The sequence below is a fragment of the Bartonella sp. TT119HLJHH genome (assembly GCF_042193385.1).
Taxonomy (GTDB): domain Bacteria; phylum Pseudomonadota; class Alphaproteobacteria; order Rhizobiales; family Rhizobiaceae; genus Bartonella.
Window position 1 is genome coordinate 109,671 of record NZ_JBHILS010000004.1, and the last position, 41,120, is coordinate 150,790.

42 protein-coding genes are annotated in these 41,120 nt (G+C 40.2%); 19 read left to right on the forward strand and 23 right to left on the reverse strand.

All coding sequences use genetic code 11. From position 1 onward, the window contains the following. Positions 1–321: 321 nt before the first annotated feature. The 9 genes from ACFIJL_RS03605 (at position 322) to tolB (ending at position 10,207) form a co-directional block, all read left to right on the forward strand. Positions 322–456 (forward strand): hypothetical protein, encoded by a 135-nt coding sequence (locus ACFIJL_RS03605; protein WP_375622604.1) that lies wholly within the window; start codon positions 322–324, stop codon positions 454–456. A 991-nt stretch (positions 457–1,447) separates the two neighbouring features. Beyond that, the gene (ruvC, locus tag ACFIJL_RS03610) at positions 1,448–1,963 is read left to right on the forward strand and encodes a crossover junction endodeoxyribonuclease RuvC (RefSeq protein WP_375622606.1); all 516 of its coding nucleotides are present in this window, start codon (positions 1,448–1,450) and stop codon (positions 1,961–1,963) included. Between the two features lie 13 nt (positions 1,964–1,976). Continuing rightward, on the forward strand, positions 1,977–2,591 hold the full coding sequence (gene ruvA / locus ACFIJL_RS03615; RefSeq protein WP_273790467.1) for a Holliday junction branch migration protein RuvA: 615 nt from the start codon (positions 1,977–1,979) through the stop codon (positions 2,589–2,591). A gap of 13 nt (positions 2,592–2,604) precedes the next feature. Next, positions 2,605–3,699, forward strand: a complete 1,095-nt coding sequence (gene ruvB, locus ACFIJL_RS03620) for a Holliday junction branch migration DNA helicase RuvB (protein ID WP_375613207.1) — start codon at positions 2,605–2,607, stop codon at positions 3,697–3,699. A gap of 223 nt (positions 3,700–3,922) precedes the next feature. Next, positions 3,923–4,363, forward strand: coding sequence for a tol-pal system-associated acyl-CoA thioesterase (gene ybgC / locus ACFIJL_RS03625; RefSeq protein WP_375622609.1), 441 nt, complete (start codon positions 3,923–3,925; stop codon positions 4,361–4,363). 1,680 nt (positions 4,364–6,043) lie between these two features. Next, entirely contained in the window at positions 6,044–6,757 is a 714-nt protein-coding gene (tolQ, locus tag ACFIJL_RS03630) for a protein TolQ (RefSeq protein ID WP_273790464.1), read from the forward strand. Positions 6,758–6,771: 14 nt separating this feature from the next. Further along, the gene (tolR, locus tag ACFIJL_RS03635) at positions 6,772–7,224 is read left to right on the forward strand and encodes a protein TolR (protein WP_375622611.1); all 453 of its coding nucleotides are present in this window, start codon (positions 6,772–6,774) and stop codon (positions 7,222–7,224) included. Positions 7,225–7,331: 107 nt separating this feature from the next. Next, a complete protein-coding gene (locus ACFIJL_RS03640) occupies positions 7,332–8,843 on the forward strand; it encodes a cell envelope biogenesis protein TolA (protein WP_375622613.1) in 1,512 nt (503 codons plus the stop codon). A gap of 38 nt (positions 8,844–8,881) precedes the next feature. Beyond that, positions 8,882–10,207 carry a Tol-Pal system beta propeller repeat protein TolB gene (tolB, locus tag ACFIJL_RS03645; RefSeq protein ID WP_375622615.1) on the forward strand — a complete coding sequence of 442 codons (1,326 nt, stop codon included), beginning with the start codon at positions 8,882–8,884 and terminating at the stop codon, positions 10,205–10,207. Between the two features lie 1,075 nt (positions 10,208–11,282). Here tolB and ACFIJL_RS03650 read toward each other — a convergent pair. Continuing rightward, entirely contained in the window at positions 11,283–12,029 is a 747-nt protein-coding gene (locus ACFIJL_RS03650) for a YebC/PmpR family DNA-binding transcriptional regulator (RefSeq protein WP_375622617.1), read from the reverse strand. Between the two features lie 368 nt (positions 12,030–12,397). Between ACFIJL_RS03650 and ACFIJL_RS03655 the strand changes: the two genes are divergently transcribed. The 7 genes from ACFIJL_RS03655 to ACFIJL_RS03685 all read left to right on the forward strand — a co-directional run bounded on the left by ACFIJL_RS03655 (position 12,398) and on the right by ACFIJL_RS03685 (position 22,382). Next, positions 12,398–13,105, forward strand: coding sequence for a DUF1013 domain-containing protein (locus tag ACFIJL_RS03655; protein WP_375622619.1), 708 nt, complete (start codon positions 12,398–12,400; stop codon positions 13,103–13,105). Positions 13,106–13,308: 203 nt separating this feature from the next. After that, entirely contained in the window at positions 13,309–13,830 is a 522-nt protein-coding gene (gene pal / locus ACFIJL_RS03660) for a peptidoglycan-associated lipoprotein Pal (protein WP_375622621.1), read from the forward strand. A gap of 52 nt (positions 13,831–13,882) precedes the next feature. After that, positions 13,883–15,790 carry a tol-pal system protein gene (locus tag ACFIJL_RS03665; RefSeq protein WP_375622623.1) on the forward strand — a complete coding sequence of 636 codons (1,908 nt, stop codon included), beginning with the start codon at positions 13,883–13,885 and terminating at the stop codon, positions 15,788–15,790. Between the two features lie 18 nt (positions 15,791–15,808). Continuing rightward, entirely contained in the window at positions 15,809–17,296 is a 1,488-nt protein-coding gene (tilS, locus tag ACFIJL_RS03670; protein WP_375622625.1) for a tRNA lysidine(34) synthetase TilS, read from the forward strand. 115 nt (positions 17,297–17,411) lie between these two features. Continuing rightward, positions 17,412–19,574 (forward strand): ATP-dependent zinc metalloprotease FtsH, encoded by a 2,163-nt coding sequence (ftsH, locus tag ACFIJL_RS03675; RefSeq protein ID WP_375622627.1) that lies wholly within the window; start codon positions 17,412–17,414, stop codon positions 19,572–19,574. Between the two features lie 549 nt (positions 19,575–20,123). After that, positions 20,124–21,497, forward strand: a complete 1,374-nt coding sequence (gene glmM, locus ACFIJL_RS03680) for a phosphoglucosamine mutase (protein ID WP_375622629.1) — start codon at positions 20,124–20,126, stop codon at positions 21,495–21,497. Positions 21,498–22,286: 789 nt separating this feature from the next. Beyond that, complete coding sequence (locus tag ACFIJL_RS03685; protein WP_375622631.1) at positions 22,287–22,382, forward strand: hypothetical protein; 96 nt, start codon at positions 22,287–22,289, stop codon at positions 22,380–22,382. Positions 22,383–23,252: 870 nt separating this feature from the next. Here the strand turns inward: ACFIJL_RS03685 and virB11 are convergent. The 19 genes from virB11 to ACFIJL_RS03780 form a co-directional block, all read right to left on the reverse strand. After that, the gene (gene virB11, locus ACFIJL_RS03690; RefSeq protein ID WP_375622633.1) at positions 23,253–24,305 is read right to left on the reverse strand and encodes a P-type DNA transfer ATPase VirB11; all 1,053 of its coding nucleotides are present in this window, start codon (positions 24,303–24,305) and stop codon (positions 23,253–23,255) included. Between the two features lie 17 nt (positions 24,306–24,322). Next, complete coding sequence (gene virB10, locus ACFIJL_RS03695; protein ID WP_375622635.1) at positions 24,323–25,501, reverse strand: type IV secretion system protein VirB10; 1,179 nt, start codon at positions 25,499–25,501, stop codon at positions 24,323–24,325. A 27-nt stretch (positions 25,502–25,528) separates the two neighbouring features. After that, on the reverse strand, positions 25,529–26,383 hold the full coding sequence (gene virB9, locus ACFIJL_RS03700) for a P-type conjugative transfer protein VirB9 (RefSeq protein WP_375622637.1): 855 nt from the start codon (positions 26,381–26,383) through the stop codon (positions 25,529–25,531). Positions 26,384–26,385: 2 nt separating this feature from the next. Further along, complete coding sequence (locus tag ACFIJL_RS03705; RefSeq protein WP_375622639.1) at positions 26,386–27,057, reverse strand: virB8 family protein; 672 nt, start codon at positions 27,055–27,057, stop codon at positions 26,386–26,388. After that, complete coding sequence (locus ACFIJL_RS03710) at positions 27,054–27,341, reverse strand: type IV secretion protein VblB7 (protein WP_375622641.1); 288 nt, start codon at positions 27,339–27,341, stop codon at positions 27,054–27,056. The genes ACFIJL_RS03705 and ACFIJL_RS03710 overlap by 4 nt, the downstream gene beginning before the upstream one ends. 6 nt (positions 27,342–27,347) lie before the next feature. Beyond that, complete coding sequence (locus tag ACFIJL_RS03715; RefSeq protein WP_375622643.1) at positions 27,348–28,283, reverse strand: type IV secretion system protein; 936 nt, start codon at positions 28,281–28,283, stop codon at positions 27,348–27,350. Positions 28,284–28,309: 26 nt separating this feature from the next. Continuing rightward, complete coding sequence (locus ACFIJL_RS03720; RefSeq protein ID WP_375622645.1) at positions 28,310–28,714, reverse strand: EexN family lipoprotein; 405 nt, start codon at positions 28,712–28,714, stop codon at positions 28,310–28,312. 64 nt (positions 28,715–28,778) lie between these two features. After that, complete coding sequence (locus ACFIJL_RS03725; RefSeq protein ID WP_375622647.1) at positions 28,779–28,982, reverse strand: hypothetical protein; 204 nt, start codon at positions 28,980–28,982, stop codon at positions 28,779–28,781. A 26-nt stretch (positions 28,983–29,008) separates the two neighbouring features. Then, positions 29,009–29,383, reverse strand: coding sequence for an EexN family lipoprotein (locus tag ACFIJL_RS03730; RefSeq protein WP_375622649.1), 375 nt, complete (start codon positions 29,381–29,383; stop codon positions 29,009–29,011). 65 nt (positions 29,384–29,448) lie between these two features. Beyond that, the gene (locus ACFIJL_RS03735; RefSeq protein WP_375622651.1) at positions 29,449–29,640 is read right to left on the reverse strand and encodes a hypothetical protein; all 192 of its coding nucleotides are present in this window, start codon (positions 29,638–29,640) and stop codon (positions 29,449–29,451) included. Positions 29,641–29,676: 36 nt separating this feature from the next. Further along, on the reverse strand, positions 29,677–29,967 hold the full coding sequence (locus ACFIJL_RS03740; protein WP_375622653.1) for an EexN family lipoprotein: 291 nt from the start codon (positions 29,965–29,967) through the stop codon (positions 29,677–29,679). A 65-nt stretch (positions 29,968–30,032) separates the two neighbouring features. Continuing rightward, positions 30,033–30,236 carry a hypothetical protein gene (locus ACFIJL_RS03745; RefSeq protein WP_375622655.1) on the reverse strand — a complete coding sequence of 68 codons (204 nt, stop codon included), beginning with the start codon at positions 30,234–30,236 and terminating at the stop codon, positions 30,033–30,035. Between the two features lie 26 nt (positions 30,237–30,262). Then, positions 30,263–30,625, reverse strand: coding sequence for an EexN family lipoprotein (locus tag ACFIJL_RS03750; protein ID WP_375622657.1), 363 nt, complete (start codon positions 30,623–30,625; stop codon positions 30,263–30,265). Further along, entirely contained in the window at positions 30,625–31,005 is a 381-nt protein-coding gene (locus tag ACFIJL_RS03755; RefSeq protein WP_375622659.1) for an EexN family lipoprotein, read from the reverse strand. The genes ACFIJL_RS03750 and ACFIJL_RS03755 overlap by 1 nt, the downstream gene beginning before the upstream one ends. Beyond that, positions 31,005–31,271, reverse strand: a complete 267-nt coding sequence (locus tag ACFIJL_RS03760; protein ID WP_375622661.1) for an EexN family lipoprotein — start codon at positions 31,269–31,271, stop codon at positions 31,005–31,007. The genes ACFIJL_RS03755 and ACFIJL_RS03760 overlap by 1 nt, the downstream gene beginning before the upstream one ends. Before the next feature lie 24 nt (positions 31,272–31,295). Beyond that, positions 31,296–32,066, reverse strand: a complete 771-nt coding sequence (locus tag ACFIJL_RS03765) for a type IV secretion system protein (protein WP_375622663.1) — start codon at positions 32,064–32,066, stop codon at positions 31,296–31,298. Then, a complete protein-coding gene (locus ACFIJL_RS03770) occupies positions 32,063–34,423 on the reverse strand; it encodes a VirB4 family type IV secretion/conjugal transfer ATPase (protein ID WP_375622665.1) in 2,361 nt (786 codons plus the stop codon). The genes ACFIJL_RS03765 and ACFIJL_RS03770 overlap by 4 nt, the downstream gene beginning before the upstream one ends. Then, the gene (locus tag ACFIJL_RS03775; protein WP_273790924.1) at positions 34,420–34,746 is read right to left on the reverse strand and encodes a type IV secretion system protein VirB3; all 327 of its coding nucleotides are present in this window, start codon (positions 34,744–34,746) and stop codon (positions 34,420–34,422) included. The genes ACFIJL_RS03770 and ACFIJL_RS03775 overlap by 4 nt, the downstream gene beginning before the upstream one ends. Positions 34,747–34,764: 18 nt before the next feature. Continuing rightward, entirely contained in the window at positions 34,765–35,115 is a 351-nt protein-coding gene (locus ACFIJL_RS03780; RefSeq protein WP_375613238.1) for a TrbC/VirB2 family protein, read from the reverse strand. Between the two features lie 159 nt (positions 35,116–35,274). Between ACFIJL_RS03780 and ACFIJL_RS03785 the strand changes: the two genes are divergently transcribed. Continuing rightward, a complete protein-coding gene (locus ACFIJL_RS03785; RefSeq protein ID WP_375622668.1) occupies positions 35,275–36,018 on the forward strand; it encodes a nuclease in 744 nt (247 codons plus the stop codon). Between the two features lie 600 nt (positions 36,019–36,618). Here ACFIJL_RS03785 and ACFIJL_RS03790 read toward each other — a convergent pair. Together ACFIJL_RS03790 and ACFIJL_RS03795 are read right to left on the reverse strand one after the other, a co-directional pair. Then, a complete protein-coding gene (locus tag ACFIJL_RS03790) occupies positions 36,619–37,062 on the reverse strand; it encodes a hypothetical protein (RefSeq protein ID WP_375622670.1) in 444 nt (147 codons plus the stop codon). Positions 37,063–37,065: 3 nt separating this feature from the next. Further along, on the reverse strand, positions 37,066–37,392 hold the full coding sequence (locus ACFIJL_RS03795) for a YqjD family protein (protein WP_375622672.1): 327 nt from the start codon (positions 37,390–37,392) through the stop codon (positions 37,066–37,068). Between the two features lie 1,009 nt (positions 37,393–38,401). Between ACFIJL_RS03795 and ACFIJL_RS03800 the strand changes: the two genes are divergently transcribed. Further along, the gene (locus ACFIJL_RS03800) at positions 38,402–39,304 is read left to right on the forward strand and encodes a MotA/TolQ/ExbB proton channel family protein (protein ID WP_375622674.1); all 903 of its coding nucleotides are present in this window, start codon (positions 38,402–38,404) and stop codon (positions 39,302–39,304) included. Next, complete coding sequence (locus ACFIJL_RS03805) at positions 39,301–39,882, forward strand: biopolymer transporter ExbD (RefSeq protein ID WP_375622676.1); 582 nt, start codon at positions 39,301–39,303, stop codon at positions 39,880–39,882. The genes ACFIJL_RS03800 and ACFIJL_RS03805 overlap by 4 nt, the downstream gene beginning before the upstream one ends. A gap of 360 nt (positions 39,883–40,242) precedes the next feature. Here ACFIJL_RS03805 and ACFIJL_RS03810 read toward each other — a convergent pair. Continuing rightward, positions 40,243–41,120: tyrosine-type recombinase/integrase (locus ACFIJL_RS03810; protein WP_375622678.1), on the reverse strand; the 878-nt coding region annotated here is incomplete at its 5' end.

The window sequence follows — 41,120 nt, forward strand, 5'->3', positions numbered from 1 at the left end:
TGAATTGCCAGAAGTTTTTCGCCAATTTGTTTCTCATTCATTGCGTTTAGAAGCATGCATTTTTTTCATTTAGAGATGCTGCTGTAGTTTAAGCGATGATAATCCAGTGGGAAAATAAATCGAATTACTGAAAACAGCTTTTGGGCGTGCTGAGAATAATAGCTCCTTGCTTCTTTCTTGCGATATTTAGAGCAGTATACCCATTTTTTTTACAACCGAAATTTCACAACTAAAACTAATCTAGAGTGCTTTTTTCTGCCTAATTTCTATTTGAGCGTAGGAAATATCTTGAGCTTATAGCTTAGAGGGGGTGTATAAGTATTGATTTCGAATATGGCATGGGATGGAGTATGGTTGGTCTTTGTGGGAAATCGGCTTTGGTTGATTGCAGCTGGAATACTTTCTGTTGATCTATCGTGTGATTTTGTTTTGGTTATGATAATGATCTGGCTCTAAGATAGAGTAGGGGCTTGTACATCAATTTATTTATGCTCTATAATTTATGCCTATAAAGCTGCTGTAAAGTGTGTGTTAATGAGGATGATACACATTGTTACAGTTTTTGGGCTTCTTTTGTTTTGAATGGAAGGTATTTTCCTTCGCGTAAAATAAAATATCCAAAATAAAATGCCATATAATGAATGTCCTATAGGCTCTCTGTGCCCCCATGCAATGTCCCTCTCTACGCAATGTCATTGTGGTGTGATGGGTATATTCAAAAACACCTCTCAGTTCTTATTCACATTCGTTGAGCCTCTCTCATTTTTACGCTTGCAAAGGAAAAAGCCGGCACGATCATCATCTTTGCCAGTCCCCAATGTTGCAACAGCCTTTGGAACTTGAGACAATTCATTAGAGGCATTTTTAGTCCTTTCTTGTACAGTTTCACTCTATACGGCAATCCCACGTTTCATATGTAAGAGAATGGTTTTGATTGCTTCAATATAAACAGATTTGTAATGAGAAAATCTTAGGATATTCGGGATTCTTATGCAACATACAAAATAATTAATTATCTTTATAAATCAACGTGTTGAGTTATAATGATAGCGTCATGCTATAATGTAAAAAGTTTTCGCAAAGTGTGTACCATCCATTGCATAGCCTCTTTACACATTATGAATGTGCAATCCAGCACTGATCTATTTGCTCGCTTGCGATGTTTAACCGTTATGGCATTGGATATGATATAGAAAGGGAATTTTTATGCTTTAGAGGGTGCTTGATCGGGTGCTTGCTTGTGGTGTGTGAATGGTTTTGATTGATTTCAGTTACGCTTCATAAAGTATGTTTCATAAAGATGCTGTTCGTTGCGTGTTATAATTGTATAAATTTGGGGGGATGATTATCTTTTTACTGGTTTTGTCTTGTACTGCTGTTTTCTTTGTGGTCTTGTCTTTATTCACATCTTTATTCACAGGGGGGAAAAGTGTATAGACTGTAGTTTATGGCAGAGACGATTCGTATTATAGGCATTGATCCCGGATTACGGCGTACAGGGTGGGGCGTTATCGATGTTGTGGGTAATCGTCTTCAGTTTATTGCAGCAGGGACGGTTTCTTCTGATGTAAAGTGTGAGCTGGCTTCCAGACTATGTCAGATCCACAAAGGTCTTTCAGAGGTTGTGCATCAATTTATGCCTCATGAAGCTGCTGTAGAACATGTGTTTGTCAACAAAGATGCTACAGCAACTTTAAAACTTGGGCAAGCGCGTGCAATTGCACTGCTGGTTCCTGCGCAAGCCAATCTTCCTGTTTTTGAATATGCGCCCAACAAAGTGAAAAAATCAGTTATTGGGGTTGGACATGGGGCTAAAGAACAAATCCATATGATGGTCAAAGTTCTCCTCCCACGGGCTGAATTTGATAGCAGTGATGCGGCTGATGCTCTTGCTCTTGCTCTTTGTCATAGTATGCACCGTAACAGTATTGACCGATCTTATCAGGCAAGGAAGGCGATATGATTGGGGGGGCAACATGATTGGCAAATTAAAGGGCACCCTTGAACATATCTTTGATGATCATATCCTTCTTGATGTGCACGGTGTGGGGTATGTTGTTTTTGTGTCAAATCGGCTGCGTCCTTCTTTGCCCTCTGTTGGGGAGGCGTTAAGCCTTTTTATTGAAACGCATGTTCGGGAAGACGCAATCCGCCTTTTTGGTTTTGCTACAAGAGCTGAACAGGAGTGGTTTTGTCTTCTACAAAATGTTCCTGGAGTAGGGGCAAAGGTTGCTTTGGCAATCTTGGGTACTTTATCGCCAGATGAACTTGCACAGGCTATTGCTTTAAACGATGTTGCGATGATTAGTCGAGCGCCGGGCGTTGGTAAAAAAGTCAGTGAAAGAATTGTGGGTGAGTTGAAAAGTAAAACACTCCCCTTTGAACAAGCGCTCAAGACTGTTTCGGTTTCTCAGCGTGAGATGACCAATCAACCTGCGCATGATGCGCTTTCCGCGTTGATGAAGCTAGGGTTTGAACGGGAGCATGCATCCCGTGCTCTTGCTCTTGCGATGAATGCTCTTGAGGGGGAAACTGTTTCTTCTGCCCTGCTGATCCGCCATAGTCTCAAATTGCTTTCTTCTCCTACTTAAAATCAAGGTAACAATGCATAAAGATGAAGATAAACGCCTTCTGGGTTCCGCCCCCCTTCCTAACGATCCAGATCGTTCCTTAAGACCACAAGTTCTCGATGACTTTATTGGTCAAGAAGCGGCACGGGCTAATTTAAAAATATTTATTGAAGCAGCAAAAACGCGGCAAGAAGCGCTGGATCACGTTTTGTTTGTAGGACCACCGGGGCTGGGAAAAACAACGCTTTCACAGATTATGGCAAAAGAATTAGGCGTTAATTTTCGCTCTACTTCAGGGCCGGTCATCGCTAAAGCAGGAGATTTAGCCGCTCTCTTGACCAATCTTGAAGAACGTGATGTCTTGTTTATTGATGAAATTCATCGCTTAAATCCGGCGATTGAGGAAATTCTTTATCCAGCCATGGAAGATTATCAACTTGATTTGATCATTGGGGAGGGGCCGGCCGCACGCTCGGTGAAAATTGATCTGGCTAAATTTACTTTGGTAGCGGCAACCACACGTTTGGGGCTTTTGACCACACCGCTGAGAGACCGTTTTGGCATTCCAATTCGTCTCAATTTTTATACGATAGAAGAATTGGAATATATTGTGCAGCGTAATGCGCGGCTTTTTGCCGTCAAGATCAGTGATGATGGTGCCCATGAAATTGCACGCCGAGCACGGGGGACCCCTCGTATTGCTGGGCGGCTTTTACGGCGCGTTTGTGATTTTGCTTTGGTTAAACAAGCAAAACAAATTGACCAAAAAATCGCCGATGAAGCGCTTTCGCGCCTTGAGGTTGATCATCTTGGGCTTGATCCGCTTGACCGCCGCTACTTGCTCCTGATTGCGGAAACTTTTTTAGGGGGACCGGTGGGGATTGAAACAATTGCTGCTGCTTTATCAGAACCACGCGATGCTATTGAAGATATTGTTGAACCGTATTTGCTCCAACAAGGTTTTATTCAAAGAACCGCTCGTGGACGCATTCTAACTGAAAAGGCTTGGAGCCATTTAGGGCTTTCTGCTCCAGCCTCTACAACGTCTATACAAAGGCGTTCTCAACTTTCTGATGCTCAAGACAATTCATCACTTCAGACGTCTTTATGGGATGGGGAAGATGACTAAGGCATCCCTTTATTAAAAGAAACTATTTGAACATTTTATAGCAAGGTCATAAAATACAAGAGATGTGCTGCCTTTAACATATTCTGGTCGAAAAGGTTTGTCCCTGGTGAGGGGTTGTGCTTTTGCTTTTCACAACTTCAACACAAAAATGTGTTCAATCTTTTGATTGATAAACAATTTGCTATATTAGCTATATTAGATGATTTTATGGGATATGAAGTCGATGACAGAAATAACACCTTTTAAGAGCAATCATACAAACGCTTTTCATAATTTTCAGGTCCGCGTTTATGTTGCGGATACAGATTTTTCCGGTGTGGTTTATCATGCGCGTTATCTTGAGTTTTTTGAACGAGGACGTTCAGAGTTTTTACGGGATACCGGTTTTAATAATAAGATGTTAGCAGCAGGGGGTGAGGGGGAAAAACTATTTTTTGTTGTTCGTCATATGGAAATTAATTTTTCAAGACCAGCTAAAATTGATCATCTTTTAGTTGTTAAAACACGTGTTACTCATATCCAAGGGGCCCGCTTTTTTATGGAGCAATCTATTTTGCATGAGGCGATTACGTTGGTAACAGCCAAAGTTGAAATTGCTCTGATTAATGAGGAGGCAAAACCGCGACGTTTACCCAAAGAGCTTTTTGCAAAAATACTTGGTTAAAAGTGTGCTTCATTGAAACAGCCGTTTCAGGAGAGATCAGCAGATATAAAGTAATCTAAGACTATACATTTATTATAGCCTAAATGTTTTCCAATAAGGTTATATGATACAGCAAAAGAAAGCACCTCTGCTACAATAACTACAATAAATTGAAGATGATATCCCACAAAATTAAACACGCTTCATCCATGTTATGATTCAAAATCAATGTCATATCATCCATTTTCTGCTATAAGCTCAAGATATTTTTCTTTCTTTTGAAGAAAGGTTTGTTGGTATCAGAAAACAGCGAAAAGTACAAAATATAAAAAGAAATAAAAATGTATATACCCAGCAACATATTGCAATAAAGTGATAATAAGCTATTAGGTCGAAAATTGTCTCAAAACACCCAAAGGGTGTTTTTAAGCAATTTGATTTGTTTTTTTACTGGACTATCATTTGGTCTCACAAGAGCGCGTCTCTCATCCATTTCTATCTATAATGCATCACTTTATGTGCGCTTCTAAGCGTAGTAAATGAGTGAGAGATCAATGTATACAAAGCAGAAATGCATTCTTGATTTAAAGTTTCAAAAGCATATTATTCTATATAATATATTGACTGAGAAAGATAAATTATCACTTCTCACGGGAACAAACCCTAATAGAGGAATAAAATACTTTACATTTCAAATCTGTTCATGTTGAAACAATTAAAATAATTTGCTTACACATCATAAGAGAGCAATATAAATCATTGAAAAAATTGTAAAAATGTTCCTTATGTATCATTTTCAATGCAATAACGATCAAATATCGCAAGTGAGCAAAGAGAGCGAAGAAGCTGGTTTTCATGAAGTAAAGACGTGAAAAGGCTTTTTTCATGTCACAGAAGCTTTTACGTTATACCATAGTGCCAGAGAGATGATAGGCATTGAAAGAGGCAAATTCACAACACAATGAGATTACATGAGACTTACACTAGATTATATAGGACTTGTAGGGGTGCATGGGGGAGGCGCATTGTCGTGAGGTGTGGTAGGGTGGTTTAGTGTCGTTTTTTTGCCCGATGGTGTGATCTTATTAAAGAATGAGAGAAACAATAGCCTGAGGCAAAGCATAATTTTTCATGATGATAACATATTTATTTATAATGATAATTCACTGCGTTGCAATTTTTAGATAATTCTGAAACTTGTAAGATTTTTTCTTTTCAAGCTCTATTGCTGCGAATTAATTAAAAACGTTTTCTTACATGTCACAAGCGGGGTTGATGAGTGGGTACAAAAACACTTAAGAAAGGAATAAAATGCTTCTTATGAATCTTTTCAAGTGCTAAGACTTATTGCAGCATTTTAAGCTTAAAACGCGTATGATGATTTAGCGTTCTTTTCATAAGCGTAAAGATGGTGGTGCATAATAGATTTTATATTATGCATTTTTATATCTTTTATTTTTATAGTATTTATGGAGAAGTTCTTATCGTTATATTTTTCATAAATGCTGTTGTGAAATGAGGAGGGGCCTGCATTGAGGGATGTCTCTCGTCATCACTTTTTAAGGAAATTTAAGAAACAAGTCTTGTTTTAGCGCATGGATTTATGTGAGACTAGAGTTTTTACTTAAATTTAGAAACTATAAAATAATCTGTTTTATAAAACTTTTAAAAATACACCTTTCATTTAGAGGGACAAAAATTATGCCGCATGGTGAACTAACAAATCCGGAAACAATTGGAATGTTGCATTTGTTTATGCAAGCGAGTTGGATCGTGAAAGGTGTTATGATCGGGTTGCTGCTCGCTTCTATCTGGAGTTGGGCAATTATTTTTGATAAAATTTTTACGTATCGGAGAATACGGCGTGAAATAAAGCAGTTTGAACGCACATTTTGGTCCGGCAAAGCGCTAGAAGATCTTTATGCATCATGCAAAAGTCAACGTACCAATAGTATATCCGCAGTTTTTATAGCAGCAATGGTTGAATGGAAAAAATCTCTTGAAAAAGGGACCCATACATCGAAAAGTTTGCAGAGCAGAATTGATAAGGCTATGGATTTGACGCTGGGACGTGAAAGTGAAAAAATAGAATCAAAATTAAGTTTTCTTGCGACACTGGGATCTGCGGGACCTTTTATCGGACTTTTTGGAACAGTTATTGGTATTATGGAGTCTTTCCTTTCTATTTCAGCTTCTCAAAATACGTCACTTGCCATTGTCGCGCCAGGGATTGCAGAAGCGCTTTTGGCAACCGCTATTGGTTTGTTTGCAGCAATTCCAGCCGTTATTGCTTATAACAAGTTGACTCATGAAAGTGCGCGCATCATTGCACAAATAGAAAATTTTGCCGATGAATTTTCAACAATTGTATCGCGGCGTATTGATGAAACACGCACAGCACCTTCCTCTTTATAAAAAGGAGCTTATCCATGGGCCTTTCTGTTGCTTCTTCTTCTCGCAAAAATACACGTAGGCGGCATCATTCACGAAGCCAACTGATGAGTGAGATCAATGTCACTCCTTTTGTGGATGTCATGCTGGTCTTGTTGATTATTTTTATGGTCTCTGCCCCTCTTTTAGTAAATGGTGTTCCTTTAGATTTGCCTCGTAGTCAAGCGGGTCCCGTACGAGCTCAAAAAACACCCCTTACGGTTTCACTTGACGCGCAAGGGCGCTTTGCCATTAATCAAGATTATTATGAAACGTCACAGGCCCTGATTGCACACCTGAAAACTCTTCTGGAAGCAGATGCTACACAAAAAGATCAACGAGTTTTTGTGCGGGTTGCTAAAACTGTTGAATATCAGCAAGTATTAAAACTGCTGGCGGATATTCAAAAAGCGGGGTTTTCTCAAGTTGCGTTAGCAAGTCTAGCACAATAAATAATAAGTAATAAAATTTCGCATAACTGATTGTTTTTAAGATGTTTTTTAAATAGCATAGAGTGATTAAAAATGAAAAAATGTAAGGCATAAATAAGGCATAAAGAATGAACAAAGACTCCTATCATAGCATGAAACGAGGCTTGGCTTTATCCCTTGTGGTCCATGTCATTTTTCTCAGTTGGGGAGCCATTCAGTTTACAAGCTCTGTCTCTTTACCACAACCATTGGAAGCAATTCCTATTACTCTTGCTCCTTTGGTGGACGAGTTTTCTTCTCAACAAGGAGCCGTGAAGGCTCCTATCCGTGCAATCCCTGCCGTTAAACCAACTATGCAACCACAAGAGAAAGAAGATGCACGCCATATTGGAGAGGGACAAATAGATAGTCTTGCGCCTTTTAAACCAAAGGAAAAGCTGCTCCCCGTTGAGACAACACCGCCGCCACCAAGCGAAAATACGCCGGATACATCTGCACCAGAACTTACAAAACCAGAATTATTAGAAGCAAAAACAGAGGATGCGCCCAAGGTTGCGCCTGAGATGCCTTTGGAGACACTGGAGGATGCGCCCAAGGTTGCGCCTGAGACGCCTTTGGAAGCACTGGAGGATGCGCCCAAGGTTGCGCCTGAGACGCCTTTGAGAGCGCCGGAGGATGCGCCCAAGGTTGCGCCTGAGACGCCTTTGAGAGCGCCGGAGGATGCGCCCAAGGTTGCGCCTGAGATGCCTTTGGAGGCACCACCGGAGGATGCGCCCAAGGTTGCGCCTGAGACGCCTTTGGAAGCGCCGGAGGATGCGCCCAAGGTTGCGCCTGAGACGCCTTTGGAGGCACTGGAGGATGCGCCCAAGGTTGCGCCTGAGACGCCTTTGGAGGCGCCGGAGGATGCGCCCAAGGTTGCGCCTGAGACGCCTTTGGAAGTGCCGGAAGATGCCTCTAAGGTTGCGCTCAAGCCTGCGCACAAAAATGAAGAGATGATATCGCCAAAAGAATTGGCTCCAACGGTCCCAAAAGTACCAGAAGAGCAGATTGTTCATCAAGCGCCCAAAATTGTGCTTCCAAAAAAATCTCTTCTTCCACAGTTTAAACCAAAGTTTGACGGAGAATTTCCAAAGAAGAATGAGGCTGCATTGAATCAAAAGACGCCAAAGCTTAACAAGAAAAACCAAGAGGAACAGACCATTGAAGATATTTTAGCTCTGGAGGAAAATAATTTGCTCAATCGTGCGCGGTCACAAGGAGGGGGGGCAAAACGTTCTCATACACCAGAAGCTTTGGGTGCAAGAAAAAATATTAATGATACCACAAAAATGGCACAAACATTGGTCAATATTGCGGGGGGATGTATTCAACAGAAGCTTAAACTTGTGGCGCTTGGCGGCGATTTAAAAAACCGTCCGGTTGTGCGGTTGCGATTTTACTTAGACCGTGAAGGGATGGTTGTGGGTGATCCTATCATTGATCCCGTAAGCGGCCTTGAGAGTCAACAAGCTATTATGATAAGGCAGGTATATGCTGCTGTCTTTTCATGCCAACCTTATGCAGATCTGCCACGTGATCAATATGATCTATGGGGGCAAGGTTTTGACTTTAATGTTGATCCCCTCCAAGAAATAAGATGATAAACGAGAAAAAAGCGCTTAACGAAAGGACACATTCTATGATGACTATAACGAGACATAAAGTTTTTGCTTGGTTTATTGTCACTTGTGGGTTGTGGCTTTCAAGTATTTCATCCGGTTATGCGCAATTGAAAGGAACTATTTCGAGCGCTGATTTTAATCCCATTCCCATTGCAATTACAGACTTTATTTCCAATGATTCGATTGGGTTGAAAATATCTGCTGTGGTGACAGCCGATCTTGAACGGTCGGGGCTTTTTTTACCACTTGATAAAGAAAATTTTTTTGAAAACATTTCTAATCCTAATAAACAACCGCATTTTGCTTCTTGGCAGAAAATAAAAGCGCAAGGTTTAGTTACTGGGCAGGTCATGAGAGAAGTCGATGGACGTTTGAGAGTCGATTTTCGTTTATGGGATGTTTTTGGACAAAGACAATTGAAAGGACGGCGTTTTTATACTGCGACAGAACGTTGGCGGCGTGTGGCACATATGATCGCAGATGAGATCTATAGTGAGATGACAGGAGAAAGTGGTTATTTTGATACACGAATTGTTTTTATCGATGAAACAGGCCCCCAAAATGCGCGCATTAAACGCTTAGCAATGATGGATCAAGATGGCGCAAATTTGATTTATATGTCTGATGGAAGTGAATTGGTGCTTACACCGCGGTTTTCTCCAAAAAGACAAGAAATGACCTATATGGCTTATGAGGACAATCAAGTACCTCATGTTTATCTCCAACAAATTGAAATGGGGCAAAGAGAGTTGATTGGAACGTTTAATAACATGACAATTGCTCCACGTTTTTCTTCTGATGGACAAAAGGTTATCATGAGTTTGTTACAAAATGATGGGAGTGCCAATCTTTACACCATGGATTTACGAACCCGTACGATGACGCGACTTACAACAACTTCTGCTATTGATACTTCTGCTTCTTATTCACCGGATGGAAAACAAATCGTCTTTTCTTCAGATCGTAGTGGAAAGCCGCAAATCTATAAAATGAATGCGGATGGGAGTGATATTCAACGTATTTCTTTAAACGAGGGGAGTTATTCAACACCTATTTGGTCTCCACGGGGTGACTATATCGCCTTTACAAAACAATTAAACGGACAATTTTCTATCGGTGTTATGCGCCCTGATGGACAAGGAGAACGAATTTTAACCACAGGGTTTCACAATGAAGGACCAACTTGGGCCCCCAATGGTCGTGTGCTGATGTTCTTTCGCAAAAATCCCGGTATGGGACCAAAAATCTATACGATTGATATTACGGGTCGCAATGAACGTCAATTACCCACCCCCAATGATGCTTCAGATCCAGCATGGTCGCCTTTGCTCAATATACAATAAAACAAAATGCTTAAAAACAGAATATAGAAGGAATACAGTCTCAAGTTTACACAATCTCAATAGTTTTTAATTATTTAAAAGAAGGAATTGATTATAGTGGGCATGGGGAGTTATGTAGGTTTCATCTATCATCTACGGTTGTTGATCGATAATGGAATTTCCTTGGGGGAAAATGCTTAAAAAAATTCAAAACAATACCTTGAAAAAATAGAGCCGAAAATTCTGAGATCTCTAGATTTCAACTTTTTATTCAAAGTGTCGCTATATATATTTTTTAAAACTTCCTCTTCAATTTTGTTTGTGAAGAGTTTGGTCTTGTCAGGGGGCTGTTGCTCTTTGATGTGTTTTATTCAAGTACGCGGTTGTTTTAGGTCTGAATATTGATTGTTTGGTAAGAGCAAAAGGACAGATTTTTAAGATAAATGACGTTATTTTAGAAATATACGATATCATAAAGTTAATGCCATAAAGTCAAAAATTTATTTGCAACAGATTAGAGAGATGTACCGGCTTTTTGTACAATACTTTGCTAAACAATCAGCTCTGGCTTTCCATTTGCTTATTTTTATTCTGTGATGTTGTAAAAACACTGTCCTTTGAAGTGTGGTGATATAGGGCGTATAAATAGGACGTATAAACCTCCTTGATATATTCTAAGTGTTTTTAAGTGCGTGGCGAATATTTAGGGGAGTGCATGTTTGTTGAGCCTTAAGTTTCAAGTGAATTTTATGAGTGATTCGTCATAGTAATACGTTAGGAAAATCCCAATTGTTTAGAGGCTAGATCATTTTCATCACTTGAGGGTGGGGAGGTGAATCTTAAAGAACAACAAGATCGAATAGAGAGGGGATATAGGGATAATTTTTTGGGCATGTAAGAAAGGCGTGAGACTACAGAGTTTTGTATGCTTTCTTTTTGGGATTATGTTTTCTGCGATTGATTGTGGTTTTTTGTTGCACCAATGGCTTACCCCGCTATTGACGCGGGGCTTTTATATGTGCGGATAAAGAAGAAGAATGACAAATGCTTTTGAAGCTCTCATGAATGAAGAGAGGGCTTGTGCAAATGATGGAAATTATACAGATAATTTTGCCAAAATCTCATCACTAACATCAAAATTGGCATAAACATTTTGCACATCATCATCTTCTTCTAATGTTGAAATCAGTCGTAAAACGGACAAAGCTTTTTCTTCATCTATTGGTGCAAGGGTGGTGGCTTTCCAAATTGTTTTAATCGATTCTGCTTCACCAAGTTTTGCTTCAAGCATTTTTGAAACTTCACCAATATCTTCAAATGCGCAGGTAATATGATGTCCGGTTTCTTCTGATTGCACATCTTCGGCACCGGCTTCAATTGCTGCATCCATGATGTTATCGGCTGTTCCTGCTTCTGGCTTATAGATTATTTCACCAATCCGATTAAACATGAAACTGACCGATCCTGTTTCCCCTAAGGCTCCTCCTGATTTTGTGAAGGCGGCGCGCACATTTGAAGCGGTGCGGTTGCGGTTATCGGTTAAAGCTTCAACAATGACGGCAACGCCACCTGGTCCATAGCCCTCATAGCGTACTTCATCATAATTTTCGACATCGGTGCCTGACGCTTTTTTAATCGCGCGTTCAATATTATCTTTCGGCATCGATTGTGCTTTGGCATTTTGAACAGCCAGCCTTAAACGTGGATTCATGGCTGGATCAGGAGCACCTTGTTTTGCTGCTACGGTAATTTCGCGCGCAAGCTTAGAAAATATTTTCGAGCGCATAGCATCTTGACGCCCTTTACGGTGCATAATATTTTTAAATTGTGAATGGCCTGCCATAGTTTTCCTTCCTGTTTGAGGGCTTTCTTTCCAGTTGGACACTCTTTAGAATTTAAGGCGATAAAGCTCGCATCCCACCAGAATAAATGTGCCACAGCATGAGGTGAAATAATCGAATAAACCCTTTATAAGAAAATTCATCTTAAAGGTAAAGACACCTTAGTTGAGGATCATTACAAGAGAGATCTCTTGTCGTTGAGCAAAAATAACGCTATAACAGAATGTAATTTCATAGCAAAATGGTTTATTCCATGCCGCGCTTTGTTTTAGGAGTGGTTGGAGAGACCTAAGCATATAAAAAAGTTCCAGTGCTCTTGAGTGGGCGGTAACCTGCCTCATAGAAGAGGCGCAGAAGAGGATTTATAAAAATGGCAACGCAACTTTTGATGCCCAAAGCAACAGCTGTTTGGTTGGTTGATAATACAGCTCTTTCTTTTGATCAGATTGCAGAATTTTGTAAATTGCATGTCTTGGAAGTAAAAGCTATTGCCGATGGTGATGCGGCTTATGGTATTAAAGGTTTAGATCCGATTAGTTCTGGGCAATTGACGCGTAGTGAAATTGCACGGGTGGAGGCTGATCAAAATGCACGCTTGAAAATTTCTCAATCGAGGGTGCATATTCCTGAAAAAAAACGTAAAGGGGCGCGCTATATCCCTCTTTCTCGACGCCAAGATCGTCCCAATGGTATCCTATGGTTGGTTACGAACCATCCCGAGTTGAAAGATGCACAAATTGCACGGTTGATTGGGACAACAAAAGCGACAATTGAACAAATCCGCCTTAGAACCCATTGGAATAGTGCAAATTTGGTTCCTCTTGATCCTGTAGGGCTTGGTTTGTGTTCGCAAATCGATTTAGATTTTGAGCTCCAGCGTGCGGCGAAAAATCGTCCTGTTGCAGCAGAAGAAGATAGGTCGTTGCTTCCCGCTTCTCTGACGGAAAATGCTGTTCTAGAGGAAAATGAGGGTGAAGACAATCTGCATAAGACTTTTGACGCTGATAAAGTTTTTGCAAAGCTGAACGCGCTGCAAAAAAATCGTCAAGATCAAGATCAAGATCAAGATGATGCATAAAAAACCATGACGCATAAGGGAAACATTTCTTATAGAAATGTTAGAGGAATGGCTGAAGAGAAGGAAAATTGGCAGAGACTTAAAAGTAAAAATGATGACCAAAAAAATAGAAAAAATTTCGTCTTCATTAGGAATTAACGGTTATTCTTAAAAATATTTTTAAGAATTGACCCTTCTTTACGAAATTCAAGGAGAAACGGACTATGCGCTCTACCAAAAAAACCATCTCTCATTCCTTAGCTATCCTTTTTCTTTTCTCACTATGCTTGGGTGGGTGTGGCAAAAAAAATGTCGGTGCACTTAACGGTATGAATGGCGCTTATATGAATGATGCTGGTTTGAATCAGATGTCACCAGGTTCAGGACAAGAATTTACGGTTAATGTGGGTGATCGCGTGTTTTTTGGTCTCGATTCTTCTTCACTTGATGCTGATGCTGAACGTATTTTAACGCGCCAAGCAGAATGGTTGCTTCATTATCCTTATTATTCTATTATGATCGAAGGTCATGCTGATGAGAGGGGAACACGTGAATATAACTTGGCACTTGGACAGCGCCGTGCTGTTGCTGTGCGAAACTATTTGGTGTCTCTTGGTGTGTCTGCACAACGGATTCAAACAATTTCTTACGGAAAAGAAAGACCTGTAGCGGTATGTGATGATATTTCCTGTTGGAATCAAAATCGACGTGCTGTGACAACGTTGAGTGACATGAATAGTCATTAAAAATAAGATTGTTTGTTTCAATTATTTAATAAGCTCTTAAGGGGAAAAAAGAATGTATCGTAAAATCAATTGGAAAACACTCTTTTATATGGGGGTTTTCATAGCTTGTTCTACTTCACTTGTTCAAAGTGCGGCACGAAAGGCTTCCGAATATCCTGCACATGATACGGATAAAGTTGATGCAGTTGATAAGGCAACTGATGATGTAAAGAAAGCACCTGAAGCCGCTGATAAAGCAGCATCTGATGCGGCGGAAAAAGCCACTGACGCTGTTGATAAGGCAACTGATGATGTAAAGAAAGCACCTGAAGCCGCTGATAAAGCAGCATCTGATGCGGCGGAAAAAGCTACTGACGCAGTTGATAAGGCGTCTGATGCTGTGAAAGAAGCCCCTGAAGCAGCTGATAAAGCAGCATCTGATGTGTTGGAAAAAGCCACTGACGCTGTTGATAAGGCTGTTGATGCTGTGAAAGAAGCCCCTGAAGCAGCTGATAAAGCAGCATCTGATGTGTTGGAAAAAGCTACTGACGCAGTTGATAAGGCAACTGATGCTGTAAAGAAAGCCCCTGAAGCAGCTGATAAAGCAGCATCTGATGTGTTGGAAAAAGCCACTGACGCAGTTGATAAGGCTGTTGATGCTGTAAAGAAAGCCCCTGAAGCAGCTGATAAAGCAGCATCTGATGTGTTGGAAAAAGCCACTGACGCTGTTGATAAGGCTGTCGATGCTGTGAAAGAAGCGCCTGAAGCAGCCGATAAAGCAGCATCTGATGTGTTGGAAAAAGCCACTGACGCAGTTGATAAGGCAACTGATGCTGTAAAGAAAGCCCCTGAAGCAGCCGATAAAGCAGCATCTGATGTGTTGGAAAAAGCCACTGACGCTGTTGATAAGGCTATTGATGCTGTAAAGAAAGCACCTGAAGCAGCTGATAAAGCAGCATCTGATGTGTTGGAAAAAGCCACTGACGCTGTTAATAAGGCGTCTGATGCTGTAAAGAAGGCACCTGAAGCAGCTGATAAAGCAGCATCTGATGTGTTGGAAAAAGCCACTGACGCTGTTGATAAGGCGTCTGATGCTGTAAAGAAAGCACCGGAAGCAGCTGATAAAGCAGCATCTGATGTGTTGGAAAAAGCCACTGATGCTGTTAATAAGGCTGTCGATGCTGTGAAGGAGGCACCTGATGCTACTGATGAGGCATCTGATGCGGCGGAAAAAGCTTCGGATGTTATGGAGCACCAAGGGATTATTTTAGAGAATCAACAGGCTTTATTTAAAGATTATGATTTAGATAAGCTTTTGCATGAGATACGAGCAGTGCTTGAACATAATAATTTGAAAAATGTTAACAAGCAGTTTCATCGGCTTTTTGATAAACAAGACTCTTCTGTTTATTCTTGTCCCTTTGAAAATGCCGCTGTGGATGAACAAGTTCAGACTGTAAAAGAAGAGATGGAGCAGGACCATAGTACAGGTGATCAGACAAAGGTTGCTGCTGTGGAAGCTAAGGTGGAGAGCCATGACCATGAAAACAGTCAACCTTTTAACAAAGCGCATGATGTAAGTGCTCCAATTGAAGCACAACAGAGTATAGATGGTACTCTTTCTTCTTCCAAAACTTTGTATAAAGAGGGTTATGATTTTATTCGTTCTGCCAACTATGTTGAAGCTGAAAAAACCTTTTGCACTTTTCAAAACCGTTACAAAAAAGATCCTTTAAGTGATGATGCTTTGTTTTGGTTGGCAGAATCTTTATTGGGACAAAAGCGCTATCATGAAGCAGCACAAGTTTATCTTAGGGCATGGTATGCAGATGAAAAGAAGCTCTATACCTCCGAGATTTTGCTAAAATTAGCAAGAAGTATGGTCGCTCTTGAGCCAAATAAAGACGATTGTGCTCATTTTGTGAAAAAATCAAAACGTCAACAAACATTAGCATCTGTTTTTTGTAAACCTGCAAAATAAACAGCGAGGTCGTTTTCGGTGTGCGTTAGACTGGCAAGAAATCTCTTTAAAACATCGGATTTTATTCAATGTCAGAAGTTGATTCTTGCCGTCTCAGGGGGAAGTGATTCTTTGGCTTTGATGTTTTTGGTCAAAGAACATTTGGAGACTCTCGCATTTCCTCCGGAAATGATTGTTGTCACGGTTGATCATCAATTGCGTAAAGAATCGATGCGTGAAGCAGAAATTGTTGCGGAAATTTGTCGTGCCCATCACATTAAACATATCATTGTACGGTGGGAAGGCGAAAAGCCAAAGACGCATATTGCTTCCAGTGCTCGTGTTGCACGCTATGATCTCTTGGTTAAAGAAGCACAAAAACAAGGTGCATCACTTATTATGACGGGGCATACACTCAATGATCAGGTTGAAACCTATCAAATGCGGTATCAACGTCTCCAAAAGAATAGAGGTGCTTTGTATAGTGAAGCTGTTGCCATGCGTGATGAGCTTTATACCAGTGGTTTTGCTGGTGCGTTGTGCGCTGAAGCCGATGGTATGCGTGATGAGGTTTATGCTAGAGAAACGAGAAAAAATATTGCCGAAAAAAACTATGGTCCCCTCTATGAGCGCGGTTTATCCTGTATTCCGCGTGAGGCGTTGTTGCATAGAAAAGTGCGGTTGATTCGGCCACTCCTTGGTGTAAAACGCCAAACATTACGGAATTATTTACGCTTACAAGGACAAACATGGATTGATGATCCAACCAATGAAGATCGCAATTTTGAACGTGTGCGCGTGCGTCAATCTCTTTCTCCGCAAAAATTGGCTTATATTGCTCAAAAAATAAATGAAGCCGCATTGCAGCGTCGTCAACAAGCCAAAAATATTGCTGATTTGATCTTAGCGCTGGATATTACAGTCCAACATGGGCGTTGTTTCATAGCAAAGCCTGCGCTATTTTTACAGAAACATTCCAGTTTTCCTTTCGTGGTGGGGCTCTTTGCGGTGCTGATGGGAGGGGGATTTTATTTGCTCCCCAATCAAAAATTAAGCATGCTTGTTCAAAAACTCTGTCTCCATTCTTCAGAAAAGCAGCGTTTTACTTATGCGGGCTCTGTTATTGAATATAACAAAAATGGAATTGCTTTGTGGCGCGAAGGGCGAAATATGAAAGAGGCTATCGTTGAGCCTGACAAAACTTTTATATGGGATGGGCGCTATCAGATTACAAATCATGGATCTGAGGCTATAAAGGTTGGAGCAGCAAATTTAGAACAGCTGAAATTTTTATTAAAAAATAGCGACTTTGAGCTTGAAAAGCCTCATTTTCCCTCTTTACAATCGCTGCTGATGATCTCAAACGATAAAGGGTATGATATTCCAGAGTTGATTTCTCAAGCGGTTGTTTATAAAAATGTTATCATCAAGCGGATTATGGCGCCTTTCGATTGGCTTTCCTCTCGCGAAGATGCTGCGCTGGTGAATGTTGTGGAACCTTTTTTTAATATTGAGGTGAAAAGATAAAGGGAAAATTACTCTAAAAGAAAATAAACAGCTTCTCATCTCTTGGCAAGGGGCTGACAAGGTTATATGTTAAGGGGAACTGTTTGAAATCTAGATTTGATTAAGTGGGCTGAATATGAATTCCAATTACCGCTCTCTCCTCATTTGGGGAGTTATTGCTTTGATTTTGATTGTGTCGTTTTCTTTCTTTAATGGAGATAGTCAACGTTCTGGTGGTGGAGAAGTCTCCTATTCTGAATTTTTGCAAAAAGTTGAGAATAATGAGTTGAAATCTGTGACCATTCAGGGTCAAAAATTAACAGGACAAACCATTGAACATAGAACTATTTCAACCTATGCTCCACGAGATCCAGGTTTGATACAAAAATTGGAAAGCAAAAACGTCAATGTTAAAGCTATTCCTGAAAGCTCTGGAAATAGTATTTTCCTCAATCTCCTCTTTTCCTTGTTGCCTGTTATTATTATCGTGGGGGCGTGGGTCTTTTTTATGCGGCAAATGCAAAATGGATCGCGTGGTGCAATGGGATTTGGGAAGTCAAAAGCAAGATTGCTTAATGAAGCGCAAGGACGTGTTACTTTTAAAGATGTTGCTGGTGTTGAAGAAGCAAAGCAAGATCTTCAAGAAATTGTTGAATTTTTACGCGAACCACAAAAATTTCAACGTTTAGGAGGGCGTATTCCACGTGGTGTTTTGCTTGTTGGTCCTCCAGGAACCGGTAAAACTTTGTTGGCACGCTCTGTGGCCGGTGAAGCCAATGTGCCATTCTTTACCATTTCAGGCTCTGATTTTGTGGAAATGTTTGTAGGTGTTGGGGCAAGCCGTGTGCGTGATATGTTCGAACAGGCTAAAAAGAATGCGCCTTGTATTATCTTTATTGATGAAATCGATGCTGTTGGACGCCATCGGGGTGCTGGACTAGGCGGTGGAAACGATGAACGTGAGCAAACCTTAAATCAGTTGCTTGTCGAAATGGATGGATTTGAGCCTAATGAAAGTATTATTCTTATTGCTGCAACAAACCGTCCCGATGTGCTTGATCCTGCTTTATTGAGACCAGGGCGTTTTGACCGGCAAGTTGTTGTGCCGAACCCTGATGTTTCTGGGCGTGAACAAATCTTGAAAGTGCATGTGCGCAATGTGCCTTTAGCCCCCAACGTTGATCTGAAAATTTTGGCAAGAGGAACACCAGGATTTTCTGGTGCAGATCTGATGAATCTGGTCAATGAAGCTGCTCTTATGGCTGCGAGCCGTAATAAAAGAGTCGTCACCATGCAAGAATTTGAAGATGCCAAAGATAAGGTGATGATGGGCGCTGAACGTCGTTCAACCGCTATGACACAAGAAGAAAAAGAGCTCACTGCTTATCACGAAGCAGGACATGCTATTGTGGCTCTTAATGTGCCAGTTGCTGATCCTGTTCACAAAGCAACAATCGTCCCAAGAGGAAGGGCGTTGGGAATGGTGATGCAATTGCCTGAAGGTGATCGCTATTCCATGAGTTATCGTTGGATGATTTCTCGTCTGGCCATTATGATGGGTGGACGCGTGGCTGAAGAATTGAAATTTGGAAAGGAAAATATCACATCTGGTGCTTCTTCTGATATTGAACAAGCAACCAAATTAGCGCGCGCAATGATTACACGATGGGGATTTTCTGATCTGCTTGGAAATGTTGCTTATGGGGATAACCAAGATGAAGTCTTTTTAGGTCATTCTGTTGCGCGAACACAAAATGTCTCTGAAGAAACAGCGCGCATGATTGATATGGAAGTGCGTAAGCTTATTGATGATGCCTATAAAAATGCGACAAACATTTTGAAAACAAAAAGAAAAGAATGGTTTGCTTTGGCACAAGGTTTGTTGGAATATGAGACTTTAACGGGAGCTGAAATTAACGAAGTTATTGCAGGAAAGCCTCCTTCACGCACACAGAAAGATGAGGGTGCTGCGCCACGGGGGTCCTCTGTTCCAAAAACTGGAACGCTCAGAGCAGAGACAACAGTGATTGATGAACAAAATGCTGAAGCAGTCTCTAAAACAGTGCTTCATAAAGTAGAGACCGATAAAGGCGAGGCAGACAAAGCAGAGGCAACTGTTGGGAAAAAAACAGCAAAATCCGGTAATGTTGAGCCTAAGGAGACTCAGTCTAAAGAAGTGCAATCGGATGAGACTGAGAAAAAAGCGCAAAGCACAAAAGCTACTACAAAATCAGTCAATCGCTCTAAAAGTAATGCTGAAAAGAAGTCCAATACTGCGGGAGATGATAAAGAAAAATAAGAACTGTTTAGTATCGCTTGAGTGACGATGTTTTAGGAAAACTGCTAAATTTTTTGAGAAAGGCGCAAGTTTTGTTTGCGCCTTTCTTGTAATATTTGCAAAAATATGGAAGCAAAAAATTAAACAAAACCGTTGTATGATGACGGCTTTAGCATGCTACAAGGCGAGGTGGATTGTTGCTTTTCTAATGTGGTAGGAGTTGTGAGGTTAGGCGATAGATTTCCTTGCCTGATGTGGTAGGGTATGAGGTTTGGTGCTGGGTTTCTTTACGGATTTAGCAAGTGTGTGAGATTATCCGTTGGTTGTGTTAAAGGGATGTGTAGAGCATTTTGAGGAGATAATATTGCTTTTATGTGTGAGGGTGTAAACATAATTGCTTGAGAGTGATTTAGATGTGTAGATGGTGAATAGGGGGCTTGATTGTCTAAATGCATGAAGGTTTAATCAATGATCTGATTTTATACGGAGAGCGGGGGGACTATTGTACCAAGGGGGCTGTTAGGGAGTTAAAAAAGCCAAGGGAAAAAGTAGATATTAAAGGAAAGATGCATGGTGCAAAAATATTTTGGTACAGATGGAATTCGGGGGAGGGCCAATTCATTTCCAATGACACCCGATTTTGCCATGAAAGTAGGGATGGCGGTAGGGGTTTTATTCCGCTCACAACATCAATCACGTCGTGTGGTGATTGGAAAGGATACACGATTATCGGGCTATATGTTGGAAAACGCTTTGGTTTCAGGATTGACTGCTGCGGGGATGGAAGCTTTTTTATTGGGTCCAGTGCCAACCCCTGCTGTTGCAATGCTTTGCCGCTCTTTGCGAGCGGATCTTGGGGTGATGATTTCTGCTTCTCATAATCCGTTCTATGATAATGGAATTAAACTTTTTGGTCCTGATGGTTTTAAGCTTTCAGATGATATGGAAGCGAAAATTGAACAATTAATCGATACAGATCTTTCAAAATCTTTAGCAAGTTCTGCCGAAATTGGTTATGCAAAACGGGTTGAGGGGGATATTTATCGTTATATTGAATATGCCAAACGAACTTTGCCGCGTGATGTTCGCTTGGATGCTTTGCGTATTGTTGTGGATTGTGCCAATGGGGCGGCTTATAAAGCGGCTCCCCGTGCTTTATGGGAATTGGGGGCTGAGGTTTTTGCTATTCATGATGAACCCAATGGGACCAATATTAATCAAAAATGTGGGTCAACCGATTTAAGCTCTTTAAAACGAAAAGTGCATGAAGTGCGTGCTGATGTGGGGATTGCGCTTGATGGAGATGGAGATCGGGTTCTCATTGTTGATGAAAAAGCACAAACAGTTGATGGAGATCAATTAATTGCTGTGATTGCTGAAAATTGGCATAAAATGGGACGGTTACGGTGCAATGGTGTTGTCACAACAATTATGTCAAATCTTGGGCTGGAGCGTTTCTTGAACGGCAAAGGGTTGCACCTTGTAAGGACAAAAGTTGGAGATCGTTATGTTGTCGATGCCATGCGCCAAAAGGGATATAATGTTGGTGGTGAGGCTTCTGGCCATATCGTGCTTAGTGATTTTGGTACAACGGGTGATGGCTTGGTGGCTGCCTTGCAGATTTTAGCCTGTATGAAGGAAAGCCAAAGCCCTATGAGCCAATTGTGTAAACGGTTTGAGCCTGTACCGCAAATTTTAAAAAATGTAACGGTTAAAAATAAAAATGTTTTGACAAAAAATTCCGTCAAAACGGCTATTGATCAAGCAGAGAAGCGATTGGGAAAAGAGGCACGCCTCGTCATTCGTGCTTCTGGGACTGAGCCGGTTATCCGTCTTATGGCTGAAGGCGATGCACGAGAAGTGTTGGATGCTGTCGTGACAGAGTTGAAGGATGTTATTATGCATCATGATGTACGCGCGGGGGATGCGCTTGAGGAATCTTGAATGCTGTAAGGGGCAAGCAATCAGCTAATCTTTTGAGAAATAAAAGATGTTTGCTGCGGGAATTATTTGTTGCAATAAAGGGAATGTTTCTAGAATTTGGTAGATCTCAAGCGGGTGACCTTTTGAAATAAAGGGGAGGGTTCCTATGGTGGTTGAGGGGAAAAAGAGAAGGCTAAAGCTTGGGGATTGGTGTGTTCTAGAGAAGGGGAGATCTTGAGAGAGAGGTGAAAATTCTTGAGTTGTACAGGAGAAAGAGCTGGTGAGAGCAGGCAGTCGAAATGGTTATTCAAGAAAAACAGCCGTTGGTGAAGGGGGGTGTGTGATGGCCGAAGTTTATCCTTTATACCTTTCATATAAGGAAGGATTAAGAATTACGTAAAAAAGGGTTCGGCGATTTATATTGGTGAAAGCGATGTCGTTTCGTGGTTTTGTCTTTAATGTTGTTTTGGGATGCACTTCATAAATATGGATTTTTGATTTATCAAAAGCATCTCCTAAAGAACAGTCTCATGATAAAGATTGCGTAAAAGAGTTTCAAACGGCGGTGAAGTTTTTGCAACAGAGACATGTACAAGAGCAAATCATGTGTATGAGCGTACAAGGTTAAAAGATGTGACGCGGGTAAGACAAGGAATAAAATCTTATTTTCATAACTCGATTAAGCCATATGACAAAAGAGAGCTAATCAAAAGAGGTTTAATATGGGTGTGACAAAAGATGTTGTGCGAGCTCGCATAGATAGACATTAAAAAAGAAGCCCATGAAATATTAGCAAGTTTAGGACTTCCGGTGTCTGATTTCATCCGGATTGCTTTAACTAAAGTTGTTTATGAAAGAGAATTGCTATTTGATATGTATATTCCTTATGCGGAAACAAACTGTTGAGAAAAGTGACAAGGGTTAAGAGATATAGCTGAAGATAAGTAAGATTTGTTTTGTCATTTGGATATTTGATATTTCTGATCATTTACTTCAAATGAGCTTTTAATTTACATCGTTATCGTTATTGTTATGGGTGTTTCCGTATATTGAATGATGTATGCAAACCGTGATTGAAATGGCAGCTTATTGAATTTCTGTGAAAGAAGAAGCCATATCGCCTGAATAATTATTTGATATTGTTTCTTTTATTGCTACTCATTCAGATGCTGGTGGTCTTATGCAAGGGTTGAGAGAAAGCCAAGGAAAGTTAGGTTTTAAAGCATAAGAGTAAAAGTGGGGGATATAAGGTTATACCCTTTTTTGGTGGTTAAAATATTCCGGTGTTGATCGAAGATATTTACAGTCAATCATCTTGAGGTAATTTGATAAAATCAGAGAGGAATGCGTTGAAGAAAATTTTATACTGCGCCTTGATGAATATCGAAAAGAATAATAATGGATAAGGCACATAAAGCAGGATCTTGTATATTACAAGGTGCTCGTGAAGCTCTTGTCTGAAGCTAAAGGTGAAGCGGATACTAAATTTGGTATTTATATTCCTGCAAATGTTGATGTCAAAAAAATCAGAAAAATATAGGGTTATAGATATCATTTTCGGCACGTTTTGGTTTTCCTGTGGGGCGCATGCGTGATTGGGAATGGGGATGATATTTTTACTTCTCTTTGCTTTTTATTTTCGATTATTGGCACTGAACTTGAAGCTATGGTGGTAATTTAGCACGCGATGATATCCGCGGCTTATAATCGTGTTTTTAAGAAAGCTCTATTGGTATAGTTTTTGCTTATAAAAAAGGGTGTGAGGGTGGCGTTTTTTTAAAAAGCATCACGGCGTTTGAAAGGGTCGTAATAGATTTCTGTTACACGAAATTTGCCTTCAAGGCGTTTGCATTGGATGATGACATCTATCATCGAGATTAATAAGCCGCGGATATCATCGCGTGCTAAATTACCACCACCGTCACTTTCTTTGACTAAAAGGGTCATTTGTTCAAAGGCTGCAAGTGCTGTTGAGGCGTGGACGGTGGTAATGGAGCCGGGGTGACCAGAATTGACATTACGGATATAGTAAAAGGCTGTACCATCACGCAGCTCTTGTAGAAGGATTCTGTCGGGGCGCATGCGTAATCCTGATTCAAGCAGTTCTTTTGCGCCTGCTTTTGCTAAGCCTTGATTATCTTTTGAATAAAAGAGCTGCACTTTGTTGGCGTGCGGAACGACAAGTTCTGGCGTGTCTTCAATGGTGAGAATTCGTTCATAGTCAGGGATTTTTGCAATCAAAGCTTTGGAGAGGGTTGTTTTCCCTGAACCGGTTTTGCCCGATATTAAGATATTTTGTTGTGTAATAACGGCTCTTTCTAAAAAGGTGCAAAAATCTTTGGCGATAAAGAGATCTGTTAGCTCTTTGTCTGTGTCAGAGAGTTCGGATAATCGTTCTGTCATTTGTTGCGTGGGTGTGAAACTGGTGTTTTGGGCAACAGAAAAAAGATTGTTTTCATGTAAACTTTCAAGAGAAAAAGTGCGTGATGAAGGTTTACGAATGGTCATGCTAATGGTATTGGCTGCAACTGCTGGAGGCATAACAATTTGTATGCGTTCGTTGTTTGGCAGTGTTGCGGAGAGAACGGGGTTTTCTACACTGATTTTTTGTGTTGTGTAGGCAGCAACAACTTTTGCAATCCCTTCTAGTTCGCTGTAGGTTAGCTCTTTTAAGATGTGGGTTTGCCAACCATTGGGACCCTCAACGATTACTTCGCCAGGGCGATTGATAACAATTTCAAATAAATTGTCATCATTGAGGAAGTCATCTAAGATCTTTAATTTTGTTAAAACGATGGAGGCGCGTTCTGCATTTTTTGCTGATGGCATAATGTGACTTTATTGGCTTAATGAAAAAAGGAATAGCTGGGAGTAGAGCGGTTTCTTTTGCTCTTTACGACTAGTTTATAGACAGAGGAAAAATCGAGATCTTTTGCTACAAAGATGTTGACCAGTTCGCCTTGAAATTTTTCTAAGGTAGGAGGGATGTTGATTTGATTTTCAAGAGCAATACTGGCGGCCTCTTTTCCAGTGTTGTTTGCGCCTTCAAAACCGCCGCCTCCAGAGTTGTTTGAACCTTCTTTATTGGAATTGCCTACTATTTTATTTGTTAAAACTGTTGTGGCACCATCAATAACGGTGAGTAAAAGGGAAGAGCCAAAGCGTTCCCACCAATGGGTGTTGATGTTGCCATCAAAACCGGCTCTGCCTAAACTGTCGGTTGCGGGTGAGGCAAGGTCGATGATGACACCGGTTGGGGTTTTTGCTCTTGTCCAGAGTACAAAGAGGCGAGATTGACCTTGTTTTATTCCTCCGCGGTATTCGCCAATCACTTGGGTTCCTTTATCAAGCAAAACAACGCGCCCATTGTCAGAGAGGATATCACGGTTGATGATGCAGCTTGCAAAGCCTGGTTGCTCACTGTTTAATGCGGTTTCTAAGATACAGGGAATAGAGGTTCCCATGGCGATGATAAAGTTTCTATTGCCGATGAGTTTTGCTTTTGCTTTTGCTTCTTCTGTTTTGGTAGGCTTTAATAGGGTTGCAAAATTTTGTGTGTCTTGAAGGGCAGGAGAATTTTGCGCATTCGCGAGATTTTCAAGGGCATGGAATTTGTCAAAGGGGTTGAGAGTCGTGTTGACGATGTCTTTTAATTGAGATTTAGAGCCTTTGGCAAAAGCTAAAACAGGGGCACGTCTTGCGGCATCAAGTAGTGGGTCATCTTTTTTGGGTTCTTGTGCGAGTGGTTGTGGGGGTGGTAAGGTTATTGGCGCTATGTTGGCGCGCGGGTCAGAGGGGGCGAGCTCTAAAGGAGCGAGGGAATTGTGAAAGTTTTGTGCTTGTTTTTTATGAGCTTTTGCGGTGTCTTTTTGTTCTGTGGGGGAGGATAAGATGTTCCAGAGCACATAGCCGCAGATTCCTATACAGGCTATTGCGACAACTATTTTTTTGCCAGCGGTTTTGGCGCTATTGTTTTTGCCATCCCCAATAGATCCGCGATCTTCGATGATTGATTTATCACTCATGTGTTGTCCCCTTCAATTCCCGCTTATTTAAAGATCTGATGCAATTTTACGTTCAACAGATGGTGAGGTTGTTCCGGTATTTGGATTGGTGCCTTTTGGTTGATAGGCTTCGTTAAAGACGCATAGGACGTTTTTTCCCTGTCTTAGGGTGAAGCGTGCGCTAATGGCATGGACAATCACCATGTTGCCTCTTGTGGTTTTGGGAACCAGCGATTCTGTACCGTCATTGCTGACAATGTAAATGGCAGGGATTTCTTGGTTGTCTGGAAATGTAAATGTTGTGGTTTTGCCATTGTCATAAACGGAGGAGGGTTCGAGCACGCTCGATCCTTGAGCGGTGTAAGCCCAATTGCGAGGTCCGTAGGTTTCAGAAGCGTTGAAGACATTATCGATACGCTGGGCTTGTTGTTTTTCTTGTCGCATAAGGGCTGCGAGTCTTCTTTGTTCTGCTTCTTCTTGTGGGTAGCGAAATTTCACAAGGAAATATGTTTCTTGTCCAGATGAAATTTCTCCATCTTTGACCATCAGTTCAAATTGATAGGAGCGCTTTGAGCCATCAAGCTTTGTGGTGACGACTTGGAGATTGGTAATGGGTTGGACTTCCCGCGCTTTGAGGAAAAGAATATTGCCAGCGGGGGCGACTTCCCATGCAACGCTGTTGCCAATTGCCACATGGGCAATTTCTTCATTGGGAGAAAATTCTATTTGTACCGATGAGCGTATGGAGCCAATAATTTTTGTGACATTATAGGCATCATAGTTGATAAAGCGAATGCGGCTATCGCTTGGCGCGCGGGTGGGAAAAATACTGGCATGGCTTATCGGTATAGGAGAGAGGGTAATAGCGATGTTAAGAATGAGAAAAAGAATTTTTTTTGTCATGATCAGTTGACCACTTCCGGATCGGTTCTATATTCATTAACAATAAACCCTAGAGGATTTATCAAACGGTTTTGGACAGAGATAGGGGCATTGATGTATTCAAAGGTAAGTGTTGCAACCCAGTGGGTGATGAATTCTTTGTTGTTGTCGTTGTCGTGAATGGTTTTGTAGTAACGCACTTGGGCGACATCGTCATTGATAAAGGAGATTGATTTTATTGTTATTGTAACGGCGGCGTGTTTATAGAGAATTTGAGGACTTTGGGGATTTCTTGCTCCATACCAGCTGGCAAATCTTTCCTGTTCTTCTGAAGAAGAGAGGAGGGAGACGGTTTGGAAGTTGTGTTGTGTTTCTTCTGTGGTGAAGCCTTCACGGGAGCGGACATATTTTGCAGCAAAGTAGCGTGTGATTGCTTCGTCGACATTGGTGGGACCTTCTTTTAAGGCTTCCACAACTTCAGTGATGCCGGTTGAATTGTCCACACGGATGACAAAAGGTTCCACGGTTTTAAGGGGTGTGAGGGTGATGACCGCGAGAGAAGACATTATTGCAACCGCAACGGCGATGCCGGCAATGGCAAGCGAGGCGCGCGTGGTGCGGCGTGAGGCGAGCATGCGATCTTGATCGAACGAGCGCGCTTCAGCAATGTATTGTTCTATATCTTTTTCTTTCATGCTTTTTGCCCGCAATTTTTGTAAGATTTGATTTCTTCATCCGTTAATTTTTGTGCCAGAAGCATTTCCAGCTTGCCTTCTTTTAGGGGTGAAGGGGTGTTGTTACTGATGATAATGGGTGTGGGCGTGGGTTTTTTTCCTTCCCAATTCCACATTGATCTGTTGAGTGGACGTTTAGAATATCCATCACACTTTGGGAGTGACTTCAGTGTGTTTGGTGAAGACATACAGCCACTGAGAAAGAGAAATGGTAAGATAATCCCAATTTTTTTAAATTCCCGCATTTGAACTTAGACCTTTTTTAATAGTGATGCTAATTTTTTAACGCCCTTTGCTATCGTGTTGGCTGTTGCTTTAGCAGCTTTACCTGTTAGTTGAGCCGTTGTTTTAGCGACTGGTCCTGATCCTGTAAGGGAGGCTCCCCCAGAGGCTAAAGCTGATGCGATATCAGGGAGTCTGAGGAAAAGGTGAATACCACCAAGACCAACAACCAAGAACTGAATTAAAGTAGTGAAGATATTTTTAATACCTCCTGAAAAAACGTCCATTGAAATCTTGACATATAAACCACCAAGCAGCACGACTAACACATATAAAATGATGAAGTTTGCAACTTGCCCTAACCATGCTTCTGTGAATTTTCTGGTTGAGGAAAATATATAGAGGCTTATGAAGAGTGGTCCTATTGATATGACAAGAAACAAACCCAATTTAGCAAATAATGAAACAACAAAACCGACTAGACAAAATAAGATAGCAGCAACTAGGCAGATAAAACCAGCAATCCATGTCGCAATAAACTTCCCCATTTGAGTCAGACCTGTGTACTGGTTTGCTGCGTCCAAAACCTGTGCTCCAGCTTTGTTTATCATATTGTCCCATACATTTCGATCCACATGTGCTCCTTGTGTGACATTTGCAATGGCATTTGGCAGATCATGGAAAAATATACCACTGACCCACTCATTATAAAGAGCAGCCTTTGTGGCAAGTGAAACAACGATGCCGAGTTTGAAAGTTGTCACTATAAATTCCCATAAGGGCATGGAAGAGCGCCCATAGATGATATTGTAGCCCATAAATATAATGTAGATTGTACAAGATAGCTTAAGCGGAGCACCTAAGCTTGATGAGAGGTTGTTAATGACTTTACCCATTGTCTCTGTGAGGGGCTCCATCAACATATTGTCTATCTTAGTGAATATGCCTTTGCTTTCTACTGCCATTTAGATGCTCCGCTTTTCATTATGTCTTAATGGTTATTTTGTTGTTGTTTTGCCGCGCGCTCTTTTGCTTCTTGTTCTTCCTCAGCACGCTCTTTCGCTTCTTGTTCAGCAAGGAATTTTTGATTCTCTTCTCTCATTTTTTCAAGATCAGCTTTTTGTTTCGCCATAAATTCTTCATATCTTTTGCGATCGTTCTCTTCCGCTTGACGCTCTCTTTCTTCAGCTTTTGCTTCATATTCTTTTTCAAGTTCTAAAAATGCTAACCGCATGTTTTCACAATTCTTTGAAGTTCCTGCAAATCCACATCTAGCATCCCACTCGAAGCGTAAATTTTTATCTTTTTTAAATTCAGCGACGCTATAAGTTTTTTCACATCCAGCTGTGATGAGCCCTGTGCAAAGTAGCAATGTTGTTATGAGAACTTTATTCATAGATATTTCCCCTTCTTTCTTTCAGTTTTTGAGGTTTGAGCACAATCTTTAAATTCTGCTTGTGTTATCGATTTTTATAACCAGTGATGATAAATCTAGGGCACAGACATAATGTTGCCATAAATATATTATAAAGTGCATAAACCTCTTTAAGTTGAGCAGCTAAAGCGCAATAGCGATGTGTAATGGTGCTATCCATTATTTTTGTAAGGGAATGCATTACAGTATTATCTATCCAAGTAAATACACCTTTGGTTACTATTGCCATTTAGATGCTCCGCTCTTCATTATGTTTTAATGGTTATTTTGTTGTTCTTCTTCCGCGCGTCGCTTTGCTTCTTGTTCAGCTCGGAATTTTTCATTCTCAGCTCTCATTTTTTTAATTCTGGCTCTCATTTCAGCTTTAGCTTTTTCCATTGCTTTACGATAACGTTCGTCATCTTCACGCTCTCTTTCTTCAGCTTTTGCTTCATATTCTTTCTGAAGTTCTAAAAATGCTAACCGCATGTTTTCACAATTTTTTGAAGTTCCTGCAAATCCACATTTCGCATCCCACTCTAGGCGTAATTTTTCATCTTTTTTAAATTCAGCGACGCTATAGGTTTTTTCACAGCCAGCAGCGATAATTCCAGTGCCAAGTAGCAATGTTGTTATGAGAACTTTATTCATCAATATTTCCCCTTTTTCCTTTCAGTTTTACAAGTTTTGAGCACAATCTTTAAATTATGCTTGTGTTATCGGTTTTTATAACCAGTGATGATAAATCTAGGGCACGGACATAATGTTGCCATAAATATATTATAGAGTGTACAAAGCTCTTTAAGTTGAGCAGCTAAAGCGCAATAGATGTTATCCATTGTTTTTGTAATGGGATTCATTAACATATTGTCGATATAAGAAAATACGCCTTTGGTTACTATTGCCATTTAGATACTTCGCTATTCGTTGTGTATTTTTATAATTTAATTATTATTTTGTTCTTTCGCTTTTTGTTCGTCCTCAGCACGCTCTTTTATCCCAAATGTAGCGTTCCATATTTCTTTAGCTTTTGCCTGACGTTCTTTCTCAAGTTCTAAGAATGCTAACCGCATGTTTTCACAATTTTTTGAAGTTCCTGCAAATCCACATTTAGCATCCCACTCTAGGCGTAATTTTTCATCTTTTTTAAATTCAGCGACGCTATAGGTTTTTTCACATCCAGCAGCGATAATTCCAGTGCCAAGTAGCAATGTTGTTATGAGAACTTTATTCATCGATATTTCCCCTTTTTCCTTTCAGTTTTACAAGTTTTGAGCACAATCTTTAAATTCTGCTTGTGTTATCGGTTTTTATAACCAGTGATGATAAATTGAGATGACAGACATAATGTTGCCATAAATATATTATAGAGTGTACAAAGCTCTTTAAGTTGAGCAGCTAAAGCGCAATAGTGATGTGTAGTGGCGTTACCCATTGCGTCTGTAAGGGGATTCATCAACATATCATCTATGTCAGTAAATACGCCTTTGGTTACTATTGCCATTTAGATGCTCCGTTATTTATCGTGTCTTAATGGTTATTTTGTTGTTGTTCAGCTTCTCTTTTAGCGCGTTCTCTTGCTTCTCGTTTAGCTCTCATTTTTTCAATCCAAGCGTCTTGTTCAGCTTTCAATTTTTCCATTGATTTGCGATTTTCTTCGTCAATTTTACGACTTCTTTCTGCTGCTTTTGCTTCATACTCTTTCTGAAGTTCTAAAAATGCTAACCGCATGTTTTCACAATTTTTTGAAGTTCCTGCGAATCCACATTTCGCATCCCATTCTAGGCGTAATTTTTCATCTTTTTTAAATTCTGCTACACTGTGAGTTTTTTCACATCCAGCTGTGATGAGCCCTGTGCAAAGTAGCAATGTTGTTATGAGAACTTTATTCATTATTTATTGTCCTGTTGTTGTTTAGCGCGCTCTTTTGCTTCTTGTTCTTCTTCAGCGCGTCGCTTTGCTTCTTGTTCGGCTCGGAATTTTTCATTCTCAGCTCTCATTTTTTCAATCCAAGCTTTTTGTTCAGCTTTAAATTTTTCATCTATTTTGCGATTTTCTTCTTCAACTTTTGCCTGACGTTCTTTCTCAAGTTCAGCGCCTGCTACTCTTAGGTTTTCACAATTTTTTGAAGTTCCTATCCCTCCACATCTCGTGACCCATTCATCAAATAATTTTGGATTTTTTTTAAATTCTGCGACGCTATAGGTTTTTTCACAACCAGCTGTGATGAGCCCTGTGCAAAGTAGCAATGTTGTTATGAGAACTTTATTCATTATTTATTGTCCTGTTTCTTTTCAGATTCTTGTTTATCGTCATTTGTAGAGCCAAAGCCTTTCCAATTTTTACGGTTTTCAAATTCAGCTTGCTCTGCATTTTTACAATTTTTCGAATTCAAATCCCCTGACGTCAAACATTTCACTAATACTTCTTCCATCAGTTTTTTATTTTTTTTAAGTTCTTCTACGCTGTGGGTTTTTTCACATCCAGTGGTGATGAGCCCTGTGCAAAGTAGCAATGTTGTTATGATGATCTTGTTCATATTCAAGCCCCTCTTTTTTCTCGTTTATTGACCACGCATTTTTTGGGCTAAAGCTTTGGTTCGTGCTTTAAATTCTTCTATTTCACGTCTTTCTGCCGCTTTTTCTTCTGCTTGTTGAATCATTGCGGCGGCTTGCATTTGAAGGACTTGTGTTTGGAGTTTTGCTTGTATCGCTTCTAGTTGTGCTTGAATGCCTTGAATTTTACCCGCATCTTCAGTACTTCCAAGTTCGTCAAGAAGCTTGGTAATGTTTTTTTGTGTTTCACTGGCTTCTTCGTAGACGTCTTGTCCTTTTGCTGCTTGTCCTACTACGCGCTGTTCAGCTTTTTTCACTTCCTGTGTGTAAAAAGCATCTACTGCCTCTTTTGAGTCTGCGCCCCCCGCGGGCTCTTTGTATTTAAGTTCTTCTTGCCATTTTTGCGTGTTTTTGCTGCCGCCGCCACCGCCACCGCCGCCACCACTGCCCATTGATTGTTGAAAGTGGTTGAAATCTGAAGGAAGGGCGCCACTGCTCCCTTGCTTGTTAAACATCTCTTTCAATCCCGAAATGTCAGGCTTGACATTTAAGGAGTTATATAACTGTTTCGCTTGATCGAGTTGGCTCTTTAATTGCTCAAGCTGTTGTTTGCCTTGTTGAATTTGTTGTTCTGCTTTTGCAACTTGTTCTCTCAATCTTTTGGCTTGCTCTATATTTTCCAGCAGTATTTTATAATCAAAGGGACCACCTCCAAATGCATTTGCTTGAGGTCCAAAAGAAATTGCGCAAAGAGCTGTTGCCAATAAAAGTTTTTTCATTGCTTTGACCTTTCTTGAAAAATAGGAAGCCATTTTTCTGGAGATTGTCCAACTTCATCCATAATGGTCTCTAGGAGTTCAATATTCTTGGTGGTGCCACTTAAAATGGCTATTTCATCATCAAAGCCGCGTAAATTTAGCTCTGCTACAACTGAACTTTGTCCTTGTTTGATGAGAAAACGCCGTGACTCACGGCTTAATTCTGATTGTATCAGGTTAAATTCTCTGTCCGATAATTTAAAACCTTCTACATAATCCCCATGATTGCCCTTTTGATTGGGAAAATAAATTTGTGTTGGGCATTGCTCTATAATGGTGTGGGCAATGGTCGAATTGATCGCATCTTTGGGAGATTGCGTTGCAAACAACATCAAACCATTTTGTTTACGGATAGTTTTCAGCCTGTCTTGCGCAAAGGCTTTAAAGGAATCATCCTCTAAGGCTTTCCAAAACTCATCAATGACAATGATAATACGACGCCCATCAATCAGAGACAAAATCCTATGAAAAAGATACATCATTAATGGGGGACGAATTTCATTATTGTCTAAAAAATCCGTCATGTCATAACCAATAAATTTTGCATCAATGCCAATGTCGTCATCAGGATTGTCAAAAACCCACCCTAAGGCATTGCCTTTACACCATCTTTCTAAACGACCCGCTATCCCCTCCCTGTGCGTGGTGTCAAAAAACATTTGTAAGGCCGATATTGTCCGTTGTTCTTTTGGTAATAAGGCAAGTTGGTCAACAGCAGCAGAAATATCTTGTCTTTCTGATTCACTGATCTTTTGATCTTCAGACGAAACAAGCTTTATAATCCATTGGCGTAAAAAAACTCTATCTGCTGGATTGTTATAGTCTAAGCCTTTTAGCGGTGCTATGCCTGTCGGTCTACCATTCTTCAAGGGCATATAAGTGCCGCCACCCGCTCTGACAAAAAGTTCTGCACCCCGATCTTTGTCAAAAAAGACCATATTGGGATCATGCTTTTGAAGTTGTGCTAAAAGAAAATTGACAATAACCGTTTTCCCAGAACCAGAGGGACCACAAACAAACGTATTGCCTAAATCACCAAAGTGAAAGTTAAAATAAAACGGTGAACCAGCAGAGGTCTTCATCAAGGCTACCGCTGGTCCCCACACATTGCCATCTATTTTTCCAACCGGAAAAGAATGAAAAGGAGAAAGCGCTGCATAATTGCGGCTTGTTATTGCACCAGAGCGGGTGCGATAAGCATAATTGCCAGGCAATTGTGCCCACCAAGCTGCCGCTAACCCTAAGTCTTCCCGCGCAATGACAGCCCCACCATCTGTAAGACGAGAACGCGCTTTGGCAAGATTATCCGCTAACTCTTGCGGCGTATCAGCAAAAACTGCCAATGATAAATGATGCTCCCCTAAAACAAAACGATTGGATTCAAGATCATCAAGCGCATCATCCAGTTCCATAATTTGTGAACCTGCTCGATCTCCTGCATTGACCATTTGATTCTGTTTGCGCCCCATAATCTGTTTGGCAGCATTTTTGCTCTTGAAAATAAACGATTGGGTGAAAATAAACTCAAAGGGAAGGGTGAGCAAACCATCCGCCATGCCTACCCTGGTTTTTGCTGGATATTCTTTCCAACCAAACATGCCCGCAAACCGCTGTCCCGCCTCGGTGCGTATTTCTATGATCTCTTTCCCAAAAATGAGACGGTCTGAATAAACAGTCGAAGCTATCGTCCCCCATGTGAGAGGGATACGTTCACGACGACCTCCCACCAATTGGTGGATAAACTCACTTTGCTGCGAATAAATATTGCCTTCATGTTCATAAAGACTCAATCTTTTTGCACCATAACGCTCTAAGTTTTGAATAAGATCTGTTGTAATATCTTCAAGCTTGCGAATGGACTCTGCATCAACTTCTGTCTTTTCTTGCTTGGCTTTGCCTAAACGTTTGAAAAACTCCACTAATTTATCCGTTTGATCAACGTGTGGATTCCACAAAATAGAAAGATAAAGATCATTGCGATAAAGCTCCTGTGAAATCATCCGGTCGCGATATTTATCATCTAATTGCTTGGCAAATGCCGATCTGAAAGTCCCATCCGGATAAATCGTTTCACGCTTTCTGATAATATGGCTATAAAGCGCTATCCGTTCATCCGCTATGTTTTTAAACAGATTATTGAGCTGTTCGTGAAGCACATTCAGATCAATAATATCCGCTGTCTCAAAGTTAATCCCTTCAAGTTTAATAACGCTCATGAGAGCGCGTGAATCCAGCGCAATGATGTGTTTATTGACATGGCGCACATAAGGAATGATCGCCTCTGGCTGCTTTTCACGTTTGCGCTCTGTTCTATTCATTGTAATTCCTCATAATTACGAATTAATCGTAATGGAGAAATACTTCCCCCACCCCATAGACTCGAATTTCTGGCAAAAATACTTGTTTTTTGCCATGTCAGAAGAATACGAAATTTGTTATGGTCATGCTTTAGGATTTCCTTGAATATGAAATGCAGCATCACACCAAAGGTTAGAAGAAAAATATTGCCTGCCATAATGAACAATATCATCGTTCCTATCCCATTTAATCCCATAGCTTCCACCGTCACGCCTGCAATCATTGCAGGGCGCGTGCAAGCAAGAAATAACGTATCTTCTGTTAGCTTGTCGTGCTCTTTCATGGCTTTGAAAGGCAACGTTTAATGGGAAAACATTGATACAATTTGCGTTGCACCCATAACAATGCCGATGCCAACACAAACGAAAAAAGCTTTACGCATTTCAACATAACCAGCAATCCATGCAAGCCCAATACCAGCAACCGCAATGGTTGCAATTGATGTTGCAATTTTTCCTGTTAAAGCTTCAATGATTTTATCAAGAGCAGTTTCAATTTTTCCGAAGCCGCCATCAGCAAATGCTGGTTCACTCAGTGCCATGAAGGCAATAAACAGCATCAATGCTGCTGTTAACCATTTCTTTTGGGTGTTGGATAGAATAGTTTTTTGTAAGGTATGTTCATTAATGAACGAATTATTCATGTTTTTCATGAAAATTCCCCCGCTTTATGTTTAAGTTGATCACAAAATTAATATTCAAAATATTAATCGGGAATCATATAAATGAAAAAAATAAATTTTTCTATCGATAAATTAATAATATTTAATCTTTTATTATTTAATGAACAATAAAATACAGTAATATTCAAAATGATACTTTTAAAATATCTTCGATCAGCGCCTAAATATATTATCTTAATTTGTATTATTATTTTAGGATACTTTTATTTAAGTCAAGATAATGAACAACTTACTCAAACTTCTTTTTTAAAAGGATCAGAAAAGACAATTGGAAACCCCGTTCAAAGTCCGAAGTCACAATTGATAGATTATGCAAACCAACAAGACGTAAATCAACAAAATGTGGTATTGCATTCAGAACCAATCGCATCACAATTTTATGAAGAAAATGTGCCGGTCTATTCCGGTGCTATACAGGTCACAAGTGGTGTGACCTTTAAAATGATCACGCTTGTAGATGATGGATGGAGAAAAAAGATTATCCGTGATATCCGCTTATATGGTGTGGAAAGCTGTGAAATGAGGCAATTTGCCTCACGCAACGGAGTTAAGTGGCCTTGCGGTGCTTTTGTTACGGCTTGGCTTGTTTCAAAAACAATTGATAAAAAGGTTACTTGTCGGCAAGCACGTGTCGTTCAACAGGTTCATTATGCACAATGTTTTGTAGATGGGGTTGATCTGGCGCGGTTGGGGCTGGCAGAAGGGTTGATGGTGTTGACAAAAGATCAGCATCACTTTCCCTCCCCAGCAGACTATAAAACCCTACAATCTGCTGCTCAAAAAGCACAAAATGGTTTATGGTCGAGCCAATTTCAACAACCAGAAGATTGGCGAAGAGATCATGGAAGCTATAATCCCATTGACCATAATTAATATTGACCATTATTGATAAAGCGTTCTCTCAAGCGCTATTTAAAAGTCAAGACAATATTCTACTGCAAATCTTATCAGAAAAAAGTTAATTATAATCCACACAGTCCTTGGTGGACAACGCTCGTTATGGAAATTTGTTGTGTTTAAAGCTCGCTTACGCATATAGGTTGCTCACTACAGCGCTATGGGAGAGCGCGTTTCCTTCCCCTAAACAAAATAGTCATTGTAACAAACATGAGTGTTCAGAAAAATATGAACACATGCAAACTACTGATGTGACCTTTGGTTCTGAAAAAGGCTTATGAAAATATAGAGAAAAGGTAAAACTGAAAACACCTTGCCTTCAAAAAACAACCAATTGCTTCAAATCAAACCAGAATTTTTAATGCAAGTTTTGCCTTATGTTGTTATGTTCATGAAATATGGGTTGCAATCTGAAAGAGAGTGTAGCGGTTCTATGGAATTTTTATCCAAAATGAAGGGGATTTTTTTTCAGGCTTTTGAAGAAGCTAAAGAGACTATGAGGAAAAAAATGTGCTTTCTTTTGCTATAAAAGAAAGCACACTGAGGGGGGAATTTAGAGTGACAGTTTTACATATTTTACTTTGAAAAGCGGTCTTTTTTATCTTTTTTCCACAAAAAATAAGTTGCAAGTCCGAGAATGGGAACACCCAATTTGGCAAAAGGGAGATGTTGACTGAGAGCTGCAAGGCTGGAAACGGTCGCATCTGTCATGAGTTTGTGGCGTTGTTCTTCTGTCTTTTTTTGTTGGTCATAGCGTTGATAAGTTTTGAGAACGCGACTGATAATAAGACCTAATCCCGCAAGAGAAAGACAAATTAAAAACATGATACTGGCGGCAGCAAGAGGCTTCATAACATAACATAACGCAATAAAACCGATGGTACATAAAAAAAGCAAAGACATGAAGAATGAAATGCCAATAAACCCATAGAAAATTGCTTGAAGGCGTACTTGCTTGACTGTGCTTTTAAGCCCTCCACCGACAAGATGGTTTAAAAGAGGCGCGATAAACTTATGCATTGCTTAACGACGTAGTAATTGAGAAAGAATAAAACCAACCCCTGCGGCAAACAAAACGCTTTTGCCAGGGTTTTTGCGAACGCATTGGTTCAGAGTTTGTTCAAGATCACTGATTTTGTCTTTTGCCTGAGACATCATGTCTTCACCACTTTCTTTCGCTGAGTGATATAGTTTTTCCGCTTTGTCTTTGGCGGCGTTGAATTTGTTTGCACCAAGATCTGTTAGGGTTGAGGTAATCCCTGAAATTTCAGTGCGTAACGTTTCTAATTGTCCTTGTAGGTCTTTTTCTACGGCTGATTTATCGTGCTGTGTTGTTTTATTATGGGCCATGGTATTTTTCCCTCTTGATTCATTATATTTGTATTGGTGTGTTCATAGTGATCATTTGCATTGGAGTGAAAATTTTCACTGCTTGAGTAACGCCAAAAGCTTTTTTTGGTTCCTTTCATTTTGTTGAATTTAAAACTGTTTTTGATAAAATAAATATTTCCTATATGATATGCTTTGTCTGTAAAGGGTCGCATCTGTTGAGAATTGTCTTATGCTTTTGCAGTAATTTAGCACCATTCTTCAGTTTCTCGTGGCGCAGTTTTTTTATAAAAGTTTTTTAAAAAGCGTGTTGAGGTTTATTTTTTAGGCTTGTGACAGGTAAAAAACATCGTTGTTGCGATTTTGCGGCAGAAGTACTGTCATTTTTATGCTTTTGAAGCAAAGAAAAAGAAAAGAATATTGCGGCTCTTTGCTCTCTATGTATTTGGGGGCAACACGCGCTGCCCATGATACTTTTGGTCAGTTTAAGATATTGCGATAGTTCTTTTTTTAAAACGTAAGGTATATTTTTATTTTAGGATAGGAGAGGTACTTCAGTGTAGGGGTTGTTAGAGATGTGCATATCCTTTTCTTCAAGAGTTTTATGATATTTTTGCTGCTTGTTTCATGTAAGAAAATATTTTGTTGGATTTAAAAGAGCCGCTGAAATGAGAAAAGCTTTGCGATATGAGAGATTTATTTGACAGGAACGATGATAAATTATTCTTATAAATTAAAATATTATATGCGATACTTCTTGTAAGTTTATCATTTTGCCTAATTTATGCAATAAATTGATTGGGTAAGATAAACTTGTTGAATTGTTAGAGAAAAATTTCTTGAGTAATTTCTTTAGAATTAAGAGAGAGAGCTTGTGAAATAAAACTATACTTGATTTATCAAGTTTTCTTTCTTAAGAGGAATACACAAGTGACGTTAAAAGGGTAGTGGCATTTTGGAACAGTGATGCTATGCGGGGTGACGATCCAGCTCATAAATAAAGATAAGAGCACAAGAATGTGAGATAAAAATGGAATCTAAAACAGTCCCTTTAGATAAAACAGTCCCTTTAGATAATATGTCTTCTGTATTGACAGTGCATGATTTTTCTCCTCTTTCTATGTTTATGGCTGCTGATTGGGTGGTGAAAGCCGTTATCATTATTTTGTTACTTGCTTCACTTGTGTCTTGGACAATTGCTTTTGTGAAAATTGTCGAGATCACTTTGGTAAAACGAAGAGTACGTCATGAACTTCAATTGGTTCTAAATGCTCAGACTCTTACGCGTTTGGCAGCTAGCTTGAAAGAAAGCAAAGGAGCTGGTGTGTTTTTTCTCAAAGAAGTCCTTAAAGAGGTGTATCTTTCTGCACAACAGGTTCATTTTTCTGCTCCTGAAGGGATAAACGAAAGCTCTGGTGAAAAAAACAGTACAGGGGAAAGTGCACAAACGATTGAAGATATTCTCTTTTATGAGGAGAGCAATCAATATGAAGATGTTTCCCGCGATGTTCGCGATGCTAAGGCTCGTGATGTTCATGAAGGTTTAAAAGAAAGGGTTCATTCACTTTTGTCACGCTGCTTGCTGGCTGCTACACGCCGTGTTGCATGTGGAAGCGCTGTTCTTGCAACTATTGGCGCAATTGCTCCTTTTGTTGGTCTTTTTGCAACTGTTTGGGGAATTATGAATTCTTTTATTGGGATTGCTCAGTCTCAAACAACGCGACTTGATGTGGTGGCGCCTGGAATTGCTGAAGCCTTATTCGCAACGGCTGTTGGGCTTTTTGTGGCTATTCCCGCTGTTGTTATGTATAATAGCCTTATGCGTGCTTTGAGTGGTTATCGTAGTGATTTAGGTGATATCGCTGCTGCTCTTGAAAGGCTCTTGAGCCGTGAACTTGATAGACAAAGACAACAGAAAAGTCATAAAAAATGAAAGCAAGCCTTAATAATGATTGGGATATAGACGAGAGTGGGTTGCAAAGCGAAATCAATGTGACCCCTTTTATTGATGTTGTATTGGTGTTGCTTATTGTTTTTATGGTTGCTGCGCCTTTGGCAACATCTGCCATTTCCGTTCAGCTTCCTTCTATAACTCAAGCACCTTCAGTGGTTCAGTCTGATGAACCTCTTTATGTTACGTTGCAAAAAGATCGTTCTCTTTACATTGGTGATCATCTTGTAGAACAAGCAGCTTTGAGAGACGCTTTGTTGAGGGAAACTACGCAAAATTTAGAGACAAAAATTTTAATCAAAGCGGATAGCGAAATTGATTATGGTGCTGTCATCGATTTATTAAATCAAATACGCATGGCTGGATATCATAAAATCGGTCTTGTCGGATTGCAAAACTCTACCAATCTTGTCTCAAGAGGTGAGATCAATAATAAAACAACAGGGGTAGCGAACGCTGCTGTCGATGGAGCGGGTGGTAACGTTGTGGGGCATGTGGATGCCGTAACAACGGGCACTGCGGGAAACGCTAATATTCCAGCCGATGTCTCTGATCAGTGATAAAAAACAGCCTTTGTTGCAGGAAGCAAAGCATATTACTCAAACTCGTAGAGTGAAATTGATGAGGGTTCCGTGGATTTATTAAACCAAATACGCATGGGTTTGATATTACGTAGGGGTTTGATATTACGCAGGGGGTTCATATATTGAATCGGTTTTTTTAGGATTAAGCTCTACTCATCTTGCCGCAAGAGGTGTGATCAAGAAAACAGCAGAGGCGATTGTTGTGTGTCTTAATACATCTTAAAGCCCTTTTTGCGGCGGTGTTCATAAATGGTATATAAAAAGCAAGTAAAATAAAATAGTTATGTCTAATATGGGGGAATAGGTGAATCTTGATTCTATTGAGTTTTTTTGCCTCTATCCCTCATCTTTTTGAAGCTTTTTTATCGCCTCTATAGCTAACCTTTTACGGTCTGCGCTCTTTGTGTAAAGAGATGCCATAGCATCATTTGTCCAGCCAAAAATTGCTTTGAGTTGTGATACTGTTGCACCAGAGTTAGCTGCGCGTGTTGCTGCTAATTTTCTTAATCCATGCGCCGATTTTTTAATTCCAGCAGCATTACAAGCGTCTCTAAATGTATCGCCAAAGCTTTCTTTGGAGAGTTTTTGATTAGTTTTACTACAGATGAATGTTTCTACTCCAATAGGACCATCTTCAAGCGTTTTGGCTAATTCCGGTAAAATAGGTAGAAAGACATCTGTTTGGAATTTACTTTTCTCTGTTTTGAGATGAATAATATTGTCTTTGACATCTTTCCAGCCAATGCGAACCGCATCACCACGACGTAAGCCCGTATACAAAAGGACATCAATCCAGACACGTTCATGGGTACCATGGGACCATCTTTGATAATATTTCTCAACATCTTCTTCTGTCCAAACAGGAAAGCCGCTTTTATTTTTAAGAGGAGGTTTTTTGACGCCTAAAGTTGGATTATTTTCCAAAAGACCTTGATCAATTGCCCAATTAAAAAGTCCATTAAGGGCTTTCAGAAAGTTTCTAGCCATTGCTGGTGTTTCTTTACGCCGTTCAACACCGGCTATGATATGTTTCTTTTCAATTGCTTGGTATGGAATATTTCCTATGGAGTCGCATATCTTCATAAGAATGTATTCTTTTTGTTTCTTTGTAGTATTAGAGTAGCTATGCCAATTAGAGCTGTTAAAGTATTGTTTAAGCAGCCATGCAAATGAACCTTCAACAAGTTTACCAGTTTTTGATTTAGGAAGTATAA

What these genes read in the sequence shown, in the direction of transcription:
- ruvC (WP_375622606.1), top strand. Translation starts at nt 1,448, where the DNA reads ATGGCAGAGACGATTCGTATTATAGGCATTGATCCCGGATTACGGCGT.
- ruvA (WP_273790467.1), top strand. Translation starts at nt 1,977, where the DNA reads ATGATTGGCAAATTAAAGGGCACCCTTGAACATATCTTTGATGATCAT.
- ruvB (WP_375613207.1), top strand. Translation starts at nt 2,605, where the DNA reads ATGCATAAAGATGAAGATAAACGCCTTCTGGGTTCCGCCCCCCTTCCT.
- ybgC (WP_375622609.1), top strand. Translation starts at nt 3,923, where the DNA reads ATGACAGAAATAACACCTTTTAAGAGCAATCATACAAACGCTTTTCAT.
- tolQ (WP_273790464.1), top strand. Translation starts at nt 6,044, where the DNA reads ATGCCGCATGGTGAACTAACAAATCCGGAAACAATTGGAATGTTGCAT.
- tolR (WP_375622611.1), top strand. Translation starts at nt 6,772, where the DNA reads ATGGGCCTTTCTGTTGCTTCTTCTTCTCGCAAAAATACACGTAGGCGG.
- ACFIJL_RS03640 (WP_375622613.1), top strand. Translation starts at nt 7,332, where the DNA reads ATGAACAAAGACTCCTATCATAGCATGAAACGAGGCTTGGCTTTATCC.
- tolB (WP_375622615.1), top strand. Translation starts at nt 8,882, where the DNA reads ATGATGACTATAACGAGACATAAAGTTTTTGCTTGGTTTATTGTCACT.
- ACFIJL_RS03650 (WP_375622617.1), bottom strand. Translation starts at nt 12,029, where the DNA reads ATGGCAGGCCATTCACAATTTAAAAATATTATGCACCGTAAAGGGCGT.
- ACFIJL_RS03655 (WP_375622619.1), top strand. Translation starts at nt 12,398, where the DNA reads ATGGCAACGCAACTTTTGATGCCCAAAGCAACAGCTGTTTGGTTGGTT.
- pal (WP_375622621.1), top strand. Translation starts at nt 13,309, where the DNA reads ATGCGCTCTACCAAAAAAACCATCTCTCATTCCTTAGCTATCCTTTTT.
- ACFIJL_RS03665 (WP_375622623.1), top strand. Translation starts at nt 13,883, where the DNA reads ATGTATCGTAAAATCAATTGGAAAACACTCTTTTATATGGGGGTTTTC.
- ftsH (WP_375622627.1), top strand. Translation starts at nt 17,412, where the DNA reads ATGAATTCCAATTACCGCTCTCTCCTCATTTGGGGAGTTATTGCTTTG.
- glmM (WP_375622629.1), top strand. Translation starts at nt 20,124, where the DNA reads ATGGTGCAAAAATATTTTGGTACAGATGGAATTCGGGGGAGGGCCAAT.
- virB11 (WP_375622633.1), bottom strand. Translation starts at nt 24,305, where the DNA reads ATGCCATCAGCAAAAAATGCAGAACGCGCCTCCATCGTTTTAACAAAA.
- virB10 (WP_375622635.1), bottom strand. Translation starts at nt 25,501, where the DNA reads ATGAGTGATAAATCAATCATCGAAGATCGCGGATCTATTGGGGATGGC.
- virB9 (WP_375622637.1), bottom strand. Translation starts at nt 26,383, where the DNA reads ATGACAAAAAAAATTCTTTTTCTCATTCTTAACATCGCTATTACCCTC.
- ACFIJL_RS03705 (WP_375622639.1), bottom strand. Translation starts at nt 27,057, where the DNA reads ATGAAAGAAAAAGATATAGAACAATACATTGCTGAAGCGCGCTCGTTC.
- ACFIJL_RS03710 (WP_375622641.1), bottom strand. Translation starts at nt 27,341, where the DNA reads ATGCGGGAATTTAAAAAAATTGGGATTATCTTACCATTTCTCTTTCTC.
- ACFIJL_RS03715 (WP_375622643.1), bottom strand. Translation starts at nt 28,283, where the DNA reads ATGGCAGTAGAAAGCAAAGGCATATTCACTAAGATAGACAATATGTTG.
- ACFIJL_RS03720 (WP_375622645.1), bottom strand. Translation starts at nt 28,714, where the DNA reads ATGAATAAAGTTCTCATAACAACATTGCTACTTTGCACAGGGCTCATC.
- ACFIJL_RS03725 (WP_375622647.1), bottom strand. Translation starts at nt 28,982, where the DNA reads ATGGCAATAGTAACCAAAGGTGTATTTACTTGGATAGATAATACTGTA.
- ACFIJL_RS03730 (WP_375622649.1), bottom strand. Translation starts at nt 29,383, where the DNA reads ATGAATAAAGTTCTCATAACAACATTGCTACTTGGCACTGGAATTATC.
- ACFIJL_RS03735 (WP_375622651.1), bottom strand. Translation starts at nt 29,640, where the DNA reads ATGGCAATAGTAACCAAAGGCGTATTTTCTTATATCGACAATATGTTA.
- ACFIJL_RS03740 (WP_375622653.1), bottom strand. Translation starts at nt 29,967, where the DNA reads ATGAATAAAGTTCTCATAACAACATTGCTACTTGGCACTGGAATTATC.
- ACFIJL_RS03745 (WP_375622655.1), bottom strand. Translation starts at nt 30,236, where the DNA reads ATGGCAATAGTAACCAAAGGCGTATTTACTGACATAGATGATATGTTG.
- ACFIJL_RS03750 (WP_375622657.1), bottom strand. Translation starts at nt 30,625, where the DNA reads ATGAATAAAGTTCTCATAACAACATTGCTACTTTGCACAGGGCTCATC.
- ACFIJL_RS03755 (WP_375622659.1), bottom strand. Translation starts at nt 31,005, where the DNA reads ATGAATAAAGTTCTCATAACAACATTGCTACTTTGCACAGGGCTCATC.
- ACFIJL_RS03760 (WP_375622661.1), bottom strand. Translation starts at nt 31,271, where the DNA reads ATGAACAAGATCATCATAACAACATTGCTACTTTGCACAGGGCTCATC.
- ACFIJL_RS03765 (WP_375622663.1), bottom strand. Translation starts at nt 32,066, where the DNA reads ATGAAAAAACTTTTATTGGCAACAGCTCTTTGCGCAATTTCTTTTGGA.
- ACFIJL_RS03770 (WP_375622665.1), bottom strand. Translation starts at nt 34,423, where the DNA reads ATGAATAGAACAGAGCGCAAACGTGAAAAGCAGCCAGAGGCGATCATT.
- ACFIJL_RS03775 (WP_273790924.1), bottom strand. Translation starts at nt 34,746, where the DNA reads ATGAAAGAGCACGACAAGCTAACAGAAGATACGTTATTTCTTGCTTGC.
- ACFIJL_RS03780 (WP_375613238.1), bottom strand. Translation starts at nt 35,115, where the DNA reads ATGAAAAACATGAATAATTCGTTCATTAATGAACATACCTTACAAAAA.
- ACFIJL_RS03785 (WP_375622668.1), top strand. Translation starts at nt 35,275, where the DNA reads ATGATACTTTTAAAATATCTTCGATCAGCGCCTAAATATATTATCTTA.
- ACFIJL_RS03790 (WP_375622670.1), bottom strand. Translation starts at nt 37,062, where the DNA reads ATGCATAAGTTTATCGCGCCTCTTTTAAACCATCTTGTCGGTGGAGGG.
- ACFIJL_RS03795 (WP_375622672.1), bottom strand. Translation starts at nt 37,392, where the DNA reads ATGGCCCATAATAAAACAACACAGCACGATAAATCAGCCGTAGAAAAA.
- ACFIJL_RS03800 (WP_375622674.1), top strand. Translation starts at nt 38,402, where the DNA reads ATGGAATCTAAAACAGTCCCTTTAGATAAAACAGTCCCTTTAGATAAT.
- ACFIJL_RS03805 (WP_375622676.1), top strand. Translation starts at nt 39,301, where the DNA reads ATGAAAGCAAGCCTTAATAATGATTGGGATATAGACGAGAGTGGGTTG.